The organism is Ferruginibacter sp. (assembly GCF_014377975.1).
Classification (GTDB): Bacteria; Bacteroidota; Bacteroidia; order Chitinophagales; family Chitinophagaceae; genus Ferruginibacter.
The window spans coordinates 1-49,986 of sequence record NZ_JACMOO010000145.1; the positions used below are offsets into that span (position 1 = coordinate 1).

General features: G+C 38.0%; 33 protein-coding genes. 28 read left to right on the plus strand and 5 right to left on the minus strand.

Translation table 11 applies throughout. The features are described from left to right. The first annotated feature begins 130 nt into the window (after positions 1-130). From trpB to H7254_RS08565, 5 genes are all read left to right on the plus strand, one after another. Entirely contained in the window at positions 131-1,324 is a 1,194-nt protein-coding gene (gene trpB, locus H7254_RS08545; protein ID WP_301923795.1) for a tryptophan synthase subunit beta, read from the plus strand. 8 nt (positions 1,325-1,332) lie between these two features. Then, complete coding sequence (locus H7254_RS08550; protein ID WP_301932572.1) at positions 1,333-1,800, plus strand: GNAT family N-acetyltransferase; 468 nt, start codon at positions 1,333-1,335, stop codon at positions 1,798-1,800. Between the two features lie 4 nt (positions 1,801-1,804). Next, positions 1,805-2,575: a tryptophan synthase subunit alpha gene (gene trpA, locus H7254_RS08555; protein ID WP_301932573.1), complete on the plus strand. Its 771-nt coding sequence runs from the start codon at positions 1,805-1,807 to the stop codon at positions 2,573-2,575. A gap of 45 nt (positions 2,576-2,620) precedes the next feature. Continuing rightward, positions 2,621-3,715: a TlpA disulfide reductase family protein gene (locus tag H7254_RS08560; RefSeq protein WP_301932574.1), complete on the plus strand. Its 1,095-nt coding sequence runs from the start codon at positions 2,621-2,623 to the stop codon at positions 3,713-3,715. Positions 3,716-4,018: 303 nt separating this feature from the next. Next, positions 4,019-6,250 (plus strand): transferrin receptor-like dimerization domain-containing protein, encoded by a 2,232-nt coding sequence (locus tag H7254_RS08565; RefSeq protein WP_301932575.1) that lies wholly within the window; start codon positions 4,019-4,021, stop codon positions 6,248-6,250. A gap of 19 nt (positions 6,251-6,269) precedes the next feature. On the opposite strand, the gene H7254_RS08570 is transcribed toward H7254_RS08565, so the two are convergent. Beyond that, the gene (locus tag H7254_RS08570; RefSeq protein WP_301932576.1) at positions 6,270-7,019 is read right to left on the minus strand and encodes a pyridoxine 5'-phosphate synthase; all 750 of its coding nucleotides are present in this window, start codon (positions 7,017-7,019) and stop codon (positions 6,270-6,272) included. Positions 7,020-7,188: 169 nt separating this feature from the next. On the opposite strand from H7254_RS08570, the gene H7254_RS08575 reads away from it, so the two are divergent. Next, the gene (locus tag H7254_RS08575) at positions 7,189-7,515 is read left to right on the plus strand and encodes a multidrug efflux SMR transporter (RefSeq protein ID WP_301923154.1); all 327 of its coding nucleotides are present in this window, start codon (positions 7,189-7,191) and stop codon (positions 7,513-7,515) included. A 65-nt stretch (positions 7,516-7,580) separates the two neighbouring features. Here H7254_RS08575 and H7254_RS08580 read toward each other — a convergent pair whose 3' ends face one another. Beyond that, positions 7,581-8,453, minus strand: coding sequence for an OmpA family protein (locus H7254_RS08580; RefSeq protein WP_301932577.1), 873 nt, complete (start codon positions 8,451-8,453; stop codon positions 7,581-7,583). A 228-nt stretch (positions 8,454-8,681) separates the two neighbouring features. Beyond that, a complete protein-coding gene (locus H7254_RS08585; RefSeq protein WP_301932578.1) occupies positions 8,682-9,179 on the minus strand; it encodes a DUF4251 domain-containing protein in 498 nt (165 codons plus the stop codon). A 126-nt stretch (positions 9,180-9,305) separates the two neighbouring features. Between H7254_RS08585 and H7254_RS08590 the strand changes: the two genes are divergently transcribed. Further along, a complete protein-coding gene (locus H7254_RS08590; protein ID WP_301932579.1) occupies positions 9,306-10,169 on the plus strand; it encodes a ThuA domain-containing protein in 864 nt (287 codons plus the stop codon). A gap of 2 nt (positions 10,170-10,171) precedes the next feature. On the opposite strand, the gene H7254_RS08595 is transcribed toward H7254_RS08590, so the two are convergent. Continuing rightward, the gene (locus tag H7254_RS08595; protein WP_301932580.1) at positions 10,172-10,996 is read right to left on the minus strand and encodes an SGNH/GDSL hydrolase family protein; all 825 of its coding nucleotides are present in this window, start codon (positions 10,994-10,996) and stop codon (positions 10,172-10,174) included. Between the two features lie 123 nt (positions 10,997-11,119). Here H7254_RS08595 and H7254_RS08600 point away from each other — a divergent pair, with 123 nt between their 5' ends. The 3 genes from H7254_RS08600 (at position 11,120) to H7254_RS08610 (ending at position 19,559) form a co-directional block, all read left to right on the plus strand. Further along, positions 11,120-12,076, plus strand: a complete 957-nt coding sequence (locus H7254_RS08600) for a nitrilase family protein (protein ID WP_301932581.1) — start codon at positions 11,120-11,122, stop codon at positions 12,074-12,076. 35 nt (positions 12,077-12,111) lie between these two features. Further along, the gene (locus H7254_RS08605) at positions 12,112-13,080 is read left to right on the plus strand and encodes a DUF3887 domain-containing protein (RefSeq protein WP_301932582.1); all 969 of its coding nucleotides are present in this window, start codon (positions 12,112-12,114) and stop codon (positions 13,078-13,080) included. Positions 13,081-13,523: 443 nt separating this feature from the next. Next, the gene (locus H7254_RS08610; RefSeq protein ID WP_301932583.1) at positions 13,524-19,559 is read left to right on the plus strand and encodes a PAS domain S-box protein; all 6,036 of its coding nucleotides are present in this window, start codon (positions 13,524-13,526) and stop codon (positions 19,557-19,559) included. Between the two features lie 558 nt (positions 19,560-20,117). Here H7254_RS08610 and H7254_RS08615 read toward each other — a convergent pair. Next, positions 20,118-21,812: a hypothetical protein gene (locus H7254_RS08615; RefSeq protein WP_301932584.1), complete on the minus strand. Its 1,695-nt coding sequence runs from the start codon at positions 21,810-21,812 to the stop codon at positions 20,118-20,120. A gap of 647 nt (positions 21,813-22,459) precedes the next feature. On the opposite strand from H7254_RS08615, the gene H7254_RS08620 reads away from it, so the two are divergent. From H7254_RS08620 to H7254_RS08705, 18 genes are all read left to right on the plus strand, one after another. After that, the gene (locus tag H7254_RS08620) at positions 22,460-23,008 is read left to right on the plus strand and encodes an RNA polymerase sigma factor (RefSeq protein WP_301932585.1); all 549 of its coding nucleotides are present in this window, start codon (positions 22,460-22,462) and stop codon (positions 23,006-23,008) included. 352 nt (positions 23,009-23,360) lie between these two features. Continuing rightward, positions 23,361-23,600, plus strand: a complete 240-nt coding sequence (locus tag H7254_RS08625; RefSeq protein WP_301932586.1) for a hypothetical protein — start codon at positions 23,361-23,363, stop codon at positions 23,598-23,600. A 186-nt stretch (positions 23,601-23,786) separates the two neighbouring features. Beyond that, entirely contained in the window at positions 23,787-24,377 is a 591-nt protein-coding gene (locus H7254_RS08630) for a DUF4255 domain-containing protein (RefSeq protein ID WP_301932587.1), read from the plus strand. Beyond that, complete coding sequence (locus H7254_RS08635) at positions 24,377-25,735, plus strand: hypothetical protein (RefSeq protein ID WP_301932588.1); 1,359 nt, start codon at positions 24,377-24,379, stop codon at positions 25,733-25,735. Before H7254_RS08630 ends, H7254_RS08635 begins: the two co-directional genes overlap by 1 nt. Before the next feature lie 51 nt (positions 25,736-25,786). Further along, the gene (locus H7254_RS08640) at positions 25,787-27,253 is read left to right on the plus strand and encodes a phage tail sheath C-terminal domain-containing protein (RefSeq protein ID WP_301932589.1); all 1,467 of its coding nucleotides are present in this window, start codon (positions 25,787-25,789) and stop codon (positions 27,251-27,253) included. A 26-nt stretch (positions 27,254-27,279) separates the two neighbouring features. Next, on the plus strand, positions 27,280-28,269 hold the full coding sequence (locus tag H7254_RS08645) for a hypothetical protein (RefSeq protein WP_301932590.1): 990 nt from the start codon (positions 27,280-27,282) through the stop codon (positions 28,267-28,269). A gap of 31 nt (positions 28,270-28,300) precedes the next feature. Then, entirely contained in the window at positions 28,301-29,284 is a 984-nt protein-coding gene (locus H7254_RS08650) for a hypothetical protein (protein ID WP_301932591.1), read from the plus strand. Between the two features lie 30 nt (positions 29,285-29,314). Then, on the plus strand, positions 29,315-29,776 hold the full coding sequence (locus tag H7254_RS08655) for a phage tail protein (protein ID WP_301932592.1): 462 nt from the start codon (positions 29,315-29,317) through the stop codon (positions 29,774-29,776). Between the two features lie 6 nt (positions 29,777-29,782). Then, a complete protein-coding gene (locus H7254_RS08660) occupies positions 29,783-30,286 on the plus strand; it encodes a phage tail protein (protein WP_301932593.1) in 504 nt (167 codons plus the stop codon). A 31-nt stretch (positions 30,287-30,317) separates the two neighbouring features. Then, positions 30,318-30,497 carry a DUF5908 family protein gene (locus tag H7254_RS08665; protein ID WP_301932594.1) on the plus strand — a complete coding sequence of 60 codons (180 nt, stop codon included), beginning with the start codon at positions 30,318-30,320 and terminating at the stop codon, positions 30,495-30,497. Next, a complete protein-coding gene (locus H7254_RS08670; protein WP_301932595.1) occupies positions 30,487-31,185 on the plus strand; it encodes a hypothetical protein in 699 nt (232 codons plus the stop codon). The genes H7254_RS08665 and H7254_RS08670 overlap by 11 nt, the downstream gene beginning before the upstream one ends. Next, positions 31,178-32,944, plus strand: coding sequence for a type VI secretion system tip protein VgrG (gene vgrG / locus H7254_RS08675; protein WP_301932596.1), 1,767 nt, complete (start codon positions 31,178-31,180; stop codon positions 32,942-32,944). The genes H7254_RS08670 and vgrG overlap by 8 nt, the downstream gene beginning before the upstream one ends. A gap of 166 nt (positions 32,945-33,110) precedes the next feature. Continuing rightward, positions 33,111-33,374, plus strand: a complete 264-nt coding sequence (locus H7254_RS08680; protein WP_301932597.1) for a PAAR domain-containing protein — start codon at positions 33,111-33,113, stop codon at positions 33,372-33,374. A gap of 10 nt (positions 33,375-33,384) precedes the next feature. Beyond that, positions 33,385-33,810 carry a GPW/gp25 family protein gene (locus H7254_RS08685; RefSeq protein ID WP_301932598.1) on the plus strand — a complete coding sequence of 142 codons (426 nt, stop codon included), beginning with the start codon at positions 33,385-33,387 and terminating at the stop codon, positions 33,808-33,810. Positions 33,811-33,859: 49 nt separating this feature from the next. Next, complete coding sequence (locus tag H7254_RS08690) at positions 33,860-38,572, plus strand: hypothetical protein (RefSeq protein ID WP_301932599.1); 4,713 nt, start codon at positions 33,860-33,862, stop codon at positions 38,570-38,572. A gap of 9 nt (positions 38,573-38,581) precedes the next feature. After that, a complete protein-coding gene (locus H7254_RS08695; RefSeq protein WP_301932600.1) occupies positions 38,582-44,905 on the plus strand; it encodes a hypothetical protein in 6,324 nt (2,107 codons plus the stop codon). Continuing rightward, on the plus strand, positions 44,902-46,689 hold the full coding sequence (locus tag H7254_RS08700) for a contractile injection system tape measure protein (protein ID WP_301932601.1): 1,788 nt from the start codon (positions 44,902-44,904) through the stop codon (positions 46,687-46,689). The genes H7254_RS08695 and H7254_RS08700 overlap by 4 nt, the downstream gene beginning before the upstream one ends. A gap of 475 nt (positions 46,690-47,164) precedes the next feature. Then, positions 47,165-49,986: DUF4157 domain-containing protein (locus H7254_RS08705; protein WP_301932602.1), on the plus strand; the 2,822-nt coding region annotated here is incomplete at its 3' end.

A 49,986-nucleotide genomic window follows, 5' to 3' on the forward strand; every position in this document is an offset into this window, starting at 1 on the left:
GGTTATAAATTTAATAAATGGATGGATTTAAAATTTCTGGAATTGATTTTAGACGAAGAAGATTATAAAAGAATTTGAAAAATAGAAGTGTGTGAAACAATCCGTTTAAAGGATTAAAATTTAAATACAAATGAACAAAACAATAACAAATAATTTCGCCGTAAACGATTATGGATATTACGGCGATTTCGGCGGTGCTTTTATTCCTGAGATGCTGTATCCCAATGTAAAAAAATTGCAGGAACAATACTTACAAATAATGCAGGAGCCTGCATTTCAGCAGGAGCTTCAGTTATTGCTTCGGGATTATGTAGGCCGGCCAACACCCTTGTTTTTGGCAGAAAGACTGAGTACAAAACATGGTGCATCCATTTACCTGAAACGGGAAGATCTTTGCCACACCGGAGCACATAAAATCAACAATACAGTGGGACAGATTTTATTAGCACAACGGTTGGGTAAAAAAAGAATTATTGCAGAAACCGGTGCAGGTCAGCACGGCGTTGCAACAGCCACCGTATGTGCATTGAAAGGCATGGAATGTATCGTGTACATGGGCGAAAAAGATATTGAACGCCAGTCTCCGAATGTTGCCCGGATGAAAATGCTGGGTGCAACCGTAGTGCCTGCCATTAGCGGCAGTAAAACGCTGAAAGATGCTACCAATGAAGCTATCAGGGATTGGATTAATAATCCGGTAGATACGCATTATATTATTGGTAGTGTAGTTGGGCCGCATCCTTACCCGGATTTGGTGGCCCGTTTTCAAAGTGTCATCAGCGAAGAAATAAAAAAGCAATTGCTTGAAAAAACGGGAAGCGAGTTGCCTACGCACGTTATTGCCTGTGTAGGTGGGGGCAGTAATGCCGCCGGTGCATTTTACCATTTTCTGGATGATTTGTCAGTGCAACTGGTAGCAGTGGAAGCAGCAGGTTGTGGCATTGATAGTGGAATGAGTGCGGCGACCACCCAATTGGGTAAGCCAGGAATTTTACATGGCAGCAAAAGCCTGTTGATGCAAACCGATGATGGCCAGGTTACAGAACCACATAGCATATCAGCGGGTCTGGATTATCCCGGTATTGGACCTTTGCATGCACATTTATTTAAAACTGGCCGGGCTGTTTTTATGAGTGCTACCGATGACGAAGCATTAAAAGCAGCTTTTGAAGTAAGCCGTACAGAGGGAATTATTCCGGCATTGGAAACAGCGCATGCTTTTCATGTGTTGAATGAAATGACTTTTAAAAAGGAGGACGTGGTAGTGATTTGTTTAAGCGGAAGAGGGGATAAAGACCTGTCAACTTACATGGAATATTTATAAGGATAAAGATGAAAAATAAAATAGCGATCATTCCTTTTGGTGATCACTTAGCTGGGCATTTCGCAGCATTAAACAAGGCCTGGCTTAAAAAATATTTTGAAGTGGAAGCGTTGGATGAAAAAATGTTAGGCAATCCAAAGCTGCATTATATTGATAAAGGAGGCTTTATTTTTTTCGCCACTTTCAATGATGAAATAGCCGGTACCGTTGCGTTGTTAAAAGTAACAGATACAATTTTTGAATTGTCTAAGATGGCGGTGGAAGAAAAGTATCACGGAAAAAATATTGGTAATATAATGATGGAATTTTGTTTGGCGGAGGCGAAAAAAATGACCCTTGAAAAAGTGATTTTGTATTCAAACACCACTTTACTAGCTGCCATTCACCTGTACGAAAAATATGGATTTAAGGCAGTGACTGATTTTACATCGGAATATAAACGGGCCAATATTAAAATGGAACTTGAAATAATATAAAGTTATGAACAGGATTGACGAGCTATTTGCGAAAAAGAAGTCGGATGTTTTAAATGTGTACTGTACCGCAGGGTATCCACATTTAAACAGCACAGTTGAAGTGTTGACAGCACTGCAGGTAAATGGCGCAGACCTTGCAGAGATCGGTATGCCCTACAGTGATCCGCTGGCCGATGGGCCTGTAATACAGGAAAGTAATATGATAGCGCTGGAAAATGGAATGAGCATTTCTATATTGTTTGAACAATTAAAACATATGAGAGAAACCATTGAATTACCCATTATTTTGATGGGCTACATGAATCCCATCATGCAATATGGCCTGGAGAAATTTTGTGCATCCGCAGAAGCGGTTGGTGTAGATGGCATTATTTTACCTGATTTGCCCATGTACGAATTTGAAACAACTTATCAGCAGCTTTTCAATCAGCATAATCTTCGTTTTATATTTTTGGTAACCCCCGAAACCGGTGAAGAACGCATCCGTAAAATAGATAGTTTAACCAGCGGTTTTTTATATGCTGTTTCTTCTTCCTCCACAACCGGCAACAATAAAGCCATCAGTGATCAAACTAACTACTTTAAAAAATTACAAAACATGCAGCTCAAAAACCCCATCCTGGTTGGGTTTGGCATAAAAGACAAAGCCACTTTTCAATCTGCCAGTGCTTATTCAAACGGTGCTATTATTGGAAGTGCGTATATTAAAGCATTGCAGAACACTATAAATATACAGGCAACCACTAAAGAATTCCTAAATAGTATTACTGAATAATGTATTTGCTTAAAAGGAGCTAAATTGTGAGTTCAAAATATACTTATGAAGTCAATTTTTATTGTAGCATTGTTATTGCCCTTACTGTTATCAGCACAAACAAAAACCAAAAAAAAGCCGGCCGGCACGGTTAAAAAAACCACTTCAGCAGCCGCTGTAGCGGTAAATGGCTATAGTATTCATGGTGAAATTACTGGCTTTGCAGATGGTACTCCGGTTGCATTATTAAATGGTCAGACAGGTGCTCCTGAAACAGAAACAACCATCAGTAAAAATAAATTTGTACTAAAAGGAAGTACAGCCACACCAGATTTTAAAGTTCTTTTATTTAATAAGCAGCCTCCATATCTTACATTGTTTTTAGATAACAGTGCAGTAAATATTAAAGGTTCCAAAGATGCACTTGACAACAGTGTTGTCACCGGATCACCTTCACATGCAGACTATGAAAATTTATTAAAAACCATTCAGCCTTACCAAAAAGTATTTGCAGAAAACGCTATAGAAGATACAGGCGAAACATCCAAAGCACTGGAAGCAATTAATAATTTTATTCAACAGCATCCAACTTCGTTTGTTACCCCCCTGGCTATTATCCGGTATAATCAGTTGGCGGCTGATGCCCCGAAAATGGAATCGATGTACAATGATTTAAACGCTACCTTAAAGGCTTCTGCCATGGGTAACTATATCGCCCAGCAAATTGCAGAAGCAAAAAAAAATGCAGTGGGAACGCTACTTCCTGATTTTACACAACCCGATACCACAGGCAATCCTGTAAGTTTATCTTCTTTGCGGGGCAAATATGTGTTGGTAGATTTTTGGGCTAGCTGGTGCCGCCCGTGCCGCCAGGAAAATCCCAATGTAGTGGCAAATTATAACAGGTTTAAGGATAAAAGTTTTACGGTACTGGGTGTAAGTTTGGATAAGGCTAAACCAGACTGGGTTGCGGCCATCAATATGGATGGATTAACCTGGAACCATGTGAGTGATTTACAGGGTTGGAGTAATTCGGTAGCGCAACAGTTTGGCATTTTTAGTATTCCACAAAATTTTTTAATTGGCCCTGATGGAAAGATTATTGCCAAAAATTTACGCGGACCAGACCTTGAAAGAAAGCTAAATTCTCTGCTTAAATAAAAACACAAATACTTCGGATCGAAACAGAAAGAACGGATTATTTTTATCAATTTTAATTAGTCTGAAACAGTGTCATCAGCATGTATATCATAGAAACGCTGACAGGACGGGCTTGACCGGATACAACGGATTTGCTTTTTATTAGTTTTTATCAGTATCGTCAGCATATCGATCATCCGTTTTAATCAGTATGCTTCTGAAGCATCCCGTTTCCACCGCTCCTCGTTTTGGTGTTGCATTAAAAAGCTATATTCGTTGACAGAAAGTAAGAATGAGTATAAAAAATTCACAAAAAATTTAACCATGAGAAAATATTATACACTGCTGCTGGCAGGTAGTTTTGTTGCTGTTGCATCGATGGCACAATCCACATCCATACTGGGTTTTAGCCCAGCTGCTGCGGGGGCTCAACTTTCTGCAGAAAAAATGTTTGATGGTAATCTTTCTGCTAGAAATATTGATGTTTTTATTAAAGAGATGTCTGCCGTACCGCATCATGTAGGCTCACCAGGTGATGAGGCAAATGCTAAATATATTCTTAATAAATTTAAAAGCTGGGGTTATGATGCCGAAATAGAAACTTTTTATGTACTTTTTCCTACACCAGTTACAAGAATACTGGAAATGACCGGTACCCGAAATTTTAAAGCAGCTTTAAAAGAACCTGCTTTAAAAGAAGACGCCACATCAGGTCAGCAGGCTACTCAATTACCCGTATACAACTGCTGGAGTGCAGATGGTGACGTAACATCAGAACTTGTTTTTGTAAATTATGGCGTACCCGCCGACTATGAAAAATTAGCACGGATGGGCATTGATGTAAAAGGTAAAATTGTAATTGCTAAATACGGGCAAAGCTGGCGGGGTATCAAGCCAAAAGTAGCGCAGGAACATGGTGCCATAGGTTGTATTATTTATTCAGACCCTAAAGACGATGGTTATTTTCAGGGAGATGTTTATCCAAAGGGGCCATTCAGACCAGCCGGCGGCGCTCAAAGAGGTTCAGTAATGGATATGCCTATTTACCCTGGAGACCCATTAACACCAGGCATTGGCGCAACAAAAGATGCAATCAGGCTAGATAGAAAAGATGCCACCAATTTATTGAAAATACCGGTAATACCGATTAGTTATGCAGATGCGTTGCCTTTGCTGGAAAGCCTTGGAGGGCCTGTGGTTCCAGACGAATGGAAAGGGGCTCTACCGATCACGTACCATGCCGGACCTAGCACAAATAAAATACATTTAAAACTGTCATTTAATTGGCAGATAAAGCCATTGTATGATGTTATTGCCAAATTAAAGGGATCAGATTTTCCAGATGAATGGGTGATCCGTGGCAACCACCACGATGCGTGGGTAAATGGTGCAAACGATCCGTTAAGCGGTCAGGCTGCCATGATGGAAGAAGCAAGATCCGTATCGGAGCTGGTAAAAACAGGATGGAAGCCAAAACGTACTATTGTGTACTGTGCCTGGGATGGCGAAGAGCCTGGATTGATGGGCTCAACAGAATGGGTAGAAACGCATGCAGATGAATTGCAAAAAAAAGCAGTATTGTACATTAATTCTGATGGCAATGGCCGGGGCTTTTTAGATGCCGGTGGATCGCAGGCACTGGAACCGGCATTTACTGAAATTGCGAAAGCAGTTACCGATCCGCAAACCAATGTGAGCGTGTTTGACAGAAGAAAATCGTTGAATATTGTAAAAGCGGGTTCTGCAAAAGCGAAAAAGGATGCAATGGCTAAAAATACATTCGTATTACCTGCACTTGGCTCTGGTTCTGATTTTTCTCCTTTTGCCCAACACATTGGCATCCCTTCTTTAAACCTTGGTTTTGGAGGCGAAGATGAAGGAGGAGAGTACCATTCCATTTATGATTCTTATGACTTATACAAACGGTTTAAAGACCCTACATTTGAATACGGAGTGGCATTAGCCAAAACAGCCGGCCGTACAACGTTGCGCTTTGCTGATGCGGAAAGCCTGCCCTTTGATTTTAGAAATTTGCAAACCACCATTAACAAATACACTACAGATGTAATTGCAATGGCAGATGAAATGAGGGAAAATACCCTGGTGGAAAATCAGTTGATACATGATAAATATTATACCATTTCCAATAAAGTAACTGAACCTTTATTGCCGCCCGTGGCTAAAGCAGAAGTGCCTTTTTTAAACTTTGGTTCCCTGCAAAATGCAGTGGCAACATTGGCGAAAAGTGCAGATGCTTTAAATGCAGTTACTGGCAATACAATGACTGCCGATAAAAAAAATGAACTGAACAAACATTTGTACCGGGCAGAGCAAGTGTTACTTACCAAAGACGGATTGCCAAGACGTGGCTGGTACAGGCACGCCATTTATGCGCCTGGATTTTTTACCGGCTACGGCGTAAAAACATTGCCCGGCATAACAGAGGCCATCGAACAACGTAACTGGAAAGAAGCACAGGAGCAGATTGAAATAGCGGCAGCAACTATTAATAATTTTGCTGTTTATTTAGATGCTGCAGCAATGGGAGCGAAGTGATTTTTTAAAAGTATTTGATTTATTCTTTGCCATAAACATACAATTCAACATTACTCAGGCAACGCTTGTATAACTGAACCGTATTTTCCAAACCAAGATAAAGTGCATCACAAATTAATGCATGGCCAATGGACACTTCCAGCAAACCAGGAATATGTAGTTTAAAATATTGCAGATTCAGTAAGTCAAGATCGTGACCAGCATTGATGCCTAAACCAAGTTCATTTGCTTTTTTAGCAGCGGTAATATAAGGCGCGATCGCAGCTTCTTTTTTACCTGAGGCAGAATCTTTTGCATAGGCTTCTGTGTACAATTCAATGCGGTCGGTACCGGTAGCGGCAGCTCCCTCTATCATCTCGGTTATTGGGTCAACAAAAATGGATGTGCGTATCCCTTCCTGCTTAAACAGGCTTATCATTTTTGTCAGGTAATCTTTATGCTCAATGGTGTTCCAGCCATGGTTGCTGGTAATTTGCCCCAACGTATCTGGCACCAGCGTTACCTGGGCCGGTTTGTTAGACAATACCAATTGCACAAATTTTTCTTCTGTGCAATTCCCTTCTATATTTAATTCGGTACTGATTGCTCTTTTTAATTCAAACACGTCCGCATAGCGGATATGCCTTTCATCCGGTCTTGGATGTACTGTAATACCTGCTGCGCCAAAACGTTCAATATCCAGCGCTGTCTTAATTAAATCAGGATTATTGCCACCGCGGCTATTGCGAAGCGTAGCTATTTTATTGATATTTACAGAAAGTGATGTCATAAAATAAATGTTTAGTATTGCCGTAAAGTTACAGGTGTTTACAGGGTTTTAAGAAGAAAATTGATTTTTTAAGTGGTGAACTTATTCGTTAAAGGTAGCTTTCAATTGCATAACAAGTGGTTATGTTTGCATTTCATATTGGCCGCAGGCCAGGTAAATATAAAAGATTATGAACTGGATTTTACTCATCATCGCCGGCTTATTTGAAGTAGGGTTTACCACCTGCCTTGGGAAAGCAAAACTTACAAGCGGCGCAACTTCTGCAGCATGGATTACAGGATTTTTTATCAGCTTATCTGTAAGCATGTTGCTATTGTACAAGGCAACACAAACCTTGCCCATGGGTACTGCCTATGCTGTGTGGACAGGTATTGGTGCTGTAGGTACGGTGATTATCGGGATACTGTTTTTTAAAGAGCCGGCAGACTTTGCCCGTCTATTTTTTATTGCAACATTGATCGCTTCAATTGCCGGATTAAAGTACGTCAGTCAATAAAATTTATAAAACAAAAAACCATCTTTTAAAAGATGGTTTTTTGTAATTAATATTTTAAAACTTTATTATTTTTTTGGTTCCAGTAATTTAAAAAACTGATCAAGCTGAGGTAAAATAACAATTCTTGTGCGGCGATTAGCAGCTTTTCCTTCAGCAGTATTATTGTCGGTAACAGGTTTGTATTCGCTTCGTCCGGCGGCAGTCATATTAGCAGGATTAAGACCATACTGATTTTGTAAAATACGCACTACAGCAGTGGCTCTCTTTACACTAAGGTCCCAGTTATCTGCCAGCATTTCATTTCCTTTATAAGGAACATTGTCGGTATGTCCTTCAACCATAAATTCAATATCAGGCTGATTTTTCAGAACGGTTGCTACTTTACTCAATACCGTACCCGCTTTCTCGCTCACATTAAAACTGCCACTTTTAAATAACAATTTATCGCTGATGTCAATATACACTACTCCTTTATCTACCTTAATATTTATGTCTTTATCATCCATATTTCCGATGGCACCTTTTAAATTGGTTACCAGTGCAAGGTTCAAAGAGTCTTTGCGGCTGATGGCAGACTGAAGATCCTGAATATATGCGTCTTTTGCACCGATATTATCCAGCGATTTTTTGATGCTTTCGGCTTGTGATCCGCTGATCACCGATAAATTTTCCAATTGTTTTAAGGCAGTAGAATTATTTTGTTTTAAGAAATCCATCTGCTTTTTTAGACTCGCTATTTCAGCATCCAGCAAAGCTTTGCTTTGTGCATCTGAGGCGGTAAGGGTTGTACAGTTTTTAAGCTCATCCTGAAGTTTGGCATATTCAATTTGCAATGCAGCATTTTTATCCTGTTCGCTTTTCATTACTTTTTTACTCACACAAGAGCTAAAAAATAAGGCACATGCCGTACCTAAAATAATACCGTAGTTACATTTCATATTTTTAAGAGTTTTAATTATCAGCGAAGGTATCTGATTAGTTTTAAAAAGAAAAAAAACAGCAGGTTAAATACAGATGATTTTAAAAGGACTTATACATTATTTCCAATTGTCATCTTTTGCATATTACCTTACGTACATTTTACAAAATCACATTTTAATGAATACTGCCAGCATAGAATTTTGCAGTTTGTTGAAGGCAACTGTTTGCGTAAATAGAAAAAGCAATTATTTTTTCCTGGCCCTAACATATCCGTTGAAGGATATAGACTGCCGGTTATTGCTGTTTACAAATAAATATGCTGTACCATTATTATAAACTGTAAAATTTAATTTTTGTACATCCTGGCCGCCTTTTGGATGTATATTAATTTCCCAGCCACCTTTTTTTCTGTCAGAAATTGTATAATCGAAATCAACAGATGTAAATTTTATGCCGCCGTCCGTGGTGCCCAACATAGCAGAATAGGCACGTCCAAAATACGGAAGGTAACATACAATAGTATCTTTCGAAATGGTTACTGTATATTCACTGGTCAAAAACCGTTGACGGCCACTGGAAGGTATTGCCGATTGTGCATAAAAAATATACTGCTGACTATATAACAGATTTTTAATTTCCGTTTCTTTTGCAGACACTTTTTTTTGTGCAATTACAATGTTGGTATTGCCGGTAAATAGTGCCATCAAAAGAAGAAATGACAATATTCCTTTAAAAGTTTTCATCACACTTTTAGTTTAAAGTTACAATTTGCTTTTTAAAGAAAACGTTAATGCGGGGAGTTAGGATTCATTTACCAGTATCTTCAAAGTTGGTAAAATAAAAATAATATTGATTAAAAAAATACACACATGATCATTTGTAAAAAAATAAATAGGCAGTTATCTTTTTCTATACTGTTAGGGCTATTGTTTTGGTGTTTTAATTTTGATAGCATAGCGCAGGCAAAAAGGAAAACACCCGCTTTTAAAATAATTGCTTTTTTTACAGCAAGAGTAGAACAGGCGCACATAAGCTTTGTTGATGAAGCCAATAGTTGGTTTCCCGCAACCGCAAAAAAATATAATTTTAAATACGATACAACCAGCAATTGGAATAATTTGAATACGGAATTTCTTGCCCGGTATCAGGTAGTAATGTTTTTAGATACCCGCCCGGATGATGCCAGGCAACGAGCCGCTTTTCAAAAATATATGGAACAGGGTGGAGGCTGGATGGGTTTTCATTTTTCAGGTTTTGCTTTAACACCTTCCGATTTTCCACAAAACTGGGATTGGTATCACAACCAGTTTTTAGGTTCCGGATCTTATGCCGGCAATACATGGCGGCCTACCAGTGCAATCTTACGGGTAGAAAATTCAACCCATCCGGCCACGAAAAATTTACCACATATATTTTCATCCGCACCCAATGAGTGGTATCGCTGGGAAAACGACCTGCGAACCAATCCGGATATCAGCATCCTGTTGTCCATCGACTCCACCAGTTTTCCTTTAGGCACCGGGCCTAAACCTTCAGAGATTTGGCACAGTGGATATTACCCTGAGGTATGGACAAATAAAAAATATAAAATGATCTACTTCAACATGGGCCACAATGATATTGACTTCGAAAATAAAACCAACAAAACGCTGTCTTCTACTTTTAGCAGTGCTGTGCAAAACAAACTGATTATTGATGGGCTTTTATGGTTGGGTAGTTCCAGGAAACCATAGCTTTATAATTTTTCCATCAGTTTAACAAGCATATCGGTAATAACGGTAAAGCCTTTATCAGATGGATGCAAGCCGTCATAGGTCATATCAATGGCGTCTGTTGGGTAAGGATATTCATCGGTTTCAGGGTTAAAAGGAATGTCAATAAAAGCGGGGTAAGGATAGTTGGTATAAACACCCGTAGAAGGATTTTTTAACCGCTTAAATTTTACCAGGTTGTTCAATGTAATGCCGCTGTTGTTGTACAGGTCGGCCACTGCAAAATGTTCGTAGGCTGCAATGGCATTGATGGCATCTGCAAACTGAGCCAGCGTTTGTCCGTTCTTCGCTTTGTAACTGCCCCAGGCATTGTTTTTCTTGTCATTGATGTAAACAAAATCTGCCCGTTGCAGGGGCGTAATTAAAATAATTGCTGCGGCTTTATTTAAACTATGCAGTTTATTAATAATGATGCGGTAACTGCCAAACACAGTTTTAATGCCGGTGTTGTTTTTGTAATCAATTAAAGTTCCAATGGGATGTCCCTGCCACCAGTCGTTGGTGCCTAAAAAAACAGAATACACATCTGCTTTTGTTAACTCCAGCTTCTCAATATTGTCGGCAATACCCCCGCTTGTCCAGCCATTAAAACCCTTGTTAACATATTCTATACCAGGTAATTTTTCAGTTACCCTGGTCATATATCCTTTTGTAACCCGGTTGCCCGTTTCGTTGGTATGTTCATTTGAATAAGTAATGGAATCTCCAATGGCAACCCAGGTAATTGGTTTGCGGGTAAAGGACACTATTGCAGCAATTGCGGTTGCCAGGCATACAAGTTTTATCATGGTTGTGTTATTTACTATTTTAACTAAAGATAAAAATGTTTTTAATAATTCGCGGTACTGTAATTACTTTGTACTAAACTGCTATGCTAATTTGGATTTGCCCATATTTAAATATCAAATATTATGAACAATATAAAAATATCTACCGCACAATTTGAAAATAAAAGTGGTGACAAAAAATATAATTTGTCGGTTATAGAAAAACTATCACAACAAGCCTCTAAAGAAGGCTCCAATGTTATTGCTTTTCATGAGTGCGCTGTTACAGGGTATACCTTTGCACGGCATCTTTCAAAGCAACAAATGCTGGATGTAGCAGAGCTGATTCCGGATGGGGAAAGTATTTTGAAACTTACGGAAATAGCAAAAAATAATAACATTGTAATCCTGGCCGGACTGTTCGAAAAGGATGAACAAGATAATTTATTCAAGGCTTATGTTTGTGTTGATAAAAACGGACTGGTTGCAAAGTTTAGAAAACTACATCCTTTTATAAACCCATATTTAACACCAGGAGACAGCTACTGTATTTTTAAAATTGATGGCTGGAAATGTGGTATTTTAATTTGTTACGATAATAATATTATTGAAAATGTAAGGGCAACCACCCTGTTGGGTGCACAGATAATTTTTATGCCCCACGTAACCATGTGTACGCCATCCACCAGGCCGGGCGCGGGTTTTGTTGATCCTGTACTTTGGCAAAACCGGGAGGCTGACCCCACTTCGTTGCGACTTGAATTTGATGGAATGAAGGGAAGGGGCTGGCTAATGAAATGGCTGCCTGCAAGAGCTTATGACAATGGGGTGTATGTTATTTTTTCAAATCCCATTGGAATGGATGCTGATCAGTTAAAAAATGGCTGCTCCATGATTATCGATCCATTTGGAGATATTATTGCAGAATGCCGTTCGTTTGAAGACAGTTTTGTAACGGCTACACTTACACCAGAAAAATTTATTGATGCAGGAGGGAACCGCTATATAAAAGCACGCCGGCCGGCTTTGTACCGGGATATTCTTGGTCAGCAGCATCAGCCAGAACAAAAGGTTGTGTGGCTCAATGATGCTAAAAAATAAAAAACTACAAATCCCTTTCATAAATAATAAATGATATGCGAAACATATTTTTAACCATAGTCCTTGCATTTATCATCAGTGCCATGTATGGGCAAACAGAAAATTTAACCTACAAGGCCATTGCAGATAAATTTGAAGCTAACTACAACACTGGTAAATACGACAGTATTTTTGCAATGTTTTCAACTGAAATGCAAACTGCATTACCATTGGATAAAACAACCGGTTTTTTAACAGGTTTAAAATCGCAGGCGGGGCAAATTGCAAAGCGGCAGTTTATAAAATATGAAAGTGGAACCTATGCCCGGTACAAAACAAATTTTGAAAGAGCCTTATTTGCGGTAAATATTTCTGTTGACAATAATTCAAAGATCAACGGTTTATTTGTAAAGCCTTTTACTGAAGACAATCTGCCAAAGCTTACACGTAACTTAACCAAATTAAAACTTCCATTTAAAGGGGAGTGGACTGTGATATGGGGAGGCGATACAAAAGAATTAAATTACCATATTGAAAGTACCGCACAAAAAAATGCGTTCGACATTGTTATAAAAGATGCAAAAGGAAATTCTTTTAAAACAGATGGGCTGGCAAATGATGATTATTATGCTTTTGGCCAACAAATATTTGCACCTTGTGATGGAGAAATAGTGTTGGTGGTTGACGGAGTAAAAGATAACATGCCTGGAGAATTTAACCCGGTATATATCCCGGGAAATACAGTTATTATGAAAACTGCAAATAATGAATATTTATTTTTTGCTCATTTTAAACAACACTCAATAAAGGTAACAGAAGGTCAAAAAGTACACCAGGACGACGTTTTGGGGCTTTGTGGCAACTCTGGCAACTCCTCGGAACCACATGTACATTTTCACATTCAGAATGTTGAAAATATGAATATTGCCACCGGCGTAAAATGTTATTTTGATTCACTGATTGTAAACGGGCAAATAAATACTGACTATTCTCCCATAAAAAAAGATAAAATTAAAAGGGGGTAATCCTTCTTCGCTGAAGTTACCCCGTGCTTTCTTTTAAGATCGGTGCAATTTGTGGAAATGTTGTTTCCTGTGCTTTAGTTCGTTTTTTTTATTAAAGGCCTCGGTCAATTATTGACAGGCCACATTGTAAATAATGCGGTAAAATCATCCGTTATTTTTATCAGCTTTTTTTATGACTATGGTTAAAGTGTAGTAATTTTTCTAAAAAATGCAAGTAGTATTACTACTTTACGACATATACTATTTATTTATTCTACCTTTAAATTGAGGCTATGTTATTACCCCACATAGTTTTTAGTAAATTATTTGTCCAAAATGTAAACGCACCTATGCGGCTAACGCTATTTTTAAATAAAATTTTACTAAAAGTAATAATAGTCATTCTATTTTTTTTTACAGTGCTGTCCGTTGTTTATTACCTGCAGTTACATCATCTAAAAAAAATGGTAACTGTTACAGACCAAAGTAATGAAATATTGCTTGCCGCTAATAAAATTACTTTCACAGCAATTGAAATAGAAACCTCTTCAAGTGCTTACCTCCTTAGCGGCCCGCAGCAGTTCAGGCAAACATATCTTCAATCAAAAATAAATTTTGCACTTCAAAAAAATTATATAAGAAAAATAATTACCGGTGATAAATTACAGCTGCAGATGGTTGATTCTTTATTATGGTATGTAGACAAAAAAATTGCGTTAACTGATAGTGTTATATCAATACAAAACCCTCGCAGTAAACTAGCTATCTTACCAGTGCTTACGCAGAATGAAACGCTGTTATTTGGTAAAGGTATTTATAGGCAGGCGGGTGAAATTAGCCAGCAACAAAATAGGTTACTGGAGCAGCAAAAAGATGAGCTGTACAATGCACTAACAATGCAACACTGGATAAACGTAGCACTTATATTTTTGCTGCTGGTATCAATATGTTTTTTTATAATAAAGAAGAAGATAACCGGCTCAAAAAAAGAAGTATTATTTGAAGAAAATGCATCCCGGCTTTCTCTTCAGATTAATCAATCAAACGATGCAGTATTTACTTTGGATATTAATCAAAAAATAGTAAGCTGGAACAGTGCTGCAGAAAACCTGTATGGTTATTCACGGTACGAGGCGTTGGGGAAAGATTCGAATACCCTGTTGCGAACCAATATTATAAATAACGAAAAAAATATAATAATGGATGAGCCTACACCACACCATTATCAAACCAGGGAATTAGTAAGAAAAACAAAAAACGGTCAATCAGTTTTTGTCAGCTCATCTGTTACTGCAATAAAAAATGGTGAAGACATAATAACGGGTTATGTGGCAGTGAGTTTTGATATTACAGCTCAAAAAATTCTCAGTAAGCAGGTTAACTATATTGAAAGCATGGTAGAGCAATCATCCGAAGCCATTTTTTCACGGGGTATCGACCAACGCATCATTAGCTGGAACAGCGGTGCCGAAAAATTATTCGGTTATGCCAGCCATGAAGCCATCGGTAAAACAATTGCGGATCTTCAGTTTATAAAATTTACAAGTCAGCAAATAACCGGCGTCGAAAATCTGATAGCGGATACGGGAACCTGGCAAGAAGAAGTTAAATATTACCATAAAGACGGCTCTTCTTTTTTTGGCCTTGTTACGGGTAACTGTATTAAAAATTCAGCCGGCGATATTACCGCTTTCTATTTTATAGTAAAAGATATCAGTGTGCGTAAGCAACTGGAAGAAAAGCTACAGCAATTTAATGATGAACTGGAACAAAAAGTAAAAGACCGGACAGAACAGATTGCTAAAAACGAACGGCGTTTTCTCTCGCTGATAGAAAACGATCTGGATGTTATTTCCCTGATGGATGAATCATTTAAAATTATTTACCGCAGTCCTTCGGCACAGCGCATTTTGGGATGGAGCGATGCTGACATGCAGGAGGAAGATGGTACAAAAAATATTCATCCAGATGAATTGGCGCATGCACGAAATGTTGTCCGGTTAATATTAAACAATCCGGGCAAACCCATATGTACCTTATTTCGCAACAAACATAAAGACGGCCATTATTTATGGCTGGAAGGAATTGTAATAAACAGGTTGCACAACGAAGATGTAAAAGCAATTGTGTTCAACTGCCGGGATGTAACAAATCGAATACAAGGAGAAGCATTGCTTAGAGAAGAAAGGGACAAGTTTGCCATTTTTGCAGCAACTGTACCCGGTTTAATTTATTCTTTTAAAATGAATATGGATGGTTCACCGCGTTTTACTTTTGTAAGCAAAGACGTTATAAATATTTTTGGTTTTACCGGGGAAGAGGTTTTGAGCGATGCCTCCAGCATTTTAAAATTGTGGCATCCCGATGATATAGATCCACTTTATAATGATTTTAAAACATCTGCAAAAAATATAACACCCTGGCACAAAGAGTTTCGTTACCTGCATCCTGTAAAAGGTGAAGTATGGCTGGAAGCAAATTCGATGCCTGTAGCACAAACAGATGGAACTATAATATGGCATGGCATTATTTCCGATATCCAGTCCCGTAAAGTTGCCGATCAAAAAATCATTAAAGCAAACCGGCTGTATCTTTTCATTAGCCAGATTAACCATATGATTGTGCGCACAACGGATGAAACTTCTCTTTTTAAAGAAGCTTGTAAAATTGCGGTAGACTGCGGGAAATTCGGAAGGGCCTTAATTACAATTATTGATGATCAAACTAGCAAACTAAATACAGTAATGCAGGTTGATAAAGGGATGGAAAATTATGATGCAGATAAAATTAATATAACTGAAAATAATTTTGAAAAAAGCGGGCCTATTGGTGCGGCTATACAAAAAGGCACCTATATTGTTTGTAACGATTTTGAAAATGAGTTGCCGCCTTCCACAAAGAAAGAGGATGTAATGCGCAGGGGATATAATTCTTTAATGGCATTGCCCATAAAAAAATTTGATATAGTAATTGGGGCGTTTACATTGTATTCTGCAGAAAAAAATTTTTTCGATGCCGCTGAAATCGAATTGCTGCTTGGGGTAACCGTAGATGTATCTTTTGCATTGGAAAATTTTGAGAAGGAAGCATTGAGAAAAAAAGCAGACGCAGATGTAATTGAAAGTGAAGCCCGATATTATACCCTTACTGAGTCTTGCCCGGTTGGGATTTTTCGTACGGATGCTAAGGGGTATACAACGTACGTTAACCCCAGCTGGTGCATTATTTCAGGTTTATCTTTTCAGCAGGCTTTAGGCAACGGCTGGTTAACAGCGGTGCACAAAGATGACAGAGAAATGTTGGCCAATAACTGGACGAAAGAAGTAACAGGCTGCCGTGTTTCTTTTTCAGAGTATCGTTTTGTTCATCCCGATGATACTGTTTCCCGGGTAATAGGGCAGGCTATTCCTGAAAAAAATGCCGCCAGCGAGGTAATCGGATATGTGGGTACCATTACAGATGTTACGGCAAACAAGGAAGCAGAAGATTTAATTTTTAAACAAAAGCAGTTAACCGAAACCCTCATTAATAATTTACCTGGTCTATTTTACCTGTATAATAAGGAGGGTAACTTTATAAGATGGAATAAAAATTTTGAAAAAGTTACAGGTTATGATGACGATGAAATAGGTAAAATGAGCCCATTTGATTTTTATGATGAAGATGAAAGAGATAAAATTAAAGACCGGATAAGAACGGTATTTGAAAAAAAATCGCCTGGTATTGAAGTAGTATTGTGTACAAAAAGTAAAAAGAAAATTCCTTACTATATTAATTCCCTAAAAATTAATTATCTGGGAAAGGATTGTATTTTAGGACTGGGGGTTGATTTATCAGAAAGAAAAGCAGCGGAAAGGGAAATTATGGAAGCCAGCGAAAGATTCGAACTCATTGGTAAAGCCACCAGCGACGGAGTATGGGATTGGAATGTTGTCACCAATAAGATTTGGGGTAACGAAATGCATCAGCAGTTGTATGGATTAACTGTCGCTGATCCGGTACCAGAGTATGATGAATGGGCAAATAGAATTCATCCCAACGACAGGGCACGCACGATGCAATTGCTGGAAGATGCGCAAGCTTCTGACAGTAAAATTCTGGTGGATGAATATCGCTTTTATTCTGATAAAACCGGCTGGAAAAATATTCTTAGCAGGATATTGATACAAAGGAATAACGAAGGCGAACCAATCCGTTTAATAGGGAGCATGGTAGATGTTACCCAACTGAAAACTGCCGAAAATAAGTTAATTGAAAAAAGCGTTCAATTAGAAAAGTTGAGCGACAATTTGCCAGGCTTAATGTTATACCAGTTAACAGGTAATCGGGATGGTAGCAGAAAGTTTAATTATGTCAGCAATGGTTCGCTGGCAATAACAGGCAGAACACCACAGGAAATTATTGATGATCCTTCTATTTTATATAATATAATTCATAAAGAGGATAGGCTGAAAATGGCAGATGCTGAAATAGAGTCATACCTTACTATGAAGCCATTTAATGTGGAAGTCCGTTGCCTCAATCATAAAGGCGAAATGCGATGGCTTATGGTTATTTCTTCTCCCAAAAAACTAAACGATGAAGAAACTCTTTGGGATGGCTTTCATGTAGACATTACAGACCGTAAACTGGCAGAAGAAATAATAATAAAAAGTAAGGAAAGGCTTGAGCTGGCTGAAGAACTGGCGCAGTTGGGAAGCTGGGAGTTTGATGTAGAAAATAAAATAGGTAAATGGTCTAAGCAGATGTTTCGCTTTTTTGGTTTTGAAGAAAGTATTGAACTTCCTTCTTTTAAAGAATTATCAGCAGGAATACATTTGGAAGACCGCATTCTTTTTATTGAATTTTGGCAAAATATCTCTAAAGGCTCTGAGCACAATAATATACGAATTTTTCGTACCAATCCCATTCTTATGCCCTTGCGTTATCTGCAGGCTTCTTTTAACATCAATAAAAATAAAAACAATAAAATTGTAAAGATTTCCGGAACTGTACTTGATATAACCGAAAGATTATCATACGAACAACAGGTAATAGCCAGTGAGGAAAAATACCGTATACTGGTTGAGGAAGCTTCAGACGGAATTTTTATTTCAAATGCGTCAGGCCGTTTTATTACCGTAAATGCCAGTGCCTGTAAATTAACACAACATACAGAAGACGAATTAATGCAAATGTCAATTTATGATTTTTTTATTGAAGATGACATTAATGAACGGCCAATTCAATTTGAAACGTTGAAGGAAGGAAAAGTCGTAATCAGTGAGCGGGTGATGAAAAGAAAAGATGGTCATTTTAATCACCTCGAAATCACTTCCAAATTGTTAACCGACGGAAGGTTACTTTCTTTTGTGCGGGATGTAGCAGAGCGTAAAAAAGCGGAAGAAACCCTACGCCTTAGCAATGAAAGATATAACCTTGTAGCAAAAGCTACCAATGATGCTATCTGGGATCTTAATATTCTTACAGGTGAAATTATCCATACAGGTGACGGCTTTAAAAATTTACTGGAGCATGATAATGGCGGGACTGATTATTTTTCTGCTGTAAAATTTATTCACCCAGATGATATGACCGCTATTGAAACTTCCATGAAAACGGCATTTAACCATGCTGAAAATGATTATTGGAAACAGGAATACCGGATTTTAAAAAATGATGGAACTTATTCAAATGTTTTTTCCAGGGGTTCAATAATCCGTGATAAAAATGGTAAGGCTATCAGGATGATTGTGGCAACACAGGATATAACAAAACTGAAAAAAAATGAATTGAAATTAATCAGCCTTAACCAGGAACTTTTAATACAGGCAAAGGCTCTTTCAGAATCAAATGCAGAGCTGGAACAGTTTGCCTACGTGGCCTCCCACGATTTGCAGGAACCTTTAAGAATGGTAACCAGTTTCCTTAATCTCCTTGAAATTAATTATTCAGATAAATTTGATGATAAAGGTAAAAAGTACATTCATTTTGCGGTAGATGGAGCCAAAAGAATGCGCCAGATTATAATTGATTTACTGGAAATATCAAAAGTGGGCAGGTCGGAAGGCAATATGGAATTGATTGATTTAAATTTATTGGTAAATGAAATACTACAGTTACTTCAAAAACAAATTGGTGAAAATAAAGCCATTATTGAAGTAGGTGCCTTACCTGTTTTACATGCTAACCGGTCGTCGCTGATACAGATTTTTCAAAATCTGGTAGGTAATTCTTTAAAATATAAAAGAAAGGATATTGCCACTCAAATTAAAATAACAGCAACAGGGCAGGATAAATACTGGCAATTTTCTGTAGCAGATAATGGTATTGGTATTGAGGAAGAATATTTTACCAAGATATTCATTATTTTTCAGCGGCTTCATAACCAGAATGAGTTTTCCGGAACGGGTATTGGCCTGGCAATTACAAAAAAAATTATTGAAAAGCTGGGCGGAAAAATCTGGCTGCAATCTGAACCAGGAAGAGGCACAACATTTTATTTTACTATTAAAAAATAACGATATTATTTAGTGCCTCATTTAGCAATAAGTATCCAATCGTTCAAAGTATGCTGCCCTGCATTGATGGTGTTATCCATAACAGATCTCAGAATAGCAAGTCCTTCTGTACCGTGAGTTGATTTTAGCTGGTCTGATATTTTTTGTTTCACTTTAATATTCCTGATAGCACTTTCTAACCATTATTATTGGGCTTTATTTTGTGATGATATAAAAAATATTGGACGCAGTGTTGATGTTTGAGTAAATTTTTTGTAGGATTTTTGCTTGTGATGTTCTTTATCAATTTGCTTGCGGAGCCTGTCATTTAATTGTACCTCTAATTTTTTGCGCTGGTTATTATATCCATAATATCGAACTATGGTTATTTTTTTTTAGTTAAACGGTTCAATAATTTTTACATACAAATCGGACTCCTGCACCTGCCGGATGCTGCTGGAAGAGCCGCACGAATTAAGCCGTTCAAGTACGTTCTTTGAGCAACTTAGGATGAAACTTTCCTTGCTTACCTAACTGGCGGTAACCACTTCAAATTTAATAACCGTCAAAAATAAAATATTAGTGCATTGCCAAAAAATTTCGGGTAGCCGCAAGTTCAGGTCTGTCAGATTTTAGAGTATCTGAGATAGTCAAAAGTTGTTTAAAATAAAAAACTGCTTTTTGTTTTTGTTCTGATTTTTCTGCAGCTAAACCAGCTCCATAAAGACTATTAAACCGATTAGGACACTTTTGTAGTACTGCTTCATAAGCCAATAAAGCATTTTCATATTGATTAATCTGTAGCAACATGTCTCCTAATAATTCTCTGGCAGGCAGCACTTCACCGGGAGTTACAGGATGCTTTTCCGTACCATCTTCCATATCTGCAGCAAGCTTCATTAAATTCAGTGCTACAGTAGTTTTTTCCTTTGCGAATTGAATCCATGCTTCGCCGGTTTTTATTTGAATGGCTACCTGCTGGGATTTATATTCATCTTTTTGCTGTTCCAGTGTATCATGTAATAGTTTAAGTTTTTCCAATTCAATATTTGCGTTTTTTATATTTCCCAAATGAGCAGCGCCTAACAAGCGGGTAAAATGTATAATGGATTCCTGCCAGGGAAATTGTAGCCATGAAAAATTTGCAGGAGCCATCTGTAATGTTGCTGCTCTGTACCAGTTTTTATTTTCCAGCAAAAAACGGGCAGGTATAGCAGCAAAGGCATAAGCAACTTTAAAATTAGCAGGATGAACCTCGTGGATGGTTTCTAAATATTTCAGTTGCTCATTGGCAAGTTTATTTTCACCTTTTTGCAAATAGGAATACATAAGATAGTCCATGCCATGAAGTTCTTCGTCCCAATGCCCCTTAATGCCTGATTGCTCAGCATAACACTTTGCCGAAGCCACGGATGCAAGGTTTGATTTTATGCATTCGTCCCAAAGCCCCAGCCTTGTAAAAGTATGTGAGGGCATATGCAATGCATGTGCAGAGTTAGGGGCAACCGCTGCATATTTTCGTGCAGCAGGCAATGCAAGTTCAGCAAGTCCGGGATAATCGTAGGTATGGATAATATAGTGAATGATTCCGGGATGATTGGGCTCTGAAGGGTAGAGTGCATTTAATATTGAACCTGCTTTTTTCTGATTGATATAGGTCTTGTCATTCGGATTGGCCGAAGCATCTAAAGACAAAGCGTAAAATATAGCTGCTTCTTTATCGTCAGGATAAGCGGTGTGGATTTTTTCCATTGCTTTTTCATAATTGATGCAACGGGTGTGATGGTCTGTTTTGTTCCAGTCTTGATAAAATGTCGCGATGGCATTGATGTAAGCCGATTCTCTTTCTGATTTTTTCGAAATAGTGTTTGCTATTCCAATGGCCTTACTTCCTTTTTGAAGTTCAGCTTCTGTGGGTGGCGTCCACAATGGATGGAAATTACACATGGCTACACCCCAGTAAGCCATAGCACATTCCGGGGTTTCGTCAATAACCTTTGCAAAAACTTTTTCAGATTCGTCATACTCAAAGGAGTGCAACAATTCTATTGCAAGATTAAAATCTTTTTTTGCCTTTTCATTACAGGTCATTTCAAAATCTACTGAACCGAATTGTTTATCGGGAGAACCGCAGGATATAACATTCCCTCTCTTTAAATCTATCTGGTTAATTAATTCTTTTGATGGCACTGAATTGTTACCGTTACATGATATGAGTGCAGCCACTGATAAAATACAAAACAACCACAATAAGGTATTGAGAAGATATTTCATAATATCAAAGTTTTAGTGGACAGGTTACCGTTAATGTTCGGATATTGCTGCAGGTGGTGGCGACTATAATGTACAGCCCCGGACTGCTGATTATTTAAAAATCATTTATTGAAGGTAACAACAAAAAGCTAAATTACTAATCGCCAGCCTCACTCAGCTCTATTTTTGTGTGCGTTCATCGGGGCTGTCAATGGCATAAGAGTAGGCCTCCCGGTGAAAAGAGTGGAGTCTGTTGGCGTTGACTATGTAACAGTCCTGATAATTTGGTAAATTTTTTCCCCTTTTAGGGTATTGTTTTATTTAAATAATGTTATTATGTTTATACTGTTAATTATTTAAAGTGAGGATCACTTATTTATCCAACGTTATTATTACTTTTTCTCTACAAGAAAAAATCTGCTTTCGGCTTTGCAAAACAATGAAAATAATGATTATATAATCCTTATTTATTAATCAGGTTTAATGCAAAATAGTCACTATTTAATCAGATAATTACCATTTTGCATTTAAATTGAAACAGGTGGAATTAAGCTGAAAAGAGCGCATATTTTTCAGCAATATTTTGCTGTTAACCGATTTGAGTTTAAAATCCACAACTTCTTTTTAAACCGTCCACTAATTGATCGTAACCCAAACAAATATTGATAATGTACCGGCCACTTAATAACGAAAACGAAAAATTGACTCAGCTATCCAGTGGTTGTGAAATTGCTTTTGGGGCTATTTATAATCACTATAGTCCCTGTTTATACAAAAAAATTACTCATATAATTAAGGATGAAATAATTGCTCAGGAAATAGTGCAGGAGGTGTTTATTATTGTATGGGAAAAAAGGGCAAGTATAGATACATCCAAATGTTTCTCTGCATATTTATCTTGTATGGTAACCAATAAATGTTACGACTATTTTAGAAGATGTTCAAAAGAAAGAAAATTAACTTCAAAGTTAAATGAGCACGCAGAATATTTATCCATTGAAGAAAAATTAATTAATAAAGAAAATTCGTTATTACTAACTAAAGTTATTCAATTATTGCCCCCAAAGCGAAGACTTATATTTAGCCTGTGCAAACTGGAAGGGAAGACTTATGATGATGTAAGTCAACAGTTGGGTGTATCTTCTTCAACCATCAGCGATCATATTGTAAAAGCAAATCAATTTATTAAAATGAAGTTACTGCCGGCATTTACCTGACGACATAATTATTTTACGAAGCCGCTCTCATTATCTCCCTGCGTTATTTTTTAAAACAGAGGAAACAATGTCTTAATCCGTATTATTTATAATATTTTCCCTGCACTGCTTTACAAGAAAGAATAAAACATTCCATTATAATTTAGTCATTATCAGTATGCTGTATTTATGTATTTTTGTTTATTATCCGCAGATTTTCTATTCAAAAAAACAAACTGATGAATCAACATTAAAGACTTGTCAAATTAAAAAACTTGTTTTTAAAAATGCTGGTAGTCGCTCCCTTGAATAAAAATATTTAGCAGCCTTAAAATAAGAAGCAAACATTTAAGTAATTAATGAAATTTTAACTTTGGAGCAGGATAAAAGTATAGAACAACTTTTCATTCGATACCTCAATAATCAGGTTTCATCAGACGAGTTACAGATGTTATTTTCACATTTTGCTATTGATAAAAATGAGGACTTATTAAAGGAACTGATTACCAAAGAATTGGAGACGTACCAATACGCCGATACCACGCCCCAGCCAGACACCAACATTATAACGGAACGTATTTTTGCAGATATACAAAAGAATAAAAAAAAGTAAAGTAATTGCTCAATTACTCCTGTGTTTTAACAGTCTGTGTTTTAAACACTTTTCTCCATTTAAAAATATTTTTTTTGCCAGCAGAGGTTAAATTAATCCTGCACGTATTTGTAAAGAAATATTTGTTGCCTTACCAGAAAATTAGAATAAAGTAAAATAAGAAATTAATAATTCTCAAATTTTATTATGATAGATCTTGCGTTGTCTTTGCTCCAGGAAGAACTTGCTGCTTATCTCAGTGTAAATAATGATCCCGCAACAGTTCGGATAGATAATATTGGATTGGCAGAAACGTCCAGCGGTAGTTCGTTGTCAGATCACATTGTTATTACACTTGTAAATATCGAAGAAGAGTCTGCTTTAAAAAATCAATCAGCGTTGAGAAGATCTGGAACCGGAAATGCGTCCTACGAAAGCGCTCCCACTTTTTTGAATTTATATGTACTGATAAGTTGTAATTACTTTGGAGACAGCTATATATTGGCACTGCAACGTTTGGCTTTGGTGATTCAGTTTTTGCAGGGTAAAACTTCTTTTTCAGGTGCGTCTTCAGGTTCTGGCCAGAGTGTGTTTTCAGACTTACGATTTACACTTGAACTTTATACGCTCACCTTTGAACAAATAAATCATTTGTGGGGCTCGCTGGGGGGGCGGCAGGTTCCGTTTGCCATGTATAAATTAAGATTGATAAGTATTACAGACCGCAAACGTATTCGTGAAGTGCCGGTAGTAGCAGAAATAGACACAACAGTTTCAAAATTTTCAACTAATAATTAATGCCTGGAATTACTTATAAAAAACTTTTTGAAGTGCAGTTGCTGCATGAATATTATCTTTCTAAAAGTGATGAGACAACAGTGTTTGATGATCTGACTAAAAAAGATGCTTTTTTAGCCAATAGTTTTGATCAAAGATGGCCATCTGTCAGTGAAGAAATTTTATTTCAGTTGCCCGATACCGTACAAAAAACTTTTGCCGATTACAGGCTTCGGCTCATTCCAACTTATACTGGTTATTCAGTATTTACACCGGTTAATGAAGACGAACTGGCTGATGGAACATTGGTGTACAAACCGCTTGTTAAATTGCCTGCAACAACTAATCTGCTGGTTAAGTTATCGCTCAAAAATAAATTACTGGCAGCGGTAACCAATAAGCGCATTAAAAGAAACATACCCGCCGTTTATTATTTTACAAATGAAGATATTTCTGCTGGAAAAACGTTCCCTGTTTTGTGCGCTGGTATTGCTGCCTTTGACTCTTCTTATACCTACGAGCAGGGAGAACTGTATACAGACAGTACAGGAAATCTTTGTCTTTTTTATATAAACGCAAACACGCCATACTTTTTACCTGTTAAGGGAAATGGTTACGCCAACAAAAATGATGAGCTGCTTGTGCCGTTACAATTTACTTACGTGTTTGTTGGGGAAGATAAAGTAACTAAAGCAACCGTTGAATTAAGCGACCATACTGGTAAAAAAATAAGAACCTACGAATTTAAAAGTGATCTGCCATTAAAAAAGCAATTACTCAATTTTAATAACCTTGGCTCTGATATTATTATACCGCAGGATGCAATTGTAAGTCTGCCGACGGGCGACGTTTCTGCAACAATTGTATATAGCCTGGCCATTACGTTAAATGATACAAAAAAACTTGTTCAGAAAATTATTTTTTATGAGGGTGGGGATACTTTAAGCGATTGCTGGGCAGTTATAAATATTAAAGCTGGGGTAAGTAACGCGGCGTATAATTTATATGATGCAGGTGGTTTGATAACCTATCGAAAAAAGCCAGACGGAACTATACTGCCTGCACCGATATTTGAAGTGCGTGTAAAAAGTAGGTCTGCCTTCTGGCGGTTTATTAATGACAGACAGGGTAAGTTAAAGGTGGATGCAGGATCATCTTTTTTACAAAGAGACGGCACTAATAACCTGGTAAGCAGGCTTCCCAGAAATGCATCTGCATTGCCGGCGATGTTTACGGTTAAAGACAAGTTTGGCAATATTACAGAGGAAAAATTTCTGCCCAACCCCGTATCAGACGAACGCATCAGCATAGAAGGACAAAAAATATTTTCAGATATATTGGTGGCGCAATCGACTTTGTTCCCGGTGGATACGGGTTAGCAATACAAAAAATCAACTTAACAATATTTATTAAATAGTAAACATTTTTATATGCCTGAATATAAACATCCGGGAGTGTATATTGAAGAAATTCCACACTTGCCGCCATCCATTGCATCTGCTGAAACTGCGATTCCCTGTTTTATAGGATACACTGAAAAAGCCCAATGGAAGAAGCCTGCGGATTTACACAACAAACCCTGGCGCATTGAATCTATGCTGGAATACGAGCAGTATTTTGGTAACCCCGATTCCGAAAAAACAAGCCTGTCAGTTATATTAACAGCAGTAAATAACATAACAACGGTAACAGCTGCTGTTGAGGAAACCAAGCGATCAAAATTCCTGATGAATTATTCGCTGCAGATGTTTTTTGCAAACGGCGGCGGCCCTTGCTGGATAGTATCTGTGGGTGATTATGCATCAAATGGCGGTGCGGTTGCAATGAAAGATCTTAGTGGTGATGACACACTTGGAACCGGTGGATTAATTGAAGCTGCAAAAGTTAATGAAATAACATTATTGATTTTCCCTGATTCAACAAATATTGATAATGCAGTTGATTATTATACCCTCCATGACAAGGCAATAACACAATGTGTAAAATTGCAGGACAGGTTTGTTATACTGGATGTATACCATACTGCAGCAAATGCAGAAGTATGGCTAAAGGATATTAAAGATGATCCTAACAGTTTGCGAGATCTTTTAGCTCCCCCCAATGCCAGTGATCTTAAGTATGCAGCTGCGTATTTTCCTAAAGTTTATACAGGCCTGGATTTTTATTATCAAGCTGGTGTACCGTCTGTTGATAATGATGCCACCATACCAGTAACAGGCGGGGCCGCCGACGTAAAAACGCTTGCGGATCTGAAATCGAAAAACAACGCACAATATTTTCAGGCAAAATCTGCCATTATAAATTTAGAAATGCTGATGCCTGTTGCGGCTACCATGGCGGGTATATTCGCACAAGTTGATAATGCACGTGGTGTATGGAAAGCGCCGGCCAATGTAAATATTTTAGGTGCTATTCGCCCGCAGTATTTAATTAATAACACGGAACAGGACGATTTGAATGTTGATCCCGTAGCCGGGAAATCTGTAAATATTATCCGCTCGTTCCAGGGCCGCGGTCCCGCTATTGTTTGGGGTGCACGCACACTTGCCGGTAATGACAATGAATGGCGTTATATTTCTGTGAGAAGGTTTTTTATTATGGTTGAAGAATCAGTCAACAACGCCACCCAGCAATTTGTATTTGAACCCAATGACGAAAATACATGGGTACGCATAAAGTCAATGATTCAAAACTACCTGACAGAAAGATGGAAAGAAGGTGCATTAATGGGCGCATCAGTTAAAGAAGCTTTTTTTGTGCATGTGGGCCTCAATCTTACAATGAGCGAACAGGATATTTTGGAAGGAAGACTGATCATCCAGGTTGGACTGGCAGTGGTAAGGCCTGCAGAATTTATCATACTACGGTTTATGCATAAACTGCTTTCAGAATCTTAATTTATTTACTTCTTAATAAATAAAATATGGCAACGCCCAATAATAAAAATATCCCGGATTGTACTGAAAGGGATAATGAAACACAGCAAAAAATAAATGCTGTTAAAAAAATTTATTGTAAAAATTTAGAAACAGCCGAAAATGAAATAGGCACCCTCAGGATAGGATATGACGCCAACGAAAAAATTTATAAAAGCAAGGAACGAAGGTATCTTTCTACAAGGGATAACTACCAGCGATATATTAATACCGAAATAAGTATGGGGTCGCAACTGGTGCAGTCCAACGAAAGAATTAAGGCCAGTGTAGCCAGTTACAAAGCCTGGGACGATTCTCTTGCAGCACAGCTCACAACAGTTTTTAAAGGGGTAAAAGATCTTAAATCCAAAATGACCGATCTACGGGAAGCCGCTAACAAACTTGAGCATTCAAAAAAGGACAGTTGCAGTGTATCACAATGGCTGATCATTACCGGAAAAGGCGAAAGTAAAGAAGAGGGCAAGCAAACGCAGGGGTCTGATTCTGAAGGTTGCAAAGACATCGATAAAGTTATAGAATTAGTGTTTGATATGCCCAAGGCTTTGCTATCAGATATTGATTCTGTATTTAAAGCTTCCTCTGACGTAATAGGCATTCAAAAATTTTGTAACACTGGCAGCCTGGTAGTAATACATGAAACGTTATACAACACCGCACAGGAATTTGATAAGTTATTACTGGCCACCATTACACAAAGAAAAGGCGACCTGGATACACGCCAACAGGAATTAAAAGATGCATTGACAAAAAGAACTGGAAGTGTAATGGACCTATACAGTCAACGTTGCACCTACGCCGGTATTTATACAACACTTAATAAAATTTGTTGCCCCAAATGTGGTTGCGTAAGCGGAGATAAGGATAATTGCAAGCCGAGGCTGGAAGAGTGTGCTACTGAAATTTGTGAAATATGCGGCGAGGTGAAATATGCATTTATTAAAGAGCAGGCGCCTGCAGCTTCCACACCGGCACCTTAAATAAATTTGTTTAATAATTAAAAAAAAATGTATGCTTATACTTAAATACGACCTGGGAGAAGTGCTTGAATGCGAACCCAAAATAAGAGAGTGTTGTGAAAAGGAAATAAAACCACCGGATGGCAACAAAGGAAGCGGAGATTGCTGTTATGATGAATGGACAGCTGAGTATAAGGAGATTGATGCCAGATATAAAAAGGCTGACAAAACTGTCACGTATCTCACAGAGCGACTTAGCCATCTTACAGCACAAAGAGACATGTGGAAAATATGGAAAGATGAAATGGACAAAGCCTGCGATTATTCAAAGAAAATTTGCCGCCAGCTTGAAATTGTATTGCACCACAATGCAAGAATCAGTCAAAACGAATTTCTTACCAAACGGGCAATTAATTTATTGTTTTGCATGCTCCGGGATTTTTTTATGCAAATTGATTTATTAAAGAAGAAATATGACAGCATGGCTAACTGTATAAAATGCCTGAACAATCCGGCATTGGTTTCTGGTCAGGGCATTATGGTACTTATTGAAGATTATGGAAAAAAACTTGACGCCGTTATTCAAACGAGAGATGCTTTGATTGAAGCAATCATTATGGCCATTGGCATCATCAACAACATTAATAAAAATGTTGGTCATCCCAGTCATCATTTCGGGTTGAATATGGTTTTAAAGGAATGGAAAAAGGCATTCAATTGTGATGGAAAAAATCAGGAGGAGTCCGAAGAAAAGCGTAAGCCCGAATTTGGAATGGAAGGCTATCAAAGAAATACACCCGAGGGTGAGTTTGAAGATACCGGGCTGGAACCCATGTTTAAATTTCCTATTTGCGATAGCCGGTACTACAAAAAGATTGAAGGTAAGTACTCGGAAGATACGGAAGATTTTAACGAATTATCAAAATGGCTTTTAAACGAAACCAAGCATCGCGACAATCTTAAAGCTTTGCGGGACGGGCTTAATTCCGTTATAAGCGACCCTAATGTTGATCCTTCAAAAAGATGTGCTAAATAAATATTCATCATCAATTCAAAAAAATAATTTATGGCAGACGATCCAAAAAAAAACTATCCCCTTCCAAAATTTCATTTCCAGTTGGAATGGGGTGGTACAAGAGTTGGCTTTACGGAGGTTTCAGGTCTTGATTTTGAAACCCAGGTAATTGAATACCGGGAAGGCAGTAATCCTGCGTATCATAAAAGTAAGCAGCCTGGTCTTACCAAGTACACCGACATTGTTCTTAAGAGGGGAACTTTTCAGGGCGATTTTGAATACTTCGAGCTTTGGAAAAAAACATTCATGTTCCAGGAAGGCAAAGAAAAGTTCAGGCGTGATGTAAACATCAAGCTGCTGGATGAAGAGCATAAGCCCATCATCACCTGGTCGCTTTCAAAAGCATGGCCCTCAAAAATTCAGTCCACTGATTTAAAAGCTGATGGCAATGAAGTGGCGATAGAAACGATGACGCTGGTACATGAAGGATTAATTATTGTTGAAGCAAAATAACAGGTTATGGCCAATTCAGCTTACCAGGCAGTTAATTTTCATTTCAGTGTTGACTTCAGCATTGGCAGTAAGGATATTGATGTAAGGTTTCAATCCGTTAGCGGCCTCGATTCTTCCGTCGAAACGGAAACTGTAAAAGAAGGGGGCGAAAACAGATTTGAGCATGTAATACCGGTACGCAGAAAATATGGTCCGCTTTTATTAAAGAGAGGTATCTTAAAGCCTGCAGATTCTGCTTTAACAAGGTGGCTTCAGGATGCATTTGAGCATGAAATTATTAAACCCATTCCTTCAGTAACCATTAAACTTCTTAATGAAGATCACTCCAGTTCTTTGCTTTACTGGACGGTAACAAATGTATGGCCCCGAAGCTGGAAGCTGGGCGAATTGAATGCTGAACAAGGCAACATTTTAATAGAAACGCTGGAGTTAAATTATAACATCCTGGTTACTGATAGTGCTGCCCAATCTAGAAAAGTGGAGTCAGCCACGGTTGCCGGTCAGAAATAATTTTATACTGTTAATAATTTAAGAAAATAATATGCCCATAGAAATTCGTGAACTGGTAATTAGAGCAACTGTTACACAGGAGGCTGATTCGGCAAAAGGAATGGCAGGTGCCGCAGCCTCAGGTAATAATAATGTGTCCGCTTCTGAAGAAATTATTAATACTTGTATCGAAAAAGTAATGGGCATTTTAAAAGAAAAATATGAGCGGTAGCCTTCATAAACTGGTGATTCATTGCTTTACGGATAAAGACTTTAAAGATGAGGTAAAAAATGCCGTGTTTACGGCACCAATCAATCCTGAATCATTTACAAAAAATGTAAAGGTAGAGCTTGAAACAAGGAGTGCTACCGGTAGCGCAGGAAAAGATCCAAAATTTAAAGGAAAAGGCACTGACGAACTAAAGCTTGATTTTATATTGGATGGTACCGGTACTATGGAAGGTTATTTTGGCAAAAAAGATACTTCGGTAAGTAAGGCGCTGGCAGACTTTTTAAAGTGCGTTAATGACTACGATGGAAAAATCCACCGCCCGAGATTTTTAATCATTTTTTGGGGATCAGAAATAAAATTTTCCTGCGTAGTTTCTAATATTGATATCAACCATACGCTGTTTGATCCAAAGGGTTTTCCACTGAGAGTAAAAATCAGCGCCACCTTTGTTGGATACAATTCGCCCAAGGCAGAATTTGCACTTAATCACATCAGTTCACCTGATTTAACCCACTATAAAACAGTTACGGCTTCAGACAGGCTCGACTTACTAACCTATAAAATATACAACGATTCGAAATATTTTTTGCAGGTAGCAAAAACAAATAATTTAAGCTCTATAAGAAATTTAAAACCCGGGATTAATATTTCGTTTCCACCTTTTAATAAAAATGAAAATAATGGCTGATACGCTTGTTCCCAACAATTCACTGCATGATGTTGCCAGTTACGATATTTCAGTAGAAGGCAAAACTGTTAATCCTTCCTTCCAGTTGCTTTCCCTTTCTGTAACAAAAGAGAGCAATAAAATCCCTGTAGCAAAGATGGTTTTCCGGGATGGAGAAGCAGCAGAAAAAAGCTTTTCTGTAAGTAACGCCGATGCTTTTGTACCGGGCAAAAAAGTGGTAATAAAGATTGGCAGAGATGCCGCCAATGATAGGGTATTTAGTGGAATTATAACGATGCACGCCATAAAAGTACGGCAAAACGGCAACAGCGAATTACACATTGAATGCCGCGACGAGGCAGTACGGATGACGATTGGCAGGCACAGCAAATATTATCAACAGCTTACCGATTCAGATCTTTTTAGCCAGTTAATTTTAAATTATGGATTAACGGCAGATATAGAAAAAACCAGTCTTTCACATAAAGAAATTGTGCAGCATCATATTTCCGACTGGGATTTTTTACTGCTTCGTGCCGAGGCTAATGGCATGCTGGTAAATGTAAGTGAAGGAACTGTAAAAATATCTAAACCTTTAACCAGCGCCAGTCCGGTGTTGCAGGTTACATTTGGTGCCTCTGTACTGGAGTTTGAAGCAGAGATGGATGTTCTTAACCAATGGCAAAGCGTAAAGGCCGCTTCCTGGGATTATAAAACCCAACAACTTTTTACAGCCGACAGCAGCTCAGCAAATTTTTCTGAACCAGGCAATATTTCCGGCAACCAGCTTGCTAAAGAAATAAAGGTAGATTATGAGATGCACCACAGCGGTCACCTGCTTGAGCAGGAATTGCAAACCTGGGCAGATGGAGCATTCATGCGAAGCCGGTTGGCTAAAATAAGAGGACGGGCAAAAGTTGAAGGATTTTCAGGAATCAAACCGGGGGATATGGTAAAAATTGATGGCATTAGCAGCCGTTTTAATGGCAATGCTTATGTAACAGCGATCAGGCATGATGTAGGTAAAGGCACCTGGGAAACACAGGTGCAATTTGGTTTACATCCTGAATATCATGTGCAGTTACACCAGGATATTCAGGATGTGCCTAATGCGGGCCTAGTAGGTGCAATTAATGGTTTGCAAATTGGAGTGGTGGTACAGTTGCAATCTGATCCTGATGGAGAAGACCGCATATTAGTAAAAATTCCAACGATTGATAAAGATGCACAGGGCATCTGGACAAGGGTTGCCACGCTTGACGCCGGAGCAAACCGAGGATCTTTTTTTTTACCCGAAATTGGCGACGAAGTAATCGTAGGATTTATCAACGACGATCCCCGCCATGCAGTAATGATAGGCATGTTACATAGCAGCAACAAGCCTGCCCCACTCACTGCCCAGGATGCAAACAATAAAAAGGGATTTACCACCCGCAGCCAAATGCATGTAAGTTTTGATGATGATAAAAAGATAATTGTGATAGATACGCCGGCAGGCAACAGTATTACACTAGATGAAAACGCAACCAAAATTGAAATCAAAGATCAAAACAATAACAAAATAACTATGGATACTTTGGGCATAAAGATAGAGAGCCCAAAGAATATTGAATTAAAAGCAGGCGTAAATCTAACCATTTCAGCAGCTGCTTCCTTATCCATCAGTGCTGCTTCTTTATCGGTAAAGGCAGATGCTGATGTAAGTATGCAGGGAGCTACAGCAAAAATTTCATCGCAGGGAATTACCGAGGTAACCGGTTCTATTGTAAAAATTAATTAATCAAATTTTGTACAGATAAAAAAATATACACCAGCGAATTACTGCTATTATTTAGGAGTAAAAAATGGAAAAATTTATGAATGGACCTGACATAAATCGAAATAAAATATTTCATAAAATTTAAACACCACTATCACTTATGCCTTTTGCCGCAAGAATAACGGATATGCATACTTGCCCATTGTTGAATGGCCTTATACCTCATGTAGGTGGTCCTGTAATTGGCCCATGTGTGCCAATGGTATTAATTGGCAGTTTGCCTGCGGCGGTTGTTGGCGATATGCTGGTATGCGTGGGGCCGCCGGACAGTATTGTAAAAGGATCTGCAACAGTGATGATTGGGGGAAAACCTGCAGCCAGGCAGGGAGATTTAACAGCGCACGGAGGGGTAATTGTGGCTGGTTGCCCTACAGTTTTAATTGGAGGATAAAAATAAAAAAATGATGCAGCAAAATATTGATTTTTTAGGAACAGGCTGGGCTTTTCCACCTGAATTTGATCAAGTTACAAAACAGGTCAAACTGGTTTCTGATATTAAAGACATTGAGGAAAGCCTGAATATACTGTTATCGACCAGCCTGGGGGAAAGAGTGATGCAACCTCAGTATGGTTGTAATATGGCCGATTTTATATTTGAAGAGTTGAGCAGTACAGTAATAGGCTATATAAAAGACAGGGTGCAAAACGCCATCATATTTTACGAGTCAAGAATATTGCTTGAGCAGGTAGATGTAACACCGGACGATTCTCCGGAATTGCTGCAGGGGCGCTTTACCATTAGCATTACCTATTCTGTTCCTGAAACAAATTCCAGATTTAATTATGTGTATGATTATTACGGAAATGAGGCGTTGAAGCCGCTGTAAAAATATTCAGCATATTTTATTAACCATTCAGTAAGCCGCTTAGAATTATATGTTTGATTGTAAAAACCTTGTACATCCTTTTCAAAATGATCCCGGCTGCAGCCAGTTACAGCGGGTAATGGATAATTTATTAAATAGTGCTGCTAAAATTGATAACCGCACTCTGGCCGAGCTGCTTAATTTTTTCAAAGAGCTGTCTGCACATATAAAATACGCTTATGTAACAGGCAATGAAAATATAATGGAGGAAGATAACTGGGAAAGCTTTTTCAAAAACAGCATTCCGTTTGTTATGGCAGCAGCTGCTAAAAATGAAAGTGCATTGTTACAGGATAAATTTCAGCTGTACCGCTATATTTTTAATAAAAAGCCCACAGTAAAAGGATTACAGTTATTACTGAATTTTTGTTATTACAATACCATTTATAAAATAACAGGCTTTTATAATTCAGTAGATAAAACCGGGCTTCCGGTTGCGGCATTTTTGGAGCAATTAGGTAAAAATAAATTACGCCTGCCTGTAACAGCTTTTATAAAAGCGGCCTGCAGTGCTGTTAATATTTTAGGCATTACGGCAATAGATTTTAGTGAACAATTATCCTTAAATGGATTATGGAAAATTAATGATATCATTTTAGTGGCAGGCGACGACACTATTAACAATATCGACACCGGCAATCACCAGGTTTTGCTGGCAATAAGTGAAGTGATTAATAATTCAATGGCAGACCTGATACAGGCAATGGATACTATTTCAACTGCTGCTGGCGCAGGTATTCAACAAAGTCTTATCAGTTTAAACGATGATTTAAATCAAAAGCATACGCCGCATCTTGCCCTGTTGTTTACTTTTCTAAATACATTTACACAACTGCAAAATGATTTGAATGGTTTTGCAAAAAAGCATCTTGATTTTTTTTACCAACAGGTATTGCAACTAAAACCCAGTGAAGTACAGCCAGATAAAATACACCTGATATTTGAACTCCAAAAACAATTAAAGCAATATGCATTAAAGAAAGGATTGCTGGTAAAAGCCGATAAGGATAAAAATAATATAGAAATTGATTTTGCCCTAAATGATGATATTGTAGTAAACAAAACTCAGGTGGCAGATGTACGCACTTTGTTTTTGAACAATGAAACTATATATAATACTTCTTTTGTGGAAGGGCTTTATATTGCGCCCAGTGCAGGAACTGCAGATGGCATTGACAAAGACTTTAGCAGTGATCCTAAAAATTATCCTACGCTCGGTGGAAAGTACAGTAAATACACAGCGCCTGGAAGAAAATCGCCACAGCTATATCCCAATGCCCGTATGGGTTTTGTACTTGCTTCGCCGGTGTTGTTATTGAATGAAGGGGAAAGAAGCATTACTATTGCTTTAACCTGTAAATTAAATGAAGCCATTTGCGATGAGAAATCAGCGGCCAAAATTATATCCGGTAGCAACTGCTGCGCCAACGAAAAAATAGTTGCTTCATCGGTTACAAACAATACTTTAAAATTTATTGATGCTAAAACTTTGTTTGCTGAAGTAGGGCTCGCTATCAAAGAAACCTATATTATCGTAAACGAAGCTTTGCTGGCAACTGCAATAAAAATAGGATTAGATATAGATTCAGCAGATTCTATCAGGCAGGAATTTTTAAAAGATATAACTCGTCATTCCTTTTGTTGCACAAATAAAGATTTTTATAATGAAGAAGCGGTAATTACCAAAGATGTGTGGTTGAATTTCCTTGCCTCAAAAAAGCAGGACGGCCTTATTTTTAGCCAGGGACAGCAAAGTTTTCTTAATCAGGTTTTTAAACCGTTAAAATCTTTATCAGTTTTATTTAGCGGAGAAAAAAACTGGATTGATCCCACCGCCGGGCTTGATGAATTGACAAAGCCATTTAATCTTTCAGATTTTTTTGACATTAATTTTTCGGAAATAAGCAATTCGGGAACATTTAATATCACTGTTTTCGCAAAATTAAATGCAGATAAACCTGCACTTACATTTTTTAATAAGGATATTTTAAAAGAAGACCTTGGCACAACGCTACCCCTGGCAAAAATTTTATTAAACGACGAGGTAAAGCTGTCGCTCGAAAAAATTATTGAAGCAGACCAAGATGATATTTGCTGTTTAAATAAAAAACAGCATATCGCAGGAAGGTTACTTTCACTCTATAATTTTTTCAGGAATGTGGTGGTTACAGACAGTAATATAAATGTGAAGGTTTGCGGCCTTAAAAATTTCATTGTGCAAAATGATGAAAGTGTACAGGATGTAAATGGTCCAGTTTATCCTTTTGGCACAAGGCCTGCTATAGTTGATTTTGATGCTGTTAATTCTAATAAAAATTCAGGTGATAAAACCGGCGCTGCAGTTATAAAAAAAGAAGCGGAAGCAAGTACTCCTGTAAAAATAGACATGAACCTAACAGGCCCCAATTTTTATATAGGCAGTCAGGAAATATTCTCAAAAAACTGGACACAGCTTTGTGTAAAGCTTAACTGGAAAGATAAGCCTGCAAATTTTAATGAACATTATAAAGCCTATCTCAAAAGATTTAACTACCATGACTGCACTGACCTCGAAAATCCGAAAGACGATAAAGAAGTGTTCGGACTGAATGAGTGTGATTTTGAAGTTAACCTTGCATTGCTAAATGTAGGTAAATGGCAAAAAGATAAGTCTAAAAAAACAAAAGAAAATAAAGTAACAAAGGATCTTAATAGAAAACTCTTTTCGCAGGAAACCTGCGCCATGCCTTGTAAACAGGATGATGCCTTTAAATATTCTTTTTTTATAGAGCCGGCAGATTTTGGGGCTGCAGGTGACTATAGCGATGCGTTAACAGGTTTAAAAAAATACGACATCTCCGCAAGAAAAGGATTTCTGCGATTTACGTTAGAAAATCAGGACTTTCTGCATAAGGATTATGCCTTTGTTTTGGGACGTCAAATGATGGCATTGGGAAGATTCCCAGACACAATTCTTGAAAATGCGGTATATGCAGGAAGTGGAGATACAGTGATCATCTATAAAAATATCGGAAATGCTATTTTATCATTTCAAGAGCTGGTTAAAAATACGAATACAGCGGCTAAAAATGCCGATGACGTAGCACAAAAATTAAGTAACGATTACGGGGATGCTATTAAAGATGATGGAGACGATGATGGAAGCGGAAGTATTAACGACGAAGAAAAGGATAAACTTACACCGCAAATATTAGAAAATGCAAAATTAACGGGTATTACCGCTGAAGAAGCAACCTATACAGATTCACAATTAAAAACACTGGATAAAATACTAGCGCTTTTTGACAACGAAGGTAAACCGATAAAGGAACTTTCTGTATTAATTCCAAACGAACCCTGGACGCCCGTTATAAGTAATATAGCACTTGATTACGCGGCCAGTGCTTCTGGCAATGATATTACGCTCATTCACCTGTATCCATTTAAGAACACATATAACCTAGCGCAAATTTCTCTTCAGCCTAGCCTGTTTCCCACCTTGTGCGATGAGGGAAGTTTGTTTATTGGTTTAACAGACCTGCTGCCAGGCAGTAAAGTAAATATGTTGTTTCAATTGGCAGAAGCTACTTCAGATACGGAGTTTGACCCGGAAATTATTTCCTGGAAATATTTATACAACAATCAATGGTTTGCGCTACGCCAGGGCTTTGAAATATTGAGAGATAGTACAGGAAGTTTAACAACGTCAGGCATTGTTGAATTTTCCTTTCCCGATAATATGTCTGATAATAACAGTGTGATGCCGGCGGGATATTACTGGATAAAGGCATCCGTTCCTAAAAACAGCAGGGCTTTAAGCGAAACCATCTGCATTGCAACGCAGGCAGTGGAAGCTAGTTTTTTAATAAATCCTGAAAATGATATGCAAAGGCTTTCGAACCCGCTCAATGCAACATCTGTTTCAAAACTTAAAGTTGCTGATGCCAATATAAAACAAGTATCACAGCCTTATCCCTCTTATAGTGGCAGGGAGCTGGAAGCCACTGGCCATTACTATACAAGGGTAAGTGAGTTGCTTCGCCACAAAGGTAGGGCCATTCAAAAATTCGATTACGAGCGCATGGTGCTGGAGGCATTTCCGCAGGTGTATAAAGCTAAGTGCATCAATCACAGTTTCTTTTTAAATGCACACCAGTACGACAACGATTTTCCTGCGGCGCCTGGTTATATTATGCTGGCAGTAATTCCGGATCTTACTAAACTTTTGGCCGGTAAATCTTTTCAACCAAAACTTCCAGAAGGGATAATAGAAAAAATTCAAGCCTGGTTTGTTACCCGTATTTCTCCCTTTGTAAAAATAAGGGCAGTAAATCCCCGCTACGAAAATGTACATATCTGTTTGTCTGTTATCCTCAATAAAGGATACGACAGAGGCTTTTATAAAAATAAACTGGAACAGGACACCAGGGAATTTTTAGCTCCCTGGGCAGTAGGTGTGTTTGAAAAATTAAGGTTTGGTCAATGCGTAAATAAGTCTGACCTGGTTTATTTTTTAGAAACAAGGGATTATGTAGACTACATAACAAAGCTGGAACTGCGCAGTGATTACGAAACCTTGCCGGTATCTGAAATTTGTCCGCATACTCCGCGATCTATTTTATTTGCAGGTGAAATACAAATATGTATCGAAGAAGATTTAAAAGAAAGTTTTGGAATTGCTGATTGTAACGATGTAATAACCATATTGGATAACCCTGCACCATTTATAACCGTACCCGTATAGAAATGAATTATGCCAGATCAGTCAACAAATAGCACAGTAATTAACAGAACCAACTCCGGCTTTCCCGATTACCTGGATTTTGATGCATTGCGTACAAGCTCAATTCAATATTTAAGCAGCTTAACAGGTAAGCTTTGGACAGATTATAATGTACACGATCCTGGAATAACCATACTGGAAGTTTTACTTTATGCATTGCTTGATCTTGGCTATCGGACCAACCTGCCTGCTATAGATATTTTTACAAAAAATCCTGCTGATTTATCCTGTGAAAATAATTTTTTTACACCTGCTGAAATATTAACCTGCAACCCTTTAACGGTTACTGATTTTAGAAAATTATTGATTGATATTGACGGTGTAAAAAATGCCTGGCTTAAGGTGGCTGAAGATATTTCGCTCACAAATATTTGTGAGCCTCACTCGACGGATGTAGGGAACGTTACGGCTTCTGGCGACAGTACAGCCAATCCATGCAAGAATTTTATCAATGGTCTATATCATATAAAACTGCAATTGGAAGATGCGCCCGTAAGGTTGCGGGAAGATGTAATTCAAGATGTAAAAAAAGCACTCTTATCTCACCGCAATCTTTGCGAAGACTTTATTGATATCTCTGTTTTATGCAGCCTGCCTGTTGGGATATGTGCCGATATAGCCCTTGATGCAAATGCAGATGCGGCAGAAGTTTATAGAGATATTGTGGTGGCTTTACAGGTTTTCTTTTCACCTTCACCAATTTTTTATACACTCCGGCAACTACTTCAAAAAAATAAGAAAATCGATGAAATATTTGCCGGCCGGCCTTATAATCATTATAACAGTCAAGGTTTTGTAGACACCAGTGAATTTGAAGCGATCACATTAAAAGAAGAGATTCATCTTTCCGATGTTTACAATATCATTTTAGGTGTGCCGGGTGTTGCTACTGTGCGCAAGCTAAAGCTAACCAGGGACGGCGTGCACTTTTCAGATAAGTGGTTGTTTACAATTCCTGCTGATTATGTAACTATTTTTTCAACTTTGATTTCATCATTACAATTTTCTATAAATGGAATCACAGTTCCTGTAAATTTTCAGCAGAACAATTTATCGTTAAAATTCCATTCAGTAAATACAAGTAAACTTCAACAACCAACCCAAAACCTTAATCTGGCAATTCCACAAGGCAGCTATCACAATGATCTGGCTGCATATTATTCTATCCAAAATGAATTTCCGCTTGTTTATGGAATTGGTGAAGGCGGCGTTCCCGATTCTGCGCCAGCAAAACGCAGGGCTCAGGCTTTACAATTAAAAGGGTACTTACTTTTCTTTGATCAACTACTGTCGAATTATCTCTCGCAATTGGGTAATATCCGGGAAATATTTTCTTTTCAGTTTCCACCGTCAAAAAGTGCACCACACACTTATTTTTCAAGTGAACTTACCACAGTTCCCGGCCTACAGCAACTTTACCAAAATGTTGCAGATAAACATGGCAAGAGCAATGCAGGAGTAAACGGCACTGTTATTGGCTGGCCGGTTAACAAACAGTATTTTGAAGCGATGATCAGGACGAGTTCTTTCAGCAGCAGCGACGTGAACAAACTGCAGCAACAATATTCAGCTGGTTCCGCGGATCAATATAATATTACTACTGCCCTGCTACAGGAAGATTTCAAGAATGAACTGTTTAAAATATCAGACATTGTAACAACAGCTGACGGTTATGCTTTATTTTATATCGAAACTTCCAGTGATGACACCCTTGTTACCGGAGAATTATTTTTAAAAGATAAAGATGCAGCCAATCCTCTTCAACTTCAAAATGCACGCAATCAATTAAAGCTGTTAACAAATATTGCCACCCTTGCAGACAGTTATAGTATTTTGTCGTCGTTTAATTTTACTATCGCTCTCAATCTGCATCAGTACGTTGATTATTTATCTCAAATTGTGGAGGATAAAAATTTATACCGCAACAGGCGGGAGAATTTTTTAGATCATTTGCTTGCACGTTTTGCAGAACAGTTTACAGACTTTGCAATGCTGTCTTTCAACTTTTCTAATAAAGAACTGCTTGCAGAAGTGAACATTAAAAATAAAGAAAATTTTTTATCACAATATCCTACGTTAAGCAGTAACCGTGGTAAGGCATCTGACTATCGTGATAGTAATAAAAATGAGATATCTGGTTTTGAGAAAAGGTTCAGGGCCTATACAGGAATTGACGGCAGCACCGACACCAGTCTATGCAATTTTGAAGTGATTGCTTACGATAGTACCTATTCAGTGCAGTTAATATTAGCCGATGAAGTTTTATTTAATACGGCAGTAATTTACGAAGGATCAGAAAATGCACAGCAAGGATTGCAGGCTATTTTTTCATCACTTCCAGATGCACATAATTACCAGGTGGAGTATATTGCTCACCAGGAAAAGTACCAATTACAGCTTTTTTTTAATGGAAATGAAAAGGCATATTATCCCGGGCTGTTTAATGATGAAAAGTCTGCAGCTGAGCTGGCAGGCAACTTACAGAAAATTTCAGTGCCTGGGTTCAATGACGAAACAATTGTTGAATCAGGTTATGTTTTCCGTCTGCAGCTAACAGACAGCAAAGGCAACATTATCCGGCTTTCTGAAAATTCATTCAACACGGAAGAAGAAGCCTATGCGTCGGCCGTTGCATATTTGCGCACACCCAATGATATTGCAAAATGGCAGATTATTTTACCCGAAGAAAATCCCTCTGGAAAATTCTGCAGCAATGATAAAAAGAAGCCTGCTAAATTGGTTGATATTGATGCTTTTAACATCGATTTGAATAATAATATTGTTGGCCAGCCTGATAAATTTAGTTTTGAATTATTAGACAATAGCCATGCGTTTAAATTTAAATCATTAAAGGAATTCAGCTCGGAGAAGCAGGCAAAATCAAATGCATACCAGGTGCTGATGCTGATGGTTGACAAGAAAAACTTTCAGTTTACCAATGATAAAAAGAAAAAAATATTTATCGTAAGCAATGGACAACCGGTGGCTGAGTGCTTAAATAAAATAGAAAATACAATTAAGGGCGAAGAGTTTATTGATAAAGTGTGGAGCATTGTAAATAATCATTACTACCTGTTGTCTGTACCTGCTTTTGCCAACAAATGGAAGATCCGTTATCAATTGGGATTTGAAACCGATCGTATTCTGTTATTTGAAAGCGATGAGGAATTTGACTCTTTTAAAAATGCAAAAACTGCTGCTCAACAATTTATTGATTCATTGCAGACCGTTCAGCTGGAAATTATCAATTTAAAATATTCCCTTAAAAATGCAGGCAATACCATCGGCACTTTAACCTGCATACATGTGGGTGCTGGTGTAGAAGCAATGCCAGAAGATGAAAAATTAAGTAAAGCAAAACAATTACTTGAACTAAACAAAGAAATTCAACGGCGGTTATGCGTTGATGCAAACGAACCTTTTACAAATGGGATAGAAATTGATGCATTAAGCCATACAGGCCCTTATGTTTACCGGTTGGTTGATAACGATAATCTGCTTGCTCAACACAACGTTGCAATAGGTAATGACAGTAAAGCCATCGTAAAACAATTGTATACCAATTCGCTTGCCGGTTATACAGTACTGGATATATGCCTTGGAGGCGATATATCGGAACCTTGCCAGGATGAGAAATCAAAGACAGTGCTATACCGGTATGTAGTTAGGTGTCACAACCAGTTTAAGCCGTTTAAAACCGATAGCATTTTATTTAAAAGCGTTGCAACTTATAATACTGCTATGGAAGCCGAAGTTGCCTTTAATGATATTTACCTTGAAATTTTAAAAAAAGCGATGGTCGCAGATAATTATGGTGCCGGTAAATATATTAGCCTGGATGAACCATCGTTAATGACCGGCGACTTTGATAAAAAAAGTCCAGTAGAAGTTTTTGTACCATCAGATACGCAGGCGTTGGTGCAGGAAACAGGGCGGGAACTTATAAAAACAATGACAGAAACTGTAAAAACATATCCAGTAAAAATCCTGGAAGCATGTAGTGACGAATATAAAAATTTGTTTCCGGGGAAAGCCGGTGACTGCCCTTCAACGGCAGCGGATAATTGTATAAATACGCCGGCGCGAAGCCTTTATTATTTTTCGTTGTACAACGTAAATTCAGGTTCGTATGATTGGCAAAGCGTAAATATTTATAATACTGCGCAGGATGCAAGACAGGCATTTTATTTTTTCAGGATGTTACTTAAATACAAAGGGAATTATTTCATTGACAATTTATCTGATGACGGCGCCGCCATTTTTATAAGGGAAGTGTTGGCTGAAAGCAAAGCAAGATTTAAAGATGAAACCGCAGCCTGGGGAACTGCGGGTGTTGAGAAATTCATTTGTATTGCGCAGGCGTCCGGTACTTTTCACGGAGGGGTAAATAGTAATAACTCCAGTTATACTTTTAATGTTGGTTGCGATACTGCAAATGCTGTGCATCCCTGCAAATACGAATCAGCAACTAAAAGAGATGAAGTACTTGAAAAGCTTTTTGCAGCCTTTAAAAATTTTGATACAACCCGGTTGTTTAAAATTATAAATGAAGAAGAAAGGGAATTGTTGTATGGGATAGATGGTAAGCCTATCGCAATTCTATACAAATATGATGAAACTAATAATACTGATTGTGAAAGAATATTAGATCTACTGCAACGAGCCGGTAATTACAATAATTATGATGTAGAGGATAGCAAATTAATTATTAAGAATGGAGATAAAAAAATTGCTGAAGTGGTGGATGAAAATGCAACAAAGGCATCCTGGAAAAAGGAGCTATTAATGCTTGCCTGGTATTTTCCCATACAACCAGTTAATGGTAAATTTTATATACAAATAAGGTTACCCGGATTCAATACGCCTGACAATATAGAAAATAGAAATTCTGATGGCTGCATTATTCCTGCAAAAAACAGCTGTGATGATTGTTACCTGGCATGGCAAAGCTATTGTGGTTATGAGGATTGTAGTACAGCAATGTCAAAATACGAAATGATCAATGGGCTATTGGCAGACTATACCAATTACCAGCCTTACTTTGGGCCCGATTGTTATTCATTTGGCATAGCACTGTTGCAGCCTGCTGACATTGTTGCCTTTTGCCCGCAGCAGTATGAGTATTTTGAAACCATGTTTGATGCATTGGAACGCAGTAAAAAAATCATTAACAGGGAAGGTGTGTTTTTGATTGAACATATTTTACTTCGGCCCCGTACACAAAATGATGGCGGTTGCAAATATATAAGGCCGGGTAGCTTTTTCACTCAAACAAAATGCTCAGGTTTAACTTGGAAAGATGATGTGTTTGTAAAGGGTATTGAGCAGGAATCGGACGTTTGTTTTACACCGGGCGAAGATCCGTTTTCATTTATTGCCACCGTTGCATTGCCTGCCTGGCCAGAGCGTTTTCGAAAAAAAGAAAATCGTGATTTACTTGAAATGATTTTGCAAAGAGAAGCACCTGCGCATATTTTATTACGCATTCTTTGGCTCACACCTTTTGATACAAGTCGCTTTGAAAAACCATATAAGGTATGGAAATTTAATTTGTTGCAAAACAATACTGCACACAATACTGCAGCAATTAATTTGATGGAGGTTTTATTCCGGTACAAATTAGATACATTAAGCGACTGCGTTGATTGTTTGCCCTGCAGCGGGGCAGCAACCTCATTACCTTGCGTGGATGATACAAATGATCAAATTAAAAAAAGTGAAGGCATAGATTGGTGGTTAAATGAAATCAATGATCTATTTCAATGGAACAAAGAAGCAATACTTTCAGCAGGTAATAACCTGCTACCTGTAGCTGCTGATGTGCCTGTAGTTTTAGCACCGCCCTTAGCAATTAATAAAGACCAGGTACGCTTTATTAATGCCAGGTTGCAAGTGTATAAAGATAATATTGCAGGTTTGTTTGCTAACTCGAATGAGAATGAATTAGCAGGCAGGGCTAATTATATTTTTGGAGAGAAAAATCTGCCTGATAAAATAAATGAGTTGCTTGCTGCCCTGACAAATAATGATATTTCAGAAGCGGCATCTTTAAATCTATTTCAAAAAGATGAGTTGATAAAAAACCTGCTAGAATATTATCTCGATGGTATTTTCTTTCAGGAAAATACCATCGCAGGCATTGATCTTATTACAGCGGGATTAAATAGCCTGCGGCAAAATAATTTTAACCTGCAAAAATTATTTGACGACTGGAATCCGGCAAAAAATTCCAGCTATCCATTTGAAGCAGATACAGATGAAGTAAGAAAAATAATTTTAAAGGAAAATACATGAGGCACGTCATAAAAAAACAGTTGATTGAATTAAACGTGAATGCAGGATTAGATGCTTTTCGCATGCAGCATTTAATAAGCAATCATTACAATCATAAAATATTGCCTGCCATCGAATCGATATTCAATGAATATTGCCGGGAAGATGAGGTATTAAAACTAGATAAGCTTGAAATAGATTTAGGTGAAATACCTGTAACAGAGATGGAGGAAATTTATTTGAGTGAAAACGTTGTGCTTAAATTTAAAACCAAACTTCGTGAAAAGCTAGCTTTAGTTTCGGCGGGTACAACTGTAGCCCGTGAATCGAAGGAAATGAACAATTGCAGGCAGTGGATCGCTTATATGCAAACCGGTTATTTACCCTGGAACACATTGGAAATAAATGAGGTGTGGCATCAACAGGTGTTGGAAACGCTGGCAACTGACTTTGCCATTATCACATTGCTTCGCAACCTGATATTAAATAATTCTTTCGCCCGTCATCGCATTGCTTTGCAGTACCCGGACGCTTTTTTAACGAAGCTTGTGGAAATAATAACCGCTAAAAATCAACAGCAATTACCTGACATAGCAGCTGAATTAAATACCATAATAAACGTTTTAAATAAATATGTGAAGCCACCAATGTATGGACGCATCGCATTAATAAAGGAAATTTGGCAACAGGTTTTGTTTGCTGCAGCAAATGATCCTGGTAATTTTTCTATAGAAACATTTGTCTCAAAATTCTTGCAGATATATACAGCATCATTACCCGTTGAAACCTTTAGTCAAAAAGACCTGCTATCGCAGGTAACATTGTTGCAGCCTGCATTAAATACTTTATTTAAAGAGAAAACTCCAATTCATTTCATAAAAAATTTGTCAACTGATAGTGATGACATATCTCAAAAAGAAAATATCCCGGTAATTGAGAAAGAAAAAATATTTACGGAGGATACTAACGAGGTTGGTATAAATGAGCCTGAAAAAAAAATCGATGGGAATTTAAAGAATGAAGCAAACAATACAAAAGAAGGAAAAATATCTGCTAAAATACAACCAAGCCAAAATAAACTTTCTGTAGATAAAGAAACTGACGTACATGCTCCACTTGCTGAAAGAATCAGGGATAAAACCGGTGAGGATAAAATAAATATTGAGCGAACAGGACTTACATTTGAACAGGTAAATGATAAGCAATCAATCAAATCTCCGGTTAAATCCGAAGCAACTTTTTCAGGTAATAAGTCAACTGAAGAACACATCGGCAATAAGCCACTAAATGAACTAATTCCTGACGACGGTATCTTCATCAGTCATGCAGGTATTGTACTCTCACACCCTTTCTTAATTCATTTATTTGGCCGGCTTCATTGGCTGCACAACAAAAAGTTTGTTGATGAGGAAAAAAGGGAAAAGGCTGTTTTTCTTTTACACTATCTCGCCAGCGGACAACTCAATGCTGTTGAACACTCACTGGTACTTTATAAAATACTGTGTGCGTATCCCTTAGAAATGCCGATGCCGGTCGAGGTGATATTTACTGAAGAAGAACTTACCGAAGCAACAGATATGCTGACAGCTTTGATACTGCAATGGAGCAAATTACAAAATACTTCTATCGAAGGTTTAAGGGATGGTTTCTTACAACGCAAGGGTAAACTTTTTATAAAAAATACCGAGGCGGTTGTGCAGGTGGAAACCAGTGCAATCGATGTGCTGCTCGACTATCTGCCCTGGAATTTAAGCCTGATAAAACTTCCCTGGATGAAAGAAAAATTAAGGATTGAATGGAGATAAAAAATAAAATATGAATCCAGAAAATATTAATCGAATAATAGCTTTACTATTTCGGAATTTTTAAGAGTTGTTTTTAAATATTGGTTTGAATACAGGGGGTGGTATGCAAAGAGCTTAGGACAATGCGGTATTGTACCTGCAAAAATGATTTTGCTTAATAGAAAAATGCCACAATTTTCTGAAAAAGCCACTGTAACTTATTAAAGTCTGTAAAAAATGACCGAAGAAATACCGGAGTAGTTTTTACAGATGGCGTTTCCAGCTTTGCAAAAACAAGAAATAAATATTATAAAGTTCAACGAAATATTCAAAATGATTTATAGGGAATACGTGTAGACAGAGACGTAAAATAACTTGAGGATAAGAAGATTTCAGGATACTGTTACATGCATGAGAAGAACTAGGAGAGATGATTTGATGTCAAAAAAAAGGAATTAATTTTTTAACAGAATAATTAATATTTCAGAATGAAAAGATGAAAACTGCAGAATCAAAACCTGCAGCAAAGCAGGCCGCAAAAACTGAACAACCTTTTTTTAGGAAAGGCGGCGGCATGTTTGTGAATGAAACTGCTAATGAACATGGCTCATTTTTCTCTTCGGGGCGTAACTCGTTTTCACATATTCAGCATAAGCCTATACAGGCTAAATTAACCATTGGCAGGCCGAACGATAAGTACGAACAGGAAGCTGATCACGTTGCAGATAAAGTTGTACAGCGTTGGAGTAAAAACGATGCAGCTCCGTCTTATATTAATACAGGAATTCAGTCAAAAACGGTGCAATCTAAACCGGTTGTGCCAATAGCTACTGTTAGCCCAATGGTACAAGCCAGGTGCGCAAGTTGTGATCAGGAAGAAAAGTTGCAGAAGAAAGAAGAAGAGCATGAAGCGGAAGCAATGCACGGTAAGTTGCAGAAGAAACCCATTTTTGAAAGTAATGCCAGGGCAGAAGACCAGGTACAGCGCAGATGTGCAGGCGGCGAAGCCGAAGAATCTTTACAAAAAAAAGCGAACAGCAGTTCGGCACAAACAGCGTCACCTTCCGTAGAAAGCAGTTTAAGTTCGTATAAAGGAAGCGGTAGCTCTTTGCCCGCAAGTACACGTACACAAATGGAGTCTTCTATAGGCGCAGATTTTTCTGGTGTAAAAATTCACAATGATTCCGGCGCAGCACAACTGAGCAATGATTTAAATGCGCAGGCATTTACGCACGGAAATGATATTTATTTTAACTCAGGTAAATATGATACCAGTTCCACCGAAGGAAAACATTTGCTGGCGCACGAACTTACGCATACCGTGCAGCAGGGTGCAAGTATGTATAGAAAAGAAAACCAAGCGCAAACTAATACATCAATACAAAAAAAGGCCCCGGCTGCGGTACCGTCTGCACCAGTGAGTTCGGAAGTAGTTGACATCTCTAAAGGAACATTTAGCCCTTCTGATAATGTAAAAAAAGAAATTGAGGATAAACAAAGCAGGGAAGGACTCGATGTACGTATAAAAGCCGGCGCATTTGCAGAAGAAGGTATTATTAAAGTTGCGAAGAAAGGAGAATCGTATCATTCTGTAAAACAGGCCTACTTGCAACTTAAAAATCCATGGTTGCAAAAAATTAATGCACTGGCTTTGCGCATTGACATAAAAAACAATATTGTTACAGGCTTGGTAACAATAAAAGGAAGAGGATCGGATGTTTCAGGATGGCTTGCAGAAATTAAAAAAGCTGAATCAGAAATTGGAATGGGATTTCATTTTTCAGATAAAATTCCTTTACAGAATAATATTACCAATAAGCTTGAAAATGGAACATTGTCACTTGGCTTTAAAGACTTCACTATAATAATTGGTGGCTTTTTCGAATTAAACCTGAACTTGGCGCTGGAGAATATGAATACGCCAGTGTTTGATGGTTCTGCAACTGTAACACTGAAAGGTGCAGAAGGTAAGGTAAATGTTGATAATAAATATAAAGGCAAGCTGGGTGGTTCAGGAAGTTTAACTATAACCGGTTTTAAAGGTTTTAGTGGTTCGGTTGAAGTAAAATATGATGCGGAAACAGGAGCAACTGATGCACATGGAAAGGCTGAATACAGTGGTGATAAACTTTCCGGCTCTATTGATTTAATTGCAACTGACGAACTAACGGCTAAAAATTTTACAAAAGATGCTATTAAGGCCGCTGGCGGAAAAGATAAAATTCAGGATGCGTCTGCACCTGCACCAGTGCCAGCACCAACCGGTGATAAAAAGCGTGCACTTGCTGGCGCAGGACAATTACAATTCAACCTCACCACCTGGTTTGCCGGAACAGTTAACGTTGTTGTTGATGCAGAAGGACATATTACAGTGATTGGAAAGATTGCGCCACCTGCGGAAATAACGCTTTTCAAACAAAAAGACTGGGATAAAGAATTACTCAAATTCGAAGCAAAGGCTTATTACGGCATACCGGTAGTAGGCAATCTCAACCTGTTTGCAAACATAAGTTTACATGCAATTGCAAAGCTTGGACCAGCTAAGATTTGTAATATAGAAATTCTCGGCACTTATTCTACTGATCCTGAAGTGCAGAAAAATATCCAGATTGCAGGTTCAATAAATATATCTGGTTATGCCGGTCTTCGCTTACGTGCAGAGGGTGGAGCAGGCATAGAAATATTGAGTCATGACCTAAAGTTTGGTGTAGGAATACAGGCAGATATTGGTGTGCAGGCATATGCGGATGCACGTCCAACAATTGGCTGGCGTGATCCTGGTGAATTTTATATAAGCGGTACACTTGAAATGGTGGCTCAGCCGATGCTTGGCTTGGGTGGCGATTTCTTTATACAGATAGAAACACCATGGTGGTCGCCGCTGTCAGATAAAAAATGGACATGGCCACTGTTTGCCAAACAATGGCCGCTCACAGATCCGATTGGTATTAATGCCACGCTCAAAGATTATGTATTGGGCTCGGGCAATGCACCAGAAATTGAATTTAAAAAGCCCGAGTTTGATGCATCCAAGTTTATGACGAATATGGTGGATGATAACCTGCCGGATAAAAGTGGCGGTGTAGGTGGAGGTAAAGGAGAATTTAAAGATGATGGTTCTGCAAAGAAACCAGATGTAGCAGATAAAAAGCCAAAGAAACAACCAGAGGGCAAACCAGCCGCTCCGGGCAAAAAAGATGCGCCTGGAAAACCAGCTAAGGCAAAACCAGATCCTAAAGCTGCAGCCGAAGCAGGCAATATATTTAAGGCCGCTGGCAGCCAGTTAACAAAAATTAAAGATCCTGTTTCAAAAGCAGA

Coding starts and splice junctions, on each gene's coding strand:
- H7254_RS08565 (WP_301932575.1), top strand. CDS start 4,019: ATGAGAAAATATTATACACTGCTGCTGGCAGGTAGTTTTGTTGCTGTT.
- H7254_RS08655 (WP_301932592.1), top strand. CDS start 29,315: ATGGCAGACGATCCAAAAAAAAACTATCCCCTTCCAAAATTTCATTTC.
- H7254_RS08685 (WP_301932598.1), top strand. CDS start 33,385: ATGATGCAGCAAAATATTGATTTTTTAGGAACAGGCTGGGCTTTTCCA.
- H7254_RS08620 (WP_301932585.1), top strand. CDS start 22,460: ATGTACCGGCCACTTAATAACGAAAACGAAAAATTGACTCAGCTATCC.
- H7254_RS08550 (WP_301932572.1), top strand. CDS start 1,333: ATGAAAAATAAAATAGCGATCATTCCTTTTGGTGATCACTTAGCTGGG.
- vgrG (WP_301932596.1), top strand. CDS start 31,178: ATGGCTGATACGCTTGTTCCCAACAATTCACTGCATGATGTTGCCAGT.
- H7254_RS08635 (WP_301932588.1), top strand. CDS start 24,377: ATGCCTGGAATTACTTATAAAAAACTTTTTGAAGTGCAGTTGCTGCAT.
- H7254_RS08605 (WP_301932582.1), top strand. CDS start 12,112: ATGCGAAACATATTTTTAACCATAGTCCTTGCATTTATCATCAGTGCC.
- H7254_RS08560 (WP_301932574.1), top strand. CDS start 2,621: ATGAAGTCAATTTTTATTGTAGCATTGTTATTGCCCTTACTGTTATCA.
- H7254_RS08695 (WP_301932600.1), top strand. CDS start 38,582: ATGCCAGATCAGTCAACAAATAGCACAGTAATTAACAGAACCAACTCC.
- H7254_RS08595 (WP_301932580.1), bottom strand. CDS start 10,996: ATGATAAAACTTGTATGCCTGGCAACCGCAATTGCTGCAATAGTGTCC.
- H7254_RS08575 (WP_301923154.1), top strand. CDS start 7,189: ATGAACTGGATTTTACTCATCATCGCCGGCTTATTTGAAGTAGGGTTT.
- H7254_RS08690 (WP_301932599.1), top strand. CDS start 33,860: ATGTTTGATTGTAAAAACCTTGTACATCCTTTTCAAAATGATCCCGGC.
- H7254_RS08640 (WP_301932589.1), top strand. CDS start 25,787: ATGCCTGAATATAAACATCCGGGAGTGTATATTGAAGAAATTCCACAC.
- H7254_RS08610 (WP_301932583.1), top strand. CDS start 13,524: ATGGTAACTGTTACAGACCAAAGTAATGAAATATTGCTTGCCGCTAAT.
- H7254_RS08590 (WP_301932579.1), top strand. CDS start 9,306: ATGATCATTTGTAAAAAAATAAATAGGCAGTTATCTTTTTCTATACTG.
- H7254_RS08585 (WP_301932578.1), bottom strand. CDS start 9,179: ATGAAAACTTTTAAAGGAATATTGTCATTTCTTCTTTTGATGGCACTA.
- H7254_RS08600 (WP_301932581.1), top strand. CDS start 11,120: ATGAACAATATAAAAATATCTACCGCACAATTTGAAAATAAAAGTGGT.
- H7254_RS08670 (WP_301932595.1), top strand. CDS start 30,487: ATGAGCGGTAGCCTTCATAAACTGGTGATTCATTGCTTTACGGATAAA.
- H7254_RS08680 (WP_301932597.1), top strand. CDS start 33,111: ATGCATACTTGCCCATTGTTGAATGGCCTTATACCTCATGTAGGTGGT.
- H7254_RS08660 (WP_301932593.1), top strand. CDS start 29,783: ATGGCCAATTCAGCTTACCAGGCAGTTAATTTTCATTTCAGTGTTGAC.
- H7254_RS08630 (WP_301932587.1), top strand. CDS start 23,787: ATGATAGATCTTGCGTTGTCTTTGCTCCAGGAAGAACTTGCTGCTTAT.
- H7254_RS08665 (WP_301932594.1), top strand. CDS start 30,318: ATGCCCATAGAAATTCGTGAACTGGTAATTAGAGCAACTGTTACACAG.
- trpB (WP_301923795.1), top strand. CDS start 131: ATGAACAAAACAATAACAAATAATTTCGCCGTAAACGATTATGGATAT.
- H7254_RS08615 (WP_301932584.1), bottom strand. CDS start 21,812: ATGAAATATCTTCTCAATACCTTATTGTGGTTGTTTTGTATTTTATCA.
- H7254_RS08650 (WP_301932591.1), top strand. CDS start 28,301: ATGCTTATACTTAAATACGACCTGGGAGAAGTGCTTGAATGCGAACCC.
- H7254_RS08570 (WP_301932576.1), bottom strand. CDS start 7,019: ATGACATCACTTTCTGTAAATATCAATAAAATAGCTACGCTTCGCAAT.
- H7254_RS08700 (WP_301932601.1), top strand. CDS start 44,902: ATGAGGCACGTCATAAAAAAACAGTTGATTGAATTAAACGTGAATGCA.
- H7254_RS08645 (WP_301932590.1), top strand. CDS start 27,280: ATGGCAACGCCCAATAATAAAAATATCCCGGATTGTACTGAAAGGGAT.
- trpA (WP_301932573.1), top strand. CDS start 1,805: ATGAACAGGATTGACGAGCTATTTGCGAAAAAGAAGTCGGATGTTTTA.
- H7254_RS08580 (WP_301932577.1), bottom strand. CDS start 8,453: ATGAAATGTAACTACGGTATTATTTTAGGTACGGCATGTGCCTTATTT.